The sequence below is a fragment of the Limosilactobacillus caecicola genome, assembly GCF_943192935.1.
Lineage (GTDB): Bacteria > Bacillota > Bacilli > Lactobacillales > Lactobacillaceae > Limosilactobacillus > Limosilactobacillus caecicola.
In genome coordinates this window covers 115,344-170,863 of record NZ_CALPCI010000001.1, presented here as the reverse complement: position 1 = coordinate 170,863, position 55,520 = coordinate 115,344, and the positions used below count along the sequence as shown (strand labels likewise).

At 43.8% G+C, this 55,520-nt stretch carries 65 protein-coding genes, 5 tRNA genes, 2 pseudogenes and 1 riboswitch (1 of these 73 only partly in view); of the genes and pseudogenes, 65 read left to right on the top strand and 7 right to left on the bottom strand.

What is annotated here, in order from left to right:
- Nucleotides 1-62: 62 nt before the first annotated feature.
- Entirely contained in the window at nt 63-737 is a 675-nt protein-coding gene (locus NFR43_RS00850) for a phosphatase PAP2 family protein (RefSeq protein WP_251545536.1), read from the top strand.
- Between the two features lie 38 nt (nt 738-775).
- Here the strand turns inward: NFR43_RS00850 and NFR43_RS00845 are convergent, their stop codons facing one another.
- On the bottom strand, nt 776-1,579 hold the full coding sequence (locus NFR43_RS00845; protein ID WP_251545535.1) for an alpha/beta hydrolase: 804 nt from the start codon (nt 1,577-1,579) through the stop codon (nt 776-778).
- A gap of 45 nt (nt 1,580-1,624) precedes the next feature.
- Between NFR43_RS00845 and NFR43_RS00840 the strand changes: the two genes are divergently transcribed.
- From NFR43_RS00840 to NFR43_RS00785, 12 genes are all read left to right on the top strand, one after another.
- On the top strand, nt 1,625-2,080 hold the full coding sequence (locus NFR43_RS00840; RefSeq protein WP_251545534.1) for a GNAT family N-acetyltransferase: 456 nt from the start codon (nt 1,625-1,627) through the stop codon (nt 2,078-2,080).
- 40 nt (nt 2,081-2,120) lie between these two features.
- Nucleotides 2,121-2,297: riboswitch (Lysine riboswitch) on the top strand.
- 126 nt (nt 2,298-2,423) lie between these two features.
- A complete protein-coding gene (locus NFR43_RS00835; protein ID WP_251546172.1) occupies nt 2,424-3,839 on the top strand; it encodes an amino acid permease in 1,416 nt (471 codons plus the stop codon).
- A 171-nt stretch (nt 3,840-4,010) separates the two neighbouring features.
- A complete protein-coding gene (locus NFR43_RS00830) occupies nt 4,011-4,652 on the top strand; it encodes a deoxynucleoside kinase (protein WP_251545532.1) in 642 nt (213 codons plus the stop codon).
- A 58-nt stretch (nt 4,653-4,710) separates the two neighbouring features.
- A tRNA-Val gene (locus NFR43_RS00825) sits at nt 4,711-4,783 on the top strand.
- A 7-nt stretch (nt 4,784-4,790) separates the two neighbouring features.
- A tRNA-Leu gene (locus tag NFR43_RS00820) sits at nt 4,791-4,873 on the top strand.
- Nucleotides 4,874-5,020: 147 nt separating this feature from the next.
- Nucleotides 5,021-5,092 (top strand) — tRNA-Gly (locus NFR43_RS00815).
- A gap of 5 nt (nt 5,093-5,097) precedes the next feature.
- Nucleotides 5,098-5,171, top strand: a tRNA-Arg gene (locus NFR43_RS00810).
- 63 nt (nt 5,172-5,234) lie between these two features.
- A tRNA-Pro gene (locus NFR43_RS00805) sits at nt 5,235-5,308 on the top strand.
- 155 nt (nt 5,309-5,463) lie between these two features.
- Nucleotides 5,464-6,153: a DUF554 domain-containing protein gene (locus tag NFR43_RS00800; protein ID WP_251545529.1), complete on the top strand. Its 690-nt coding sequence runs from the start codon at nt 5,464-5,466 to the stop codon at nt 6,151-6,153.
- Nucleotides 6,154-6,253: 100 nt separating this feature from the next.
- Nucleotides 6,254-6,517, top strand: coding sequence for a hypothetical protein (locus NFR43_RS00795; RefSeq protein WP_251545528.1), 264 nt, complete (start codon nt 6,254-6,256; stop codon nt 6,515-6,517).
- A gap of 210 nt (nt 6,518-6,727) precedes the next feature.
- Nucleotides 6,728-7,339: a DedA family protein gene (locus NFR43_RS00790; RefSeq protein WP_251545526.1), complete on the top strand. Its 612-nt coding sequence runs from the start codon at nt 6,728-6,730 to the stop codon at nt 7,337-7,339.
- Nucleotides 7,340-7,363: 24 nt separating this feature from the next.
- Complete coding sequence (locus NFR43_RS00785) at nt 7,364-7,711, top strand: hypothetical protein (protein WP_251545524.1); 348 nt, start codon at nt 7,364-7,366, stop codon at nt 7,709-7,711.
- Here the strand turns inward: NFR43_RS00785 and NFR43_RS00780 are convergent.
- Nucleotides 7,677-8,027, bottom strand: a complete 351-nt coding sequence (locus NFR43_RS00780; protein WP_275087092.1) for a DinB/UmuC family translesion DNA polymerase — start codon at nt 8,025-8,027, stop codon at nt 7,677-7,679. The two genes, NFR43_RS00785 and NFR43_RS00780, sit on opposite strands and share 35 nt — an antisense overlap.
- A 231-nt stretch (nt 8,028-8,258) precedes the next feature.
- Here NFR43_RS00780 and NFR43_RS00775 point away from each other — a divergent pair, with 231 nt between their 5' ends.
- The 3 genes and pseudogenes from NFR43_RS00775 to NFR43_RS00765 all read left to right on the top strand — a co-directional run bounded on the left by NFR43_RS00775 (nt 8,259) and on the right by NFR43_RS00765 (nt 11,181).
- Entirely contained in the window at nt 8,259-9,128 is an 870-nt protein-coding gene (locus NFR43_RS00775; protein WP_251545522.1) for a metallophosphoesterase, read from the top strand.
- A gap of 397 nt (nt 9,129-9,525) precedes the next feature.
- Nucleotides 9,526-10,166, top strand: a pseudogene (locus tag NFR43_RS00770) (L,D-transpeptidase).
- Nucleotides 10,167-10,317: 151 nt separating this feature from the next.
- Nucleotides 10,318-11,181 (top strand): YitT family protein, encoded by an 864-nt coding sequence (locus NFR43_RS00765; protein WP_251545520.1) that lies wholly within the window; start codon nt 10,318-10,320, stop codon nt 11,179-11,181.
- Nucleotides 11,182-11,226: 45 nt separating this feature from the next.
- Here NFR43_RS00765 and glnA (NFR43_RS00760) read toward each other — a convergent pair whose 3' ends face one another.
- The 3 genes from glnA (NFR43_RS00760) to NFR43_RS00750 all read right to left on the bottom strand — a co-directional run bounded on the left by glnA (NFR43_RS00760) (nt 11,227) and on the right by NFR43_RS00750 (nt 15,699).
- Complete coding sequence (gene glnA / locus NFR43_RS00760; protein ID WP_407658114.1) at nt 11,227-12,552, bottom strand: type I glutamate--ammonia ligase; 1,326 nt, start codon at nt 12,550-12,552, stop codon at nt 11,227-11,229.
- Between the two features lie 270 nt (nt 12,553-12,822).
- Entirely contained in the window at nt 12,823-14,148 is a 1,326-nt protein-coding gene (gene glnA / locus NFR43_RS00755) for a type I glutamate--ammonia ligase (protein WP_251545516.1), read from the bottom strand.
- 27 nt (nt 14,149-14,175) lie between these two features.
- Nucleotides 14,176-15,699, bottom strand: a complete 1,524-nt coding sequence (locus NFR43_RS00750; protein ID WP_251545514.1) for an amino acid permease — start codon at nt 15,697-15,699, stop codon at nt 14,176-14,178.
- Nucleotides 15,700-16,310: 611 nt separating this feature from the next.
- Here NFR43_RS00750 and adhP point away from each other — a divergent pair.
- The 7 genes from adhP to NFR43_RS00715 all read left to right on the top strand — a co-directional run bounded on the left by adhP (nt 16,311) and on the right by NFR43_RS00715 (nt 30,046).
- On the top strand, nt 16,311-17,336 hold the full coding sequence (adhP, locus tag NFR43_RS00745) for an alcohol dehydrogenase AdhP (RefSeq protein WP_251545512.1): 1,026 nt from the start codon (nt 16,311-16,313) through the stop codon (nt 17,334-17,336).
- A gap of 166 nt (nt 17,337-17,502) precedes the next feature.
- Nucleotides 17,503-17,970 carry a CtsR family transcriptional regulator gene (locus tag NFR43_RS00740; RefSeq protein WP_251545511.1) on the top strand — a complete coding sequence of 156 codons (468 nt, stop codon included), beginning with the start codon at nt 17,503-17,505 and terminating at the stop codon, nt 17,968-17,970.
- Between the two features lie 29 nt (nt 17,971-17,999).
- Nucleotides 18,000-20,486, top strand: coding sequence for an ATP-dependent Clp protease ATP-binding subunit (locus NFR43_RS00735; protein WP_251545508.1), 2,487 nt, complete (start codon nt 18,000-18,002; stop codon nt 20,484-20,486).
- Between the two features lie 146 nt (nt 20,487-20,632).
- Nucleotides 20,633-21,229, top strand: coding sequence for a TetR/AcrR family transcriptional regulator (locus NFR43_RS00730; RefSeq protein ID WP_251545506.1), 597 nt, complete (start codon nt 20,633-20,635; stop codon nt 21,227-21,229).
- A 255-nt stretch (nt 21,230-21,484) separates the two neighbouring features.
- Nucleotides 21,485-25,075: a DNA-directed RNA polymerase subunit beta gene (gene rpoB, locus NFR43_RS00725; protein WP_251545504.1), complete on the top strand. Its 3,591-nt coding sequence runs from the start codon at nt 21,485-21,487 to the stop codon at nt 25,073-25,075.
- A gap of 18 nt (nt 25,076-25,093) precedes the next feature.
- Nucleotides 25,094-28,759: a DNA-directed RNA polymerase subunit beta' gene (rpoC, locus tag NFR43_RS00720; protein WP_251545502.1), complete on the top strand. Its 3,666-nt coding sequence runs from the start codon at nt 25,094-25,096 to the stop codon at nt 28,757-28,759.
- Nucleotides 28,760-28,873: 114 nt separating this feature from the next.
- Nucleotides 28,874-30,046 (top strand): ABC transporter permease, encoded by a 1,173-nt coding sequence (locus NFR43_RS00715; protein WP_251545499.1) that lies wholly within the window; start codon nt 28,874-28,876, stop codon nt 30,044-30,046.
- 64 nt (nt 30,047-30,110) lie between these two features.
- Here the strand turns inward: NFR43_RS00715 and NFR43_RS00710 are convergent, their stop codons facing one another.
- Both NFR43_RS00710 and NFR43_RS08545 read right to left on the bottom strand, forming a co-directional pair.
- The gene (locus NFR43_RS00710; RefSeq protein ID WP_251545498.1) at nt 30,111-30,524 is read right to left on the bottom strand and encodes a prepilin peptidase; all 414 of its coding nucleotides are present in this window, start codon (nt 30,522-30,524) and stop codon (nt 30,111-30,113) included.
- Nucleotides 30,525-30,527: 3 nt separating this feature from the next.
- Nucleotides 30,528-30,776: pseudogene (locus tag NFR43_RS08545) on the bottom strand (prepilin peptidase); the annotation flags it as partial.
- Between the two features lie 254 nt (nt 30,777-31,030).
- Here NFR43_RS08545 and rpsL point away from each other — a divergent pair.
- The 42 genes from rpsL to NFR43_RS00500 form a co-directional block, all read left to right on the top strand.
- Nucleotides 31,031-31,444: a 30S ribosomal protein S12 gene (rpsL, locus tag NFR43_RS00705; RefSeq protein ID WP_251545496.1), complete on the top strand. Its 414-nt coding sequence runs from the start codon at nt 31,031-31,033 to the stop codon at nt 31,442-31,444.
- A 23-nt stretch (nt 31,445-31,467) separates the two neighbouring features.
- Entirely contained in the window at nt 31,468-31,938 is a 471-nt protein-coding gene (rpsG, locus tag NFR43_RS00700) for a 30S ribosomal protein S7 (protein ID WP_251545494.1), read from the top strand.
- A 104-nt stretch (nt 31,939-32,042) separates the two neighbouring features.
- Nucleotides 32,043-34,130 (top strand): elongation factor G, encoded by a 2,088-nt coding sequence (fusA, locus tag NFR43_RS00695; protein ID WP_251545492.1) that lies wholly within the window; start codon nt 32,043-32,045, stop codon nt 34,128-34,130.
- A 307-nt stretch (nt 34,131-34,437) separates the two neighbouring features.
- Nucleotides 34,438-34,746: a 30S ribosomal protein S10 gene (gene rpsJ, locus NFR43_RS00690; protein WP_251545490.1), complete on the top strand. Its 309-nt coding sequence runs from the start codon at nt 34,438-34,440 to the stop codon at nt 34,744-34,746.
- Nucleotides 34,747-34,793: 47 nt separating this feature from the next.
- Nucleotides 34,794-35,456 (top strand): 50S ribosomal protein L3, encoded by a 663-nt coding sequence (rplC, locus tag NFR43_RS00685; RefSeq protein WP_251545489.1) that lies wholly within the window; start codon nt 34,794-34,796, stop codon nt 35,454-35,456.
- Nucleotides 35,457-35,474: 18 nt separating this feature from the next.
- On the top strand, nt 35,475-36,098 hold the full coding sequence (gene rplD, locus NFR43_RS00680) for a 50S ribosomal protein L4 (protein ID WP_251545487.1): 624 nt from the start codon (nt 35,475-35,477) through the stop codon (nt 36,096-36,098).
- Nucleotides 36,098-36,391 (top strand): 50S ribosomal protein L23, encoded by a 294-nt coding sequence (gene rplW, locus NFR43_RS00675; protein WP_251545485.1) that lies wholly within the window; start codon nt 36,098-36,100, stop codon nt 36,389-36,391. The genes rplD and rplW overlap by 1 nt, the downstream gene beginning before the upstream one ends.
- Before the next feature lie 25 nt (nt 36,392-36,416).
- Entirely contained in the window at nt 36,417-37,262 is an 846-nt protein-coding gene (gene rplB, locus NFR43_RS00670) for a 50S ribosomal protein L2 (RefSeq protein WP_251545484.1), read from the top strand.
- 36 nt (nt 37,263-37,298) lie between these two features.
- On the top strand, nt 37,299-37,580 hold the full coding sequence (gene rpsS, locus NFR43_RS00665; RefSeq protein ID WP_251545483.1) for a 30S ribosomal protein S19: 282 nt from the start codon (nt 37,299-37,301) through the stop codon (nt 37,578-37,580).
- Between the two features lie 19 nt (nt 37,581-37,599).
- Nucleotides 37,600-37,947 (top strand): 50S ribosomal protein L22, encoded by a 348-nt coding sequence (rplV, locus tag NFR43_RS00660; RefSeq protein ID WP_251545482.1) that lies wholly within the window; start codon nt 37,600-37,602, stop codon nt 37,945-37,947.
- 12 nt (nt 37,948-37,959) lie between these two features.
- Nucleotides 37,960-38,619: a 30S ribosomal protein S3 gene (rpsC, locus tag NFR43_RS00655; RefSeq protein ID WP_178660057.1), complete on the top strand. Its 660-nt coding sequence runs from the start codon at nt 37,960-37,962 to the stop codon at nt 38,617-38,619.
- 3 nt (nt 38,620-38,622) lie between these two features.
- Complete coding sequence (gene rplP / locus NFR43_RS00650; RefSeq protein WP_251545481.1) at nt 38,623-39,057, top strand: 50S ribosomal protein L16; 435 nt, start codon at nt 38,623-38,625, stop codon at nt 39,055-39,057.
- Nucleotides 39,047-39,253 (top strand): 50S ribosomal protein L29, encoded by a 207-nt coding sequence (rpmC, locus tag NFR43_RS00645; protein WP_251545480.1) that lies wholly within the window; start codon nt 39,047-39,049, stop codon nt 39,251-39,253. Before rplP ends, rpmC begins: the two co-directional genes overlap by 11 nt.
- 24 nt (nt 39,254-39,277) lie before the next feature.
- Nucleotides 39,278-39,544 carry a 30S ribosomal protein S17 gene (gene rpsQ / locus NFR43_RS00640; protein ID WP_251545479.1) on the top strand — a complete coding sequence of 89 codons (267 nt, stop codon included), beginning with the start codon at nt 39,278-39,280 and terminating at the stop codon, nt 39,542-39,544.
- Between the two features lie 68 nt (nt 39,545-39,612).
- Nucleotides 39,613-39,981, top strand: coding sequence for a 50S ribosomal protein L14 (rplN, locus tag NFR43_RS00635; protein WP_251545477.1), 369 nt, complete (start codon nt 39,613-39,615; stop codon nt 39,979-39,981).
- A gap of 31 nt (nt 39,982-40,012) precedes the next feature.
- Complete coding sequence (gene rplX, locus NFR43_RS00630) at nt 40,013-40,321, top strand: 50S ribosomal protein L24 (protein ID WP_251545475.1); 309 nt, start codon at nt 40,013-40,015, stop codon at nt 40,319-40,321.
- A 29-nt stretch (nt 40,322-40,350) separates the two neighbouring features.
- Entirely contained in the window at nt 40,351-40,893 is a 543-nt protein-coding gene (gene rplE / locus NFR43_RS00625; protein ID WP_251545473.1) for a 50S ribosomal protein L5, read from the top strand.
- 17 nt (nt 40,894-40,910) lie between these two features.
- The gene (locus NFR43_RS00620) at nt 40,911-41,096 is read left to right on the top strand and encodes a type Z 30S ribosomal protein S14 (protein ID WP_006916627.1); all 186 of its coding nucleotides are present in this window, start codon (nt 40,911-40,913) and stop codon (nt 41,094-41,096) included.
- A gap of 28 nt (nt 41,097-41,124) precedes the next feature.
- Nucleotides 41,125-41,523 (top strand): 30S ribosomal protein S8, encoded by a 399-nt coding sequence (rpsH, locus tag NFR43_RS00615; protein ID WP_006916628.1) that lies wholly within the window; start codon nt 41,125-41,127, stop codon nt 41,521-41,523.
- Between the two features lie 27 nt (nt 41,524-41,550).
- A complete protein-coding gene (rplF, locus tag NFR43_RS00610; RefSeq protein ID WP_251545471.1) occupies nt 41,551-42,087 on the top strand; it encodes a 50S ribosomal protein L6 in 537 nt (178 codons plus the stop codon).
- Nucleotides 42,088-42,135: 48 nt separating this feature from the next.
- Nucleotides 42,136-42,501 carry a 50S ribosomal protein L18 gene (gene rplR / locus NFR43_RS00605; RefSeq protein WP_275087080.1) on the top strand — a complete coding sequence of 122 codons (366 nt, stop codon included), beginning with the start codon at nt 42,136-42,138 and terminating at the stop codon, nt 42,499-42,501.
- Between the two features lie 22 nt (nt 42,502-42,523).
- Nucleotides 42,524-43,033: a 30S ribosomal protein S5 gene (rpsE, locus tag NFR43_RS00600; RefSeq protein WP_251545467.1), complete on the top strand. Its 510-nt coding sequence runs from the start codon at nt 42,524-42,526 to the stop codon at nt 43,031-43,033.
- Between the two features lie 15 nt (nt 43,034-43,048).
- Entirely contained in the window at nt 43,049-43,231 is a 183-nt protein-coding gene (gene rpmD / locus NFR43_RS00595) for a 50S ribosomal protein L30 (protein WP_006916632.1), read from the top strand.
- A 30-nt stretch (nt 43,232-43,261) separates the two neighbouring features.
- A complete protein-coding gene (gene rplO, locus NFR43_RS00590; protein ID WP_251545465.1) occupies nt 43,262-43,696 on the top strand; it encodes a 50S ribosomal protein L15 in 435 nt (144 codons plus the stop codon).
- Nucleotides 43,696-44,994 (top strand): preprotein translocase subunit SecY, encoded by a 1,299-nt coding sequence (gene secY, locus NFR43_RS00585; protein ID WP_251545463.1) that lies wholly within the window; start codon nt 43,696-43,698, stop codon nt 44,992-44,994. The genes rplO and secY overlap by 1 nt, the downstream gene beginning before the upstream one ends.
- Nucleotides 44,995-45,011: 17 nt before the next feature.
- Nucleotides 45,012-45,668 carry an adenylate kinase gene (locus NFR43_RS00580; RefSeq protein WP_251545461.1) on the top strand — a complete coding sequence of 219 codons (657 nt, stop codon included), beginning with the start codon at nt 45,012-45,014 and terminating at the stop codon, nt 45,666-45,668.
- Between the two features lie 136 nt (nt 45,669-45,804).
- On the top strand, nt 45,805-46,023 hold the full coding sequence (infA, locus tag NFR43_RS00575) for a translation initiation factor IF-1 (protein WP_006500601.1): 219 nt from the start codon (nt 45,805-45,807) through the stop codon (nt 46,021-46,023).
- 32 nt (nt 46,024-46,055) lie between these two features.
- Nucleotides 46,056-46,172, top strand: coding sequence for a 50S ribosomal protein L36 (gene rpmJ, locus NFR43_RS00570; protein ID WP_006916637.1), 117 nt, complete (start codon nt 46,056-46,058; stop codon nt 46,170-46,172).
- Nucleotides 46,173-46,199: 27 nt separating this feature from the next.
- The gene (gene rpsM, locus NFR43_RS00565) at nt 46,200-46,565 is read left to right on the top strand and encodes a 30S ribosomal protein S13 (RefSeq protein ID WP_178660029.1); all 366 of its coding nucleotides are present in this window, start codon (nt 46,200-46,202) and stop codon (nt 46,563-46,565) included.
- Between the two features lie 23 nt (nt 46,566-46,588).
- A complete protein-coding gene (gene rpsK / locus NFR43_RS00560) occupies nt 46,589-46,975 on the top strand; it encodes a 30S ribosomal protein S11 (RefSeq protein WP_178660027.1) in 387 nt (128 codons plus the stop codon).
- A gap of 85 nt (nt 46,976-47,060) precedes the next feature.
- Nucleotides 47,061-48,002 carry a DNA-directed RNA polymerase subunit alpha gene (locus NFR43_RS00555; protein ID WP_251545459.1) on the top strand — a complete coding sequence of 314 codons (942 nt, stop codon included), beginning with the start codon at nt 47,061-47,063 and terminating at the stop codon, nt 48,000-48,002.
- Nucleotides 48,003-48,028: 26 nt separating this feature from the next.
- Nucleotides 48,029-48,409, top strand: a complete 381-nt coding sequence (rplQ, locus tag NFR43_RS00550; protein WP_251545457.1) for a 50S ribosomal protein L17 — start codon at nt 48,029-48,031, stop codon at nt 48,407-48,409.
- Nucleotides 48,410-48,619: 210 nt separating this feature from the next.
- Nucleotides 48,620-49,441 (top strand): energy-coupling factor transporter ATPase, encoded by an 822-nt coding sequence (locus NFR43_RS00545; protein ID WP_251545456.1) that lies wholly within the window; start codon nt 48,620-48,622, stop codon nt 49,439-49,441.
- On the top strand, nt 49,423-50,301 hold the full coding sequence (locus NFR43_RS00540; protein ID WP_251545453.1) for an energy-coupling factor transporter ATPase: 879 nt from the start codon (nt 49,423-49,425) through the stop codon (nt 50,299-50,301). The genes NFR43_RS00545 and NFR43_RS00540 overlap by 19 nt, the downstream gene beginning before the upstream one ends.
- Entirely contained in the window at nt 50,294-51,094 is an 801-nt protein-coding gene (locus NFR43_RS00535; protein ID WP_251545451.1) for an energy-coupling factor transporter transmembrane component T family protein, read from the top strand. The genes NFR43_RS00540 and NFR43_RS00535 overlap by 8 nt, the downstream gene beginning before the upstream one ends.
- A gap of 10 nt (nt 51,095-51,104) precedes the next feature.
- A complete protein-coding gene (gene truA / locus NFR43_RS00530) occupies nt 51,105-51,863 on the top strand; it encodes a tRNA pseudouridine(38-40) synthase TruA (RefSeq protein WP_251545448.1) in 759 nt (252 codons plus the stop codon).
- 122 nt (nt 51,864-51,985) lie between these two features.
- Nucleotides 51,986-52,429 (top strand): 50S ribosomal protein L13, encoded by a 444-nt coding sequence (gene rplM, locus NFR43_RS00525; protein WP_251545446.1) that lies wholly within the window; start codon nt 51,986-51,988, stop codon nt 52,427-52,429.
- 13 nt (nt 52,430-52,442) lie between these two features.
- On the top strand, nt 52,443-52,838 hold the full coding sequence (rpsI, locus tag NFR43_RS00520; RefSeq protein WP_251545444.1) for a 30S ribosomal protein S9: 396 nt from the start codon (nt 52,443-52,445) through the stop codon (nt 52,836-52,838).
- Between the two features lie 134 nt (nt 52,839-52,972).
- Nucleotides 52,973-53,746, top strand: coding sequence for a (S)-acetoin forming diacetyl reductase (locus NFR43_RS00515; RefSeq protein WP_251545442.1), 774 nt, complete (start codon nt 52,973-52,975; stop codon nt 53,744-53,746).
- Nucleotides 53,747-53,878: 132 nt separating this feature from the next.
- Nucleotides 53,879-54,508, top strand: coding sequence for a glycoside hydrolase family 73 protein (locus tag NFR43_RS00510; RefSeq protein WP_251545440.1), 630 nt, complete (start codon nt 53,879-53,881; stop codon nt 54,506-54,508).
- Nucleotides 54,509-54,517: 9 nt separating this feature from the next.
- Nucleotides 54,518-55,087, top strand: coding sequence for a xanthine phosphoribosyltransferase (locus tag NFR43_RS00505; RefSeq protein ID WP_251545438.1), 570 nt, complete (start codon nt 54,518-54,520; stop codon nt 55,085-55,087).
- 18 nt (nt 55,088-55,105) lie between these two features.
- Nucleotides 55,106-55,520, top strand: partial view of an ATP-grasp domain-containing protein gene (locus NFR43_RS00500; protein WP_251545437.1) — the beginning only. 752 nt of this gene lie beyond the right edge of the window; only the first 415 of its 1,167 coding nucleotides appear in the window; its start codon is at nt 55,106-55,108; its stop codon lies off the right edge, out of view.

Here is a 55,520-nt window from a genome sequence, read left to right as displayed (position 1 = left end):
TTTCTTATGTCGTAATGATTTGTGTTATACTCAACAAGACTAATTCAACAGGAGATAAATTTATGATTATTGAACAAGATTCTGGACGGTGGAAACGGCTGGTTGTTAGTGGCGTGTTATTCATCGTCGTTGCTGCAATGATTTATAAAAATTCAATGCTTAGCGGTACTATCGATACTGTTTTTCAGGCACTTTTCGCTAGTTCCCATGCTAATACCGCCAGTGGTGGACGGACTTTGATGGTGATTATTAGTTTTCTGGGGAGCCCGAAGATGGACATCCTTTGGACACTGATTATCGCGTTCTTCCTCTGGGGCTTTAAGTATAAGATCCCAGCCTTGTGGGCTATTTGTACCGTCCTCGGTGGTGATGTGGTTGGCTTTATTGTTAAACACATTGTTAAACGGACGCGGCCTGCTCAACACATGGCCAAGGACAGTGGTTATAGTTTCCCGAGTGGTCACGTTTTAGGATTTTTCTTAGTGGCAGCGGTTTTGTTCTTAGTGGTAATTCCATTAATTAGAAGTGCGGCTGTGCGAGTGATTTGCCAATTGCTCTTGATTATTTTCGTGGCTCTGTTAGCCGTTTCACGGGTTTACCTGTTAGCCCACTATCCATTTGATACTTTTGGGGCCATGCTCCTCGGGTATGCATGGGTGCAAATTGCAGAGTATCTGTACGTTGTACTGGCGCCTCGTATCAGTAATTGGCGGCTTGTCCATCATTCATATTATTAACACACAAAAGGCTGGGCAAATTGCTCAGCCTTTTATAATCAGTATTGGAGAAGCCATTCGTTTGCTAACTCGACCCAGTGAGCGACGTGCGGTTGCGCACCATCAGGGTGGTGCGCAACTAGTTCGTTGGCAATGTCCATGCCGTGCGGGCCATGGGTGAACAAATGAATTTCCTGGGAAATATCCTGATTCTTGAGTGCCAACGAATAGTTCAGCGAATGTTGGACGGGGACAAATTGGTCATCCATGGTATGCCAGATGAAAGTGGGGACGTTGTGGCGATTGACATGCCGGCTAGCACTAAATTTGGCTGGATTATCCGTCCATTGAGCGATTGTCTGTTCATCAACTGGAAAACCAGCATCTAAGTCAATCACTGGGTAGCCAAGCACGATTTTAGTGGGCTTTAAAACTTGGTTAGCAATCCCCGTTAAATTACTAAGCCACGGCGTTGACCAATAATCGTTATACAGGGCAGTAATATGACCACCGGCGGAAAAGCCCAAAATGAACAGCTCATCGCTGAGGTGCCACGCTTCACGGTGTTGTTTTACCAACTGCACCGCTAAGGAGAGGTCGATAAGCGGCTGTGGGTAGAGGGGCTGTTGGTCAGCTAAAAAACTGTACCGCAGGATGAAAACTTGGTAACCCTTCGCTGCAAAGGCAATGGCCGTCTTTTCGGATTCTTCTGGTGGAATATGGGTCATCGAACCACCAGGCACAATGATCAATGGCGGAAATGCCTGCCAGGGACTATTGGGAGTTGGCTCCTGCAGGTGTGCTGTCAGGGTCGCATTAGTGGCGTGGTCAGCATCGGCTAATGGAATGGTAGTAATTTGCATGGCAATAATGGTCCTTTCGTTTTGAAATGATTGTAGGTAATTATAATGGAAAATGATCAACAAGCAAAATCACGATTACTGACACGCCGGTTAACGACTAGTGACGAAGACGCACTAATTGGTATTTTACAGGACCGCTCTCTCGCAGCCAGTGCAGGCCTGATATTGATTGGCGACCAACAGACTCAGCGGTGGGTGGTTCAGCATTGGTTAACCGATGCTGAACTTTACGGTATTTATGACCGGCGTCGGTTGGTCGGGCTAATCGCCATTTTTTCGGTTCAACAAGGTGGCGAAATAGGTTACTTTATCCTTCCGGAGTACCGTCATCAGCATGTGATGACCAATGCCGTTCGGATCGTGTTGCAACAAACCCGGTTTGAACAATTAGTGGCAGAGGTTGAAAAGGCGAATCTTGCTTCACAGCGGGTGCTCATTAATAATCACTTTGGTGATGAAGATGTTAGCGGTCAGCTCGTCCGGTTTACTTGGCAAAAGTAAGGTTTGCTCATAAGCAGAATTCATGTATAATATGAATGTTATCAAGAGAAGAGGTTGCAGCCGTCAAGAGTATCACGCTGCCTTCACGCGGGTAAACGCGGGCGCGGAGAAAGGGACGACTGCCGAAACTGTGGTGAGTTTACCCTGATCACGGTTGGGACGTAACGCGAAAGCTTACGGACTGTCGTAAGAATACTTACGGAGCGCTTCGGGAATTCCGGTAATCAAGGACTTCTTTTGAGTGCGCTCAAGAGAAGTTTTTTAGATTTGGGGGATTATTGTGACAAAAGAACAGTCAAATACCGGTCAAGTGCACCGGTCACTCAAAACGCGTCACCTTTCGATGATTGCCCTCGGCGGTTCCATCGGGACGGGGCTATTTATTGCTAGTGGCTCGGCGATTACTTCCGCAGGACCAGGGGGCGCGCTAATCGCTTATACCGTGATGGGGATCATGGTGTATTTTCTCATGACGAGTTTGGCAGAAATGGCGACTTATATTCCACTGACGGGGTCTTTTGCAGCTTATGCTAGTAAATTTGTGAGTCCCGCCTTAGGGTTTGCCCTTGGTTGGAACTATTGGCTTAACTGTGCCATTACGGTGCCGGTCGAAGCGACAACGGTCGGGCTAGTTATGAACTTTTGGTTTCCCCACATTCCGTCGTGGATTTTTAGTGGCATCACCTTTGCCCTGATTTTCCTGATTAATTACTTATCCGTGAAGTCTTATGGGGAAACGGAATTCTGGTTGGCATTAGTAAAGGTGGTCACGGTTGTAGTCTTCTTAATTGTTGGGGTGCTAGTGATCCTGGGCATCATGGGTGGCCATGGCCCAGTTGATTTACAGAATTTCACTTATAAAAAAGCTCCATTTGTGAACGGAATTCCCGGAATTATTAGTGTATTCTTGGTGGCCGGTTTCTCATTCCAGGGGACTGAAATGATCGGGATTGCCGCTGGGGAATCCGAAAACCCCGAGAAGAGTGTTCCAGAGGCAATTAAGTCCACTTTCTGGCGGATTTTACTGTTCTACATTTGTACGATTTTTGTCATCGCCTGCATTTTACCGTATACCGATAAAAACCTGTTAAGTTCAGACGTGACGGATATTGTGACGAGTCCGTTTACTCTGGTCTTCAAGCGAGCTGGTTTAGCAGCGGCCGCTAGTGTAATGAATACGGTGATCTTGGTAGCCGTTCTCTCTTCTGCTAATTCATGGATGTATGCGTCAACACGGATGCTCTTCTCACAGGCGCGGGAAGGGTATGCTTGGCGGATGTTTGGTTATGTCAACAAGCGGGGAATCCCAATCTATGGCTTGCTCGGGACCACCGTTATCGGCTTGGTGATCTGGTTCACCCAATTTATGGGTCCCCAAGCCTATAATTATTTAATCGGGGCTTCAGGGTTGTCCGGGTTCATCGCCTGGTTGGGGATTGCCATTAGCCACTATCGTTTCCGGCGGGCATTTATTAAGCAGGGGCATGATTTAAGTGAATTGAAATATCATGCTACCATGTTCCCGTTTGGCCCGATTTTCGCCTTCATTCTGTGTGTGATCGTAATTCTATGCCAAAACTTAGATGCGTTTGCGAAACTTGATTGGCAAAGTATTGCGGTTACTTACATGACGATTCCGATTTTCATCATTTTATACTTGTACTATAAATTAAAATACGGTAGTCACTTGATCCCGTTAGAAAATGTCGATTTATCACGGCGAACGAAGGGTGAAAGCTACGAAGCGGAAGATAAATAATTACAGTTTGGAAATTAATTTTCCAAACTTTTTTCTTGCGACAATTTGATGACATTGGTCGCAATTCTTTTAATTAGGTGATTAATTAAAGATAGATCGCCGGACAATTGTTCATTTTTAATGCTACAATAGTTTGTTGTGACGAGAGATTATACGGAGGAAGATTTCATAATGATTGTGTTAGCCGGAACCATCGGTGCAGGAAAAACAAGTTTAACGAAGCTCTTATCCAAGCATTTAGATAGTCAGCCATTTTTTGAATCGGTGGATGATAATCCAATTTTGCCACTGTTTTATCAGGATCCACAAAAGTACGGTTTTCTGCTACAAATTTACTTTTTGAATCGGCGCTTAGATGAAATTAAGGGTTCCTTTGATAATGACCTGAACGTGTTAGATCGTTCCATTTTCGAAGATTCACTCTTATTCAAATTAAATGCGGATTTAGGCCGGGCAACCCATACTGAATCTGATATTTATACTTCGCTGCTTCATAACATGATGGAAGAATTACCTGAAGAGAAACATCAAAAGGCGCCCAACCTGTTGATCCATATTCAAGTGTCATTTGAGACAATGTTGGAGCGGATTAAAAAGCGGGGGCGTTCATACGAACAAATTGATAAGGATCCAAGCTTGTACAAGTATTACCAGGAACTTAATCAGCGCTATCAACAGTGGTATGCGGACTACGACTTGAGCCCGAAGATGGTCATCGACGGTGATCAGTATGACTTTGTCGAAGATGATCATGCAGCTGACCAGGTATTGTCACTGATTGATGACAAACTGGTTAGTCTGGGCTTGAAATAAGCATTGACAATTAAATTGAACTAGCTTAAACTAATTTAAGTCAAGTTAGTTCAGTTATGGAGGATTAGCTCAGTTGGGAGAGCGTCTGCCTTACAAGCAGAGGGTCACAGGTTCGAGCCCTGTATCCTCCATTTTTTTGCGGATATGGCGGAACTGGCAGACGCGCAAGATTTAGGTTCTTGTGTCTTTATGGCGTGGAGGTTCGAATCCTCTTATCCGCATTCTCTTGGTCACTACGGACGGGTAGTGGCCGTTTTTTATTGGCAAAATAATTTGATTTTTTTACGGTTTCATATTGACGATAACTGAGAAAACTAGTATTATTAAACACTGTTGAAGGAGTTCAACGGTAAAGTTAAATACTTAATGCGGAAGTAGTTCAGTGGTAGAACATCACCTTGCCATGGTGGGGGTCGCGGGTTCGAATCCCGTCTTCCGCTTTTTTGCACCCATAGCGCAATTGGATAGAGTGTCTGACTACGAATCAGAAGGTTGCAGGTTCGACTCCTGCTGGGTGCATCACTTTATGGCGTGGCAGACTCCGTGAGAAGCTGCTACGCTTGTTTTGTAAAGTGACCCTTTCGGAAATTAGCTCAGCTTGGTAGAGCGCTGCGTTCGGGACGCAGAGGTCGCAAGTTCGAATCTTGTATTTCCGATCATTAGAGAATCTCATTACCATGGTTGATGTAATGGGGTTCTCTTTTTTGTTTTCAGTTATCTCAGGCCATTTCTGAGAGATTTTTGATTGTCTTTTGCCAAATTTAGTAAAATAGAATTAAGCGCTCATTAAATATTTGGAGGAGATGGATGTATGATCGGTACAATGGCAAACGTTGTGGCCATTTTAATTGGGACCTCGATTGGTTGCCTGGCTAAAAATGGCATTAAGAAAAAGTACGAGAATGTTCTGTTTCTAGCAATGGGTTTGGCTGCCCTAGGGATTGGTTTACAAAACGTTGTGAATAACATCCCCAAAAGCCATTATCCCGTGCTATTTATCGTCAGTTTAGCAGTGGGTGGACTGCTAGGAACCTGGTGGGATTTAGATGCCCACTACAATCGGATCATTGACAAATTTAGCAACGGCCATGGCTCTCAGATTGGCAAGGGGATTGCGACTGGTGTCTTGCTGTATTGTATTGGGGCCTTATCAATCGTGGGCCCCGTAATGGCGGCGGTAAAGGGAGATAATACGATGCTTTTTACTAACGCCATGCTCGACTTCGTCTCATCGATTGTCTTTGGTGCCAGTTTTGGGTGGGGCATGTTAGCATGTGCGCCAGTCCTCTTATGCTGGCAAGGTGGGATCTTTTTAATTGCCAAGTACTTCTCCGCCTCATTTTTTAGTAACTCCTTAATTACCGAGATTGCGATCGTCGGTGGCTTTTTAATTGCTACTACGGGGATTACTTTGCTGAAATTACGGGAGATTAAAACCCTTAATTTACTGCCATCACTCTTAATTCCCATTCTTTTCTTTTTAGTGCAAATGTGGATTTAATTTTTAGGAATTTCTTTAGTTCAATCCTTTATTAAAGAGATTCCCTTCCATTGTGGTATAATTAACTTAATAAAGTAAATTGTACTATCAGGAGGGTCATATGATTTCAATTAATCCATCAAAATTTGCGTTAGCCTGTGTTCAAAGTAGTTCAGATCAGTTGAGTGTTCGTGATAAGCTTGACCTGTATAAGCGGGCTTACATTGTGGCGGATCAACTGTCGAAACAACAGACAAAACAGCAAACCCAAGAAGTCAAAGAAATTGCTGGTAAAAAGACTAAAGAAGTGAAAGATTTTGCCGGTGAAAACCTGCAAAAGGCTCACCACGCGGTTAAAAACTTGTTGAACCGGAGTGAGAAATAGGCGAATTGGCCAACATTATCACGCAATTCACCAATAATATCTGATTGTTTTGATATAATACACCTTGTAGAGTGGTTCAAAATTAACCGGTACTTCAACTGAGGTATCGGTTTTTTGCTTAATTTTTTGGTAATCTTAACGGTGACGTTCGATTATTGACAAAGGTTGTGGTATATTAATGTGACTATGATATTAGGAGGAGTGCCTTCGATGAACGCTTGGCTAATGGACTTCATTAACCACTTTGGCTATTTGGCAATCGCCGGCTTGATCGCTTTAGAAAACATTTTCCCACCCCTGCCATCAGAAGTGATTCTGACGATGAGCGGCTTTCTGACCACCTCAACTCGCTTAACGATTGTTGGTACAATTATTGCTTCAACGCTCGGGTCATTAATTGGCGCTGTTGCCCTCTATTGGATTGGGCGTCAATTAACGGTGGACCGGCTTTCACGCTTGTTAGAAGGGCGGTTATTTAAAATTCTCGGTTTCCATGCTGAGGATGCGCAGCGTTCAGTAAATTGGTTTCAGCAACATGGGACACCAGGAATTCTTTACGGTCGTTGTATTCCAGTGATCCGGAGCTTAATTTCCATTCCAGCAGGGATTGCGCAAACAGCCTTTGGGAAGTTTTGTGTATTAACGACCATTGGTAGTGCAATTTGGAATACGATTTTAATTACCTTGGGAGCTTTACTTGGTGACTCATGGCAGCAAATTGTGCTCATTTTCGATGAATACACCACCGTTGCCATCGTGATCATGGGACTAGCGATCTGTTACTTAGCTTGGCGCTGGTACCAGCAAAGAATTAAAAAATAATGGACGATTGATTGAGCAGTGATTATGGAACAACAAGAGTTAAAACAATTAATTGAGCAAGTCAATACTACAGTTGCAGAGGTGTATCAAAAGCGCAATGGGCAACCATCGTTTTGGTTTACGCACGCCCCCATTACTGGTACCTATGTTTTACAACTAACCTTTCAGCACCGGATTAGTCCAGAAATCGTGGGTGAGACAATTTTAGAAGTCAATGATCAAAAGATGGGGTTAGCCGACTTTTGTGTCCTCTTAAATGCACTGAGTGCGGAATGGAACTTTCGGTTGTTAGCGCACGCTTTTGATAAACCAACGTTGGCTTACTTGCGTCAACACGTTAACGCACACATTCGAGAAGATATTGTGATATAGGTGACGTCATGAGACGTTGCCTTTTTTGCTGGCTGCTGCCTGGTGGTGTAATTCTGCAGAGTGTTCTGATAAGAAAAAGCCAAATTAGTTCCCGATTAATTAGGTTTGTTTCTGCAGTCGAAACATCTAATTTGCTGGAATGGGCGAATCCCGTTAGCCCAGCATCATCAATGACCCCCCATTGAAGAATCAATTGCAAGGTAGACTCCCTCCCTGCGCGCAAGCGGGCCGCCACCTGAGCGCCGATTTCTTTGATGACTAGTTCAATTTCAGCTTGTTGAACGTAGTCTTTGGCGAGGACTTGTGAATTACCGATGCTCTTGTCTTGGTGGCGTAGACACCATGAGGTTCATTAGTATAATCCAGCGTATTCACCAACTTTATCGTTAAGGTCACGTTAATCTTACACTTTTGGAAAAGATTTTCCAAAATGATTTTAGATTGACAGGAACACAGAATCTTCATACAATCAAAATCATTCCAAGCAAAAAAGCCGCCAGCTAAACATGAAGCTGACGGCTAAAATAATGTGAGGTGATAATCAGTGGTGCTCAGAATAGCAGTTAGTAGTGATAACCACTTGGATGTTAATCGGATCGCCCCTAGTGTAGTAATGCGTGAACAAGTTGCGTGGTTGCGCCGCCACCAAATTGATTATTACCTTTTTGCTGGCGATCTCTTTAATGACTTTCAGAAAACGAGCCATTATTTTCAGCAAATGCAAGCAATGGCGACGTCAACCAAAGTTTTCTTTATTGCCGGTAACCACGATATGCTGAGTGGTGTGGACTGGTCAACGATGGAAAATTTCGCGTCACCTCAGTATCTTCACCGCAAGTTTGTGGATCTGCCGGGAACGGATTGGCACATTATTGGCAACAATGGTTGGTATGACTACTCATTCTCTCAGTACGTCACCGAGCCGGAGCAGGTTCGGCGCTGGAAAAACGTGTATTGGTTAGACAGTGTGATTGACCAGCCAATGGATGACCAGCAGCGGATGCAACTGGTTTTAAAACAAGTTCGTCAGCAGTTGCGGGCGGCGCAAGACGCGCAGAAAAAAGTATTATTTTTAACCCATTTTGTGCCCTTGGCGGAATTAGCTGATGATGCTACCGGGCCAACGGCACCAACGAATCCGCGGTACCAACGGGTTTACCAAATGTTTCGGGCCATGCTGGGCAGTAACCAACTGGGCAGTTTACTGGAACAATTTGCAAATGTGAAAATGGTCTTTTACGGTCATTTACACGGCGCCCACCCGCCAGTTATTCATAGCGGGGTAACGTATTATCACCAGGCAGTGGGGGTTAAGAATAAGCGAACCAATGAATGGCAAGCGCCTACCTTGTTGGAGCAGTGGAAAAAGACTTGTCGGATCATTCAATTGGATGACGATGAACCATTGGACCAGTGATCCAGCAATACTTTAAAAAATTGACAGATATTTAATGCCAGCCACATTCGCCAAAAAACAGCCCAACTGATGGGTTGCAGGTGAAAATGAACCAAGCGGAAAAGCAGACATAATAAAATATATAAGATGTTGGCTCTTAAAATATCCTTTGACCAGTGGTGATCAATGATATAATCCCAAAGGTTTAATAATTGTTCTTTCATATGTTTAGGCCTTCAGTTAATTTAAATTAGCAAGAATCACTGCAATGATGAAAAAGACGAGGGCAGTGATGTAGGAAATTTTTAAATTTTCACGCATTTAAATCGACTCCTGTTGCTTATTTAATGATGATGCAATAAGATTATCACTATTAATTATGCTACAAAATAAAAACGAAGAGAAGTTCATTATGATAATAAAGTCGCGCAAAAATTTGATTTACTTATTATTTTGTATTGCTGCAGTGTACTTAATTGCTGTGCGACCAGTAGTTAAGCAACTCCGCTCGTCAACGGCAACACAAACTGCTACTTCAACGACCCAAAAAGCAACGCACCACACTGCAACCAAGAGTGTGATGCGGACGCAATTAATTGGCAAAAATCATCAGAAACGGTCCCGTACCCCGATCTGAGTAAGGTGAAAAATTTCAATGTGAAGGTGAGTTTATCCAAGAACCGCACTTACTTGTGTGATGGTAATAAAGTGATTTATACCATGTATAGTACGGGTGGAATGTACCACCGCGATTCCAAAACTGGTAAAAAGGTTAGTTACACGCCAACTGGCACCTTCTATGTTCAAGCGGAACGGGGCGACCATTTCTTCAACAATAGTCTGAATGAAGGGGCAAACTATTACACATCCTGGCTAAACCATGGTGAGTACCTTTTCCACAGTGTTCCAACTAAGGCGGATGGTTCCTATAACCTCAAGGAAGCTGCTAAGCTTGGTAAATCGACGGGTTCCCACGGCTGTATTCGTCTATCAGTCCCGGATGCCAAATGGATGATGGAAAATCTGAAGGTCGGGACGAAGGTTCAAATTAAAGACTAAGGCAACGCTGCACCATAATTATCCACCCGGTGCGGCTTTTTGTTTGCTTGTTTGATTACTATTCATTAACAAATATAACCCGAAATGTCTGTTTTGTCCCGCGGTTAAATGCTAAAATAGGGGTGAAGTTAAAACGAAAAGAGGGATCCTCATGGCCGCAAAACAACGGACGGAACTTTTGGAAAACAGCAAGCGAGTGGTGATCGCGTTGGTGTATGGTGTGATGTCAGCAGTCGGGATCAACATGTTTTTGGCACACGCCAATTCATATTCTTCGGGATTGTTGGGACTATCTCAGCTGTTACAAACGGTCTTCTCGCTATTTCATGTTCAAGTGAGTATGAGTCTCTTAATGGCAATCTTCAATGTGCCCCTCTTTATCTTTGCCTGGCGAGTCTTTGGCATGCGGTATCTCTTCTTTTCTGGGTTAGCGGTGCTTGCGAACATCGTCTTTTTAGCGGTGATTCCTCACGTGACCTTAGTGACCGAGCCCCTGACAAATACCATCGTTGGGGCGGCATTGATTGGAATGAGTGTTGGTTGGTGTTTTAACAATGGTTTTACCACCGGTGGGGTCGATATTTTAGTCACTTATTGTCAGAAACGCTTTCACCAAAACGTGGGAATGTTTGCTAACGTCATCAATGGCCTCATTTTAATTGGTGCCGTAATCTTCTTTGGTCCAGGACGAATTGTCTACAGTTTAATCGGGATGCTGATTACGAATGGCCTGATGGATTACATGTATGTTTCGCAAACGGACGTGTGTGTCACTATTTATACTAAACACGCGGATAAATTAGCTCAACCGTTACGCAGTTTTGCTCATGGGGCCACCCTCATTCACGGGGTGGGAATGTATATGGGGGAAACGACTGATATTATCTTGGTGGTTACCCCGCGTGGTCAACTATCCTTTATTAAAAAGATGGTGAAATCGCTCGACCCGGAAGGCTTTATCAGTATCCAACGCTCAGATGTGGAGCTTGGTAAGTACCGTCATTATTCATTGTAGTAATAAAAAAATTCACGATGCATTGCGCATCGTGAATTTTTTTATTTAAGCACCAAAGTACTTTTTGTGTTCCCAACTAGTGACGTTAGTCTTGTAATCGGCTAATTCAGCCTTCTTAAATGCCACAAAGGTTTGAACGTAATCTTTACCAAGGGCGTCTACCAAAATATCATCGTCTTCTAAGTTGGCAATCGCTTGGTCTAATGAGCCAGGTAATTCAGAGATCTTGGCTTCATCCCGGTCAGCAGCGGTCATCTTGTAGATATTACGTTCAACTGGTGCGGGTGCTTCAAGGTCATTTTCAATGCCATCGGCACCGGCGGCCAGGATTGCAGCGATGAAGGTGTACGGGTTAGCGGATGGGTCACCAGACCGTAATTCGAGCCGGGCAACTTTACCACGACCTGCAGGGATTCGAACGAGGGGAGTCCGGTTGTCGGTTGCCCAAGCAATGTAGGTTGGGGCTTCATAGCCAGGGACTAACCGCTTGTAACTGTTGATGGTTGGGTTGGCAACTGCGGTAAAGGCAGGAGCGTGTTTTAATAATCCCGCTAGGTAACTTAACGCGGTTTTGGAAAGGCCCTTGAAACCGTTAGCGTCGTCAAAGGCGTTTTTGCCACCCTTGAAGAGGGATTGATTAAAGTGCATCCCGGAACCGTTAATCCCAGTGACCGGCTTCGGCATAAAGGTTGCGGCCAGGCCATGTTGCTTAGCAATTTCACGCACGACCAGCTTGAAGTATTGGATCTTGTCGGCGGTATGCAAAGCATCATCAAAGCGGAAGTCAATTTCATGTTGTCCAGGAGCAACTTCGTGGTGGGCAGCTTCAATCGAGAAGCCCATGCCACTTAGTGCTTTGGCGATATCGCGCCGGCAGGCTTCACCTTCATCCTTTGGTTCCGTGTCAAAGTAGTTGGCTTGGTCATTGACTTCCATGGTTGGTTGACCATTTTCATCACGCTTAAAGAGGAAGAATTCAGGTTCGGCCCCAATGTTTAAGGTATCAAAACCCATTTTCTTAACGGCGGCCAGGTTCTTTTTCAAGATTCCCCGGGGATCACCAGCAAATGGGGTGCCGTCAACATTGTAAACATCACAGATTAAAGCAGCGGTTTTGTCTTCGCCGGTTGTCCATGGGTAAATGACGAAACTGGAAGGGTCTGGATACAGATACATGTCAGCTCGTTCAATTGGTAAGAAACCGTCAATGGAGGAACCATCGATCTTAATTTCATTGTTTAAAGCGTCATCTAATAATGAAACCGGGATTTCAATATTTTTCAGGGCGCCCAGTGCATCGGTAAAACTCATTCGTAGGAAGCGGACATCTTCATCTTTAGCAATTTTCTTTACATCTTGAGCAGTTAACATGTTTCTATCTCCCTTATTCATAAATTGGTCTAACAATTAACATGGTGCAATATTAATACTGCTGATCAGAGCTGTGAAGGCTTTTTGCCAAACTCTAGAAATACTAAAGTGAAAGCGGTCTACCTGCTTAAAATATCGTTTGACACGGGTGACTTCCCCTTAATTAAATAAAGCACCGAAAAAACCCCAACAAGGAGGAGATAGTAAGACCTTGCTGGGGGTAAGGAGAAATGAATTGTAAATTAGCATGAAGGGCTGGCTTTGCTAGGCTTAGTCGTCAAAGTATTCTTTATGTTCCCAATCAGTAACGTTTGTACGGTAAGCATCGATTTCTTGCTGTTTGAGTTCGGTAAATTTATCAACGAAGTAGCTACCCAGGGCACTCTTAACAACGTCGTCATTATTCAGATCGTTGATGGCTTCACTTAACGAACCTGGTAATTCAGTGATGTTTGCTGCTTGGCGTTCTTCTGGAGTCATCTTGTAAATGTTCCGTTCAACTGGGTCTGGAGCCTTAATCTTCTTGTTAATACCGTCAATTCCGGCAGCTAAAGCGGCGGCAATGGCAATGTATGGGTTAGCGGTTGGGTCACCAGACCGTAATTCCAGCCGGGTTAACTTACCACGCCCTGCTGGGATCCGCACCAGTGGTGTCCGGTTAGAAGTCGACCATGCCACATAGGTTGGGGCTTCGTAGCCAGGAACTAACCGCTTGTAACTGTTGATGGTTGGGTTGGCAACGGCAGTAATGGCCTTGGCATGGTGTAAGACCCCACCCAAGAAGTACAGGGCGGTATCGGAAAGGCCCTTCAAACCATCAGGATCGTCAAAGACGTTTTGACCATCCTTGAAGAGGGACATGTTGAGGTGCATTCCAGAACCGTTAATCCCGGTGATTGGCTTTGGCATGAAGGTTGCACAGAGGCCAAAGTTCTGGGCGATCCGCCGAATAGTTAACTTGAAGTATTGAACGTTGTCAGCTGTGTAGAGTGCTGTGTCGTATTTGAAGTCGATTTCGTGTTGTCCAGCGGCGGCTTCGTGGTGGTCGGCTTCAACTTGGAAGCCCATTTGGGTCAAAACGTTGGCCGTTTCCCGCCGGCAAGCTTCACCAAGGTCCTTTGGTTCCAGGTCAAAGTAGAAACCATCATCATTGACCTTCATCGTTGGATTGCCATTTTCATCGGCCTTAAACAGGAAGTATTCTGGTTCGGCTCCGATGTCAAAAGTGTCGAAGCCTAATTCTTTAACTTCTTCCAATTCGCGCCGCAGGATGCTCCGTGGATCACCGATAAATGGTGTGCCGTCGGTATTGTGGACGTCACAAATCATCGAAGCAGTCTTATTCTTTTCTGCAACCCATGGATAGATCTTCCACGTGTTAGTGTCTGGGTATAAGTACATATCCGCGTTTTCAATCGGTAGGAACCCTTTAATTGAGGAACCATCAATTTTAATCTTATTATTTAAAGCATCGTCCAACAGTGCAATTGGAATTTCAATGTTTTTCAAAGCACCGAGCGCATCGGAAAATGTCATTCGTAAGTAGCGAACGTTTTCTTCTTTAGCAAGTTTCCGTACATCATCAGCTGTAATCATAATCTTTACCTCCCTGAAATTCCTTAATTAGTGAATATTATGAGTTAATTCTTGATCTTCTTCTTTGATGTATTCAGCGACATCATGACGCCACTTGTCATGGAACCGGTACATAATCAATGGCAATACTGAAACAATTGCACACATAATGATTAATGTGATGACATATAGTGTCCGGAGATTTGCTGGAGTACCATCAGCTGGAATGAAGGTAATGAAGAAGGCAACTAAAGTAATGATAAAGCCTAAGACGGCCACGGCTATGCTGAAGTTCCGGCTCTTACTCATCCGGTAAGTCCGGTGAAGGTCTTCGTGCTTCGTTTTTAAAACGATGTAAGCGACGATCATCATCAGGTAAACCATGAGGTATTGAGCGGTCGTGGCTGCCATTGAAACGTTAAATGCAAAATCAGCATTTTTGCCACTGTCAAAGGTGATCATTAATGCGGTAATTGTTACCACAATTGCTTGCAAAACGACAATCCGCATTGGTACACCCCGTTTATTTGGCTTGGCAAAGTATTTTGGCATGTAGCCTTGCCGTGCCGCGACAAAGAGGCCTTGATTTGGCCCAGCAAGCCAATTACTGAGTTCACCGATAATCCCGCAGGCCAACAGGATTCCAACGATTTTACCAAGCAGGTTGCCTGGTAAACCAATAGAAGAAAGCAAGTGACCGTAAGTATAAACAAATCCGGTACTGTTTTGAATATCTGCCTTTGGAACGGTCATTGCAATTGACAGACTGCCTAAGAGGTCAAAGCAAATGGCGGTGAGCGCTAAGCCGAGCATGACCTTTGGGTATTGGTTTGGATGTTCCAAGTTTTTAACGTGTGGCGCCTGAGCTTCACCACCACAGAATGCCAAAATGAATGGGACAAATGCTACTAATGTGGCGCCGTTAAACTTGCTTGGAATCATGGTATGGAAGTTTAAATGAATATAAATTGGATTCCCTTGAATCAAATAAGTAATAAAGACAATGATGAGGAGAATAACTGGGGTGGCGATGCCGAGGCCAAAGAGCCATTCAGCAATTTTACCAACCCGTTTTTCACCAAAGTGTTGGATGAGTACACATCCCCATAAAATAATCATCATTAAACCAAAGCGAACCAATGGTTGCGTGTTAAACCAGGGGGTCCCGAGAGCAATTGAGAAGGCACCGATGACAAAGTACATCATGGTGTCCATTCCAACTGTGATGTGGATCCATTGATAGAACATTGCGGTCCAACCGGATTTTTCGCCCAGGGTCCCTTTGACCCAGGTGAAAATCCCACCATCACCCCAGCCATCAATCGAGGCCATTTCACCAGTTTCTTGGGTAATTGGTAAAAACCAAAGAATGCCAGCGATTAGTAGCCAAAAGAGTGAGGTTGCTCCTGCTTTACCGAATGGAGCAAATTCGTCAACCGAAATAACAACTGAACAGGACATGGCAAAAAGTTTTAAGCCAGTCAATTGGTTGTATTGCTTTGTGCTATTATCTAGTGTCTTGTCAACGTTGAAATGGGGTCCGCTGTGTGGTCCGACTGAAATATCAGCCATTATAACCATCTCCCACTAGAATCAAAACGTTAGTTCAATTAAAAATATAAAGCATGTGACTGGAAAATCTGCCTGTTAAAATAGTTGTCTTGAAAGGACCTTTCACTTCTTATTATTGACATAAATCGAGATTTGTCACCATACATATAACGATAAGTGTCCTAAAAATGGATAATTTTTAATTAAAACTGTCTAATTTCTTAATAAATCAAAGACTGATAACTATATAAAACGTTTTCAAGCGGTTGAAAAGTTAATCAAAATGATTATGGGATAATTATAGATAATGCCCTCAATCATGATTAAATCAAGGTTTTAAAGGCTTGATGAAGTTAATTAAATGTTAATAATTTCATACACTAATTGAATAGTGTCAAATGCTTGTCCTCCGCATTTGCCACTGAATTAAAGTAAGTGAAAAAATCAACAAACGTTTCTCTGAGGCGGTTTAGCCTGATGAAGCCTAATTAATCAATGAATTAAGAAACTTTCATGTTTAGTGGTCTAAAGAAATTATTTGAGAATGTTCAATATTTCACTTTATTTTTACGAAAAATCTGTTAAGATTAAATCGTAAACGATTTCAAAAGACAAAAAGGAGATTTAGCACTATGAAAGCTGCTGTTATTAATGATCCTGTAGACGGATACGTTACTGTTAAGGACGTTCAACTTCGTGATTTAAAGCCAGGTGAAGCCTTAGTTGATATGGAATATTGTGGACTTTGTCACACTGACCTTCACTGTGCTGCCGGTGACTTTGGTAAGAAGCCAGGCCGGATCATTGGTCACGAAGGAGTGGGCCGTGTTTCGAAGGTTGCTCCTGGTGTTACTAGCTTAAAGGTTGGCGACCGGGTATCAATCGCGTGGTTCTTTAAGGGCTGTGGCCACTGTGAATACTGTTTGACCGGTCGTGAAACCCTTTGCCGGGACGTTCTGAACGCTGGTTACACTGCTGATGGTGCAATGGCTGAACAATGTATCGTTCCAGCTGATTACGCTGTCAAGGTTCCAGAAGGTTTAGACCCCGTTGAAGCAACTTCTTTGACCTGTGCCGGTGTTACGATGTACAAGGCTTTGAAGGTTGCTGATATCAAGCCTGGCCAATGGGTATCGATTGTTGGTGCCGGTGGTTTAGGTAACCTTGGGATCCAATTTGCCCACAACGTCTTTGGTGCTCACGTAATTGCCGTTGATGGTAATGAAGATAAACTGAAGGCAGCTAAGGAAAATGGTGCTGAAATCTGCATCAACCGTCATGATGACAATGTTGATGAACAAATCCAAGAAAAGGTTGGCGGTGTTCACGCCGCAGTTGTTACCGCCGTTACTACTGCTGCCTTTGATCAAGCGGTTAACTCACTTCGCCCAGATGGTAAGTTAGTTGCCGTTGCCCTTCCACAAGGGGACATGCAGTTGAACATTGCGAAGACCGTTCTTGACGGAATTATTGTTGCCGGATCATTGGTTGGTACTCGTCAAGATTTGGCAGAATGTTTCCAATTTGGTGCTGAAGGTAAGGTTCACCCAATCGTTCATACCCGGAAGCTTTCTGAAATTAATGATATGATCCAAGAACTGAAAGACAACAAGGTTGTTGGCCGGAACGTGGTTGACTTTGTTCACAACGAGGATTAATATACTCAATACTTACTTTTTATTAACAGTTCGTAGCTTTGACTACGGACTGTTTTTGTTCTCTCTATTGATGATGAGGCAATTGAACCACGTGGAGATTGTTTTCTTGGTCTGGTATAATGGTGATAAACTAAGGTCAATATTAGTCAAGAATGGAGATGAGCAAATGGAAGAAAAAAGTATCTCGGATATTATCGAAAGATATTTGAAATCAATTTTGGCGAATGATGAAAAGGTTGAAATTCGCCGTTCGGAAATTGCCGACCACTTTGACGTAGTTCCTTCGCAGATCAACTATGTTATCAAGACTCGTTTTACCCTCCAAAACGGCTATTTAGTACAAAGTAAACGGGGTGGCGGTGGCTACATTCGAATTGAACGGGTGAACCTTTTAGATGATGTCGACGTCTTGGACATGCTGATTAGTAACATTGGTGACTCCATTAGTGAAAGCGATGCGTTCACCATTATCCAAACTCTTTATAATGAAGAAGTGATTACCCGGCGTGAAGGTGATTTGATGTTAGTGATGTTGTCTAAAAATACCATTGGCCTTGATGATCGTAAGGCCACCAATAAATTGCGTGCCAAAATTTTAATTTCATTACTCAATCGACTCCGCTTTGAAAGTTAACGAATTTGTAAACTGGAAGGAGACTGCTTATGCCTGATTTCTTATACACTTCCAATGCTCAAGCAGCATTAAATATTGCTCAGGAACAAGCGCGCTATTTTAAACACCAAGCGGTTGGTACTGAACACCTTTTGATTTCGCTCAGCCTCGAAAAAACCGGGGCGGCGGCTAACCTTCTCCGGCAATTAAACGTCACAACGGATGACCTCCGTGAAGAAATTGAACGGTTTACTGGCTATGGAACGATGACTAACCTCAACAGGAGTAGTTATCTCCCGTACTCACCAAAAATGCGCGAAATTATCTCGGTGGCTGGTCAACTGGCTCATCAATTGGGCACAGACCGTGTGGGAACTGAACACCTGATGCTTGCACTGTTAGGCGATACCAATATTCTTTCTTCCCGGATTTTGAATAGTTTGGGGGTCGATGTTTCCCAAGCACGGCGGACTATGCTTAGACGGTTAGGTGTTGACATGAATAAGCAGCGCCTCAATGATCGTCAACGGCGGAACCAAGGCAATAAGAGTCAAACCCCGACATTAGATAAACTAGCTCGGGACCTTACCAAAATTGCTCGCGAACAGGATCCTGACCCGGTCATTGGCCGTGATCAAGAAGTCAAACGAGTGGTCCAAATTCTGAGTCGGCGGACAAAGAATAACCCCGTCCTGGTTGGTGAACCGGGCGTTGGTAAGACGGCGATCGTGGAAGGCTTAGCCCAAATGATCGTTCGTGATCAAGTGCCGAGCGAATTAGCCCAGGATCGCTTAATGATGCTGGATATGGCTTCATTAGTTGCCGGCACCAAATATCGGGGCGAATTTGAGGACCGTTTAAAGAAAGTAATTGACGAAATTCATCAAGATGGGCACGTGATCCTCTTTATTGACGAATTACATACGTTGGTCGGTGCTGGTGGCGCAGAAGGGGCAATTGATGCCTCCAACATCTTAAAACCCGCTCTTGCACGTGGTGAAATCCAACTGATTGGGGCCACAACCCTGGATGAATATCAAAAGCACATTGAGTCAGATTCTGCTTTAGAACGGCGTTTTGCGACGGTCACGGTTGAAGAACCATCCCGAGAGGCTTCAATTAAAATTCTACAAGGGATTCGCCCAAAGTATGAAAAATACCATCATCTTAAAATCACCGATGCAGCGATCGAGGCAGCAGTTAACCTTTCTGACCGCTACATTGCAGACCGTTTTCTACCAGACAAGGCCATCGACCTGATGGACGAAGCGTCTGCGATGACCAGGATAGAAGGAAACGGGAGAAATACTGCTCACGCTAAGCGGATGCGTAAATTAGAAGATTTGCGTGAAAAAAAGGAATTGGCAATCGAAAACCAAGACTTTGATCAAGCCGCTAAGCTTCGCCAGCACGAATTGAAGCTGAAAGGGCAAATTGATCAGGATGTTGCTCGCCAAGAAAAATTGGAAGCACAGGATGAGTACTCCCTGCAAATTGGTGACCAAGGCATTGCCAAGGTTGTTTCGGAATGGACGGGCGTCCCATTGACCCAATTGAAGAAAAAGGAAAGTGAACGGTTAGTTCATCTTGAAAAAGGACTCCATGAACGGGTAATTGGTCAAGACGAAGCAGTTTCGGCCTTAGCACGAGCAATTCGGCGGGCAAGAAGTGGCCTTAAGGATCCACGCCGACCAATTGGTTCGTTTATGTTCTTAGGACCGACTGGGGTTGGTAAAACCGAGCTTGCTAAGGCTTTGGCAGAGGAGATGTTTGGCTCTGAAAATAATATGATTCGGATTGATATGTCTGAATACCAAGAACGTTACAGTGCTAGCCGGTTGGTTGGTGCTGCTCCGGGCTACATTGGTTACGAGGAAGGTGGCCAATTAACCGAAAAGGTTCGTCAACATCCATATTCAGTTGTCTTACTGGATGAAGTCGAAAAGGCCAATGTGGACATTTTTAACCTCCTTTTGCAGGTTTTGGACGATGGCTACTTAACAGATTCTAAGGGACGCAAGGTTGATTTTCGGAATACCGTTGTGATCATGACTTCCAATTTAGGTGCAACCCAGTTGCGTGATGAAAAGACAGTTGGTTTTGGTGCCAAGGATGTGCAAGGTGACTACAATGCAATGAAGAGCGCTATTAACGAGCAATTGAAAACTAACTTTCGTCCTGAATTTTTGAACCGGATTGATGAAACGATCATTTTCCACTCCTTAACTAAGGATGATCTTCACCAGATTGTTAAGCTACTGCTAAAGCAACTGATTAAACGAGTTGCTGATCAAGGGATTACATTGAAGTTCACACCAGCTGCGATCGATGCAATTGCTACTGATGGCTATGACCCAGAATATGGCGCCCGTCCACTTCGCCGTTCAATTCAAACATTAGTTGAAGACCCCCTGAGCTTGGCCTTGCTTTCTGGTGATGTTCACGCTAGTGAAACTGTCCAGGTTGGGGCTCGACAAGGAAAATTAAATTTCACCCAAGTACATAATGGACAAAAGCAACCTTTATTGGTTAATTGATTTGTCAGTTTAATGTGATTAAAACGGGAAACTTCCTTAAAAATCGGATTGAAAAACTGTCTAAATAATATATAATTAGCATGTCTAAACTAAAATAATAATTGGTATTTGGTTAAAATCGCATATTAGAAAGGCTCGTTTGAAATATGAGAAAATCTGTACAATTAGCAAAAACCCGGACGGCGATCATGAAAACGGCAACGAAACTGTTTTTGAATAAAGGATTTGGGGGAACGTCTACCCGCGATATTGCTAAGGAAATTGGGATCACTCAACCGGCGCTCTACCACCACTTTAATGATAAAGAAGTGCTATTTTTGGATGTGATGACGGCTCACGGGAGTAAGGTCCGTCAGGAAGTTAATAAGGTTATGCAAGACAGCGATCAAACTGGTGAAGACCTGTTATGGGAACTAGCTAAAACCTTGCTAAAGCTTCATCCCAAAGACATCTATGAACAGTGGCAGAGCGCGGGTGATCTGCTGAGTCAAAGTTCTAAGCGCAAACTCAGCGTCATCTTCATGATCGATTATATCGAACCAGTTTCTGCATTCTTTAAACGGCCAGAACTAAAATTACGGCCGGATGTCTTGCCAAAAGAAGCGGCAGAGCTGTTTATTTCTAGCTTGAGTCCAATGTTTAATTCATTCCAAAAATTTGGTGGCCGTTCCATTACGGATGAACAACGTAATCGGATCATTCTGGATGTCTTTATGAATGGATTAAACCAACGCGAAAACTAATTAAAATGCTTCACGGTAATGTGGAGCATTTTTTGCGTTTACTATTGACTTTTAATGCTACAACATTTACTATATTAAAGTATGTAGCTGTAAGTCCAACGATTGTGATGATCTATTGTCCATCACGATCCTTATAAATCCCAAAGGCAGTCGCCAGCTGCTTTTGGCTTTTTTTTGCCCAAAACTTGCAATTTTTGCAAGATGTAATCAAATTGTAACATTTGAGTGAACGGACTTGCCGATTAAATTAGAGAGGTGAATACTTTGGCTGGACATTTAGTAAAGTACGGTAAACACCGTACCCGTCGTAGTTATTCCCGGATCAAGGAAGTTCTTGATCTACCAAACCTGATCGAAATCCAAACTAATTCATATAATTGGTTTATGGATAAGGGAATCCGGGAAATGTTTAATGACATTATGCCAATCGATGATTTTCAAGGTAAATTATCTTTGGAATTTGTTGATTATCAACTAATGGAACCTAAGTATACTGTTGATGAAGCACGTGAACATGATGCAAACTATTCTGCGCCACTGCACGTTACTTTACGCTTAACTAACCATGAAACTGGTGAAATTAAGTCACAAGACGTATTCTTTGGCGATTTCCCATTGATGACGGATCAGGGGACCTTCATCATTAACGGTGCTGAACGGGTAATTGTTTCTCAATTAGTTCGTTCCCCAGGGGTTTACTACAATAAGGAAACCGATAAAAATGGCCGGCCAAGTTACGGTGCCAATTTTATTCCAAACCGTGGTGCTTGGTTGGAATACGAAACTGACGCTAAGGGGATTTCCTACGTCCGTATTGACCGGACCCGGAAATTACCTCTAACCGAATTAGTGCGGGCTCTTGGCTTTGGTTCTGACGATGAAATCATCGAAATGCTCGGTGGTAACTCCGATTCATTAAGTGCGACCTTGGATAAAGACGTTCATAAGGACGCCGAAGATTCACGTGTCGAAGAAGCCTTAAAGGACATCTATGAACGCTTGCGTCCAGGCGAACCAAAGACTGCCGATTCTGCTCGGAGTCTTTTGACTGCGCGTTTCTTTGATCCAAAGCGTTATGACATGGCTCCTGTTGGTCGTTACAAGACGAACAAGAAGCTGCGGATGAAGTACCGTCTGCTTGGTCAAACCTTAGCAGAAACGTTAGCAGACCCAGACACCGGTGAAATCCTTGCCAACAAGGGTGACGTCGTTACCAAGGAAGTTCTGAAGAAGTTGGAACCTGCTTTGGAAAGCGATGACTTCAAGATGGTTACTTACACACCATCGGATGAAGCAGTCGTAACCGAACCAGTCAAGCTGCAAAAGATCTTGGTTTACTCCAAGAACGATCCTGAACGGGTGGTTCCAATCGTTTCTAATGGTCACATTCCATTGGAATTGAAGCACATCCAACCAGCGGATATTATCGCTTCCATTAATTACTTCTTTAACTTACAAGAAGGGATTGGCTCAACTGACGACATTGACCACTTGGGTAACCGGCGGATTCGTTCAGTTGGTGAATTATTACAAAACCAATTCCGGATTGGCTTAGCACGGATGGAACGGGTAGTCCGTGAACGGATGTCAATTCAAGACATTAACACCGTGACGCCACAACAATTGATTAACATTCGTCCAGTGGTAGCGTCAATTAAGGAATTCTTTGGTTCTTCACAACTTTCTCAATTCATGGACCAAACTAACCCATTGGGTGAATTAACCCATAAGCGGCGGCTTTCCGCCCTGGGTCCTGGTGGTTTGACTCGTGACCGGGCTGGATATGAAGTACGGGACGTGCACTATACTCACTATGGCCGGATGTGTCCAATCGAAACTCCTGAAGGTCCAAACATCGGGTTGATCAACAGTTTGTCTTCATACGCTCGGGTCAACAAGTATGGTTTCATTGAAACTCCATACCGGCGGGTTTCATGGAAGACTCACAAGGTTACGGATAAGATCGACTACTTAACTGCCGATGAAGAAGATAATTACATCATTGCCCAAGCTAACTCAAAGCTAAACGATGATGGTTCATTTGCTGATGAAGAAATTATGTGTCGTGACAAGGATGACTACATCGCTACGACTCCTGAAAACGTTGACTACATGGACGTTTCTCCTAAGCAAGTAGTTTCAGTTGCCTCTGCATGTATCCCATTCTTGGAAAACGATGATTCCAACCGTGCCTTGATGGGTGCTAACATGCAACGGCAAGCGGTACCTTTGATCAATCCTCATGCGCCATTAATTGGGACTGGGATCGAATATAAGGCGGCCCACGACTCTGGTGTTGCTTTGATTGCTAAGCACGCCGGGACTGTTGAATACGTGGACGCGCGTGAAGTCCGCGTTCGTCGTGATGATGATAGCCTTGATACTTACAAGTTAATGAAGTTCCGTCGTTCCAACGGTGGTAAGAACTACAACCAACGTCCAATTGTTAAGGTCGGTGAACACGTTGATGCTGACGACATTTTGGCCGATGGTCCATCAATGGAACAAGGTGAATTAGCCTTAGGCCAAAACCCATTGATTGCTTTCATGACTTGGGATGGTTATAACTTCGAAGATGCCATCGCAATCTCAGAACGGTTAGTCAAGGATGACGTTTACACTTCTATTCACATCGAATCATACGAATCAGAAGCTCGTGAAACGAAGCTTGGACCTGAAGAAATGACCCGTGAAATTCCAAACGTTGGTGCTGACGCATTGAAAAACTTGGATGAAAATGGTGTTATCCGGGTTGGTGCTGAAGTTCATGACGGCGATATCTTGGTTGGTAAGGTCACTCCAAAGGGAGTTACCGAATTATCCGCTGAAGAACGACTGTTACACGCCATTTTCGGTGAAAAGTCACGTGAAGTTCGTGATACTTCCCTCCGTGTTCCTCACGGTGGTGGCGGAATTATTCAGGATGTGAAGGTCTTCACTCGTGAAAATGGTGACGAACTTTCTCCTGGTGTTAACAAGATGGTCCGGGTTTACATCGCTCAAAAGCGGAAGATCCAAGTTGGTGACAAGATGTCAGGTCGTCACGGTAACAAAGGGACGGTTTCCATCGTGGTTCCTGAAGAAGACATGCCATATATGCCAGACGGGACGCCAATCGACATCATGTTGAGTCCAATGGGTGTGCCTTCCCGGATGAACATCGGTCAGGTTATCGAACTTCACTTGGGAATGGCTGCTCGTGAACTTGGCATTCACATTGCCACCCCAGTCTTTGATGGGGCCAATGATGATGATGTCTGGAATGCCGTTAAGGAAGCCGGACTGCCATCAGATGGGAAGACGATCCTTTATGACGGACGGACAGGTGAACCATTTGAACAACGGGTAGCAGTTGGTGTCATGCACTACCTGAAGCTGGCTCACATGGTTGATGATAAGATCCACGCCCGTTCTATTGGACCATACTCCCTAGTTACCCAACAACCATTGGGTGGGAAAGCCCAATTCGGTGGTCAGCGGTTTGGTGAAATGGAAGTGTGGGCTTTGGAAGCCTACGGTGCTGCTTACACCCTGCAAGAAATCTTGACTTACAAGTCAGATGACGTGGTTGGTCGTGTCAACACTTACGATGCCATTATTAATGGTGAACAAATTCCAAAGCCTGGTGTGCCTGAATCATTCCGTGTGCTGGTTAAGGAATTGCAATCACTTGGCTTGGACATGAAAGTCTTAGATAACAACCATGAAGAAGTTCAATTGAAGAACATGGATGAAGACGTCATTGATGTTCGGAAATCAGCTCAACATGGTCAACAAAAACAACAAGAAACAGCGGCTGAAAACCAATCAGCTAATGCTGAAACTGATGAAGCAAAACAAGACTAATAAAAGGAGGACAGCCCTTTGATTGACGTCAATAATTTTGAAAGTATGCAAATCGGGTTGGCTTCACCGAATAAGATTCGTAGTTGGTCTTACGGGGAAGTTAAAAAGCCGGAAACTATTAACTACCGGACGTTGAAGCCTGAAAAGGAAGGTCTGTTTGATGAACGGATCTTTGGGCCAACCAAGGATTACGAATGTGCCTGTGGTAAGTACAAGCGGGTTCGTTTTAAGGGCCTGGTTTGTGATCGCTGTGGGGTTGAAGTTACCAGTTCAAAGGTTCGTCGTGAACGGATGGGTCACATTGAATTAGCCGCTCCAGTTTCTCACATTTGGTACTTCAAGGGAATTCCATCACGGATGGGTCTGGTTCTCGACATGAGTCCACGAGCCTTGGAAGAAGTTATTTACTTCGCTTCATACGTTGTTCTTGATCCTGGCGACACCCCACTAGAAAAGAAGCAATTACTCACCGAAGCTGAATATCGTGATAAGAAGGCTGAATACGGGGATCGCTTTACTGCTGAAATGGGTGCTGAAGCCATTCAAAAGCTTTTGAAGGACGTTGACTTGCAAAAGGAAGCCGATGAACTTAAAGCTGAACTGAAGGATGCCACTGGTCAAAAGCGGACGCGGGCCGTTCGTCGTTTGGATATTTTGGAAGCCTTCATCAAGTCTGGCAACAAGCCTGAATGGATGGTTATGGATGTCATTCCGGTTATGCCACCTGATCTCCGGCCAATGGTTCAACTTGAAGGTGGTCGGTTTGCTACTTCTGATTTGAACGACTTGTACCGGCGAGTTATTAACCGGAATAACCGTTTGAAGCGGTTGTTAGAATTAAATGCCCCTGGCATCATCGTTCAAAACGAAAAGCGGATGCTCCAAGAAGCCGTTGATGCTTTAATCGATAACGGCCGTCGTGGTCGTCCAGTTGCTGGCCCAGGTAATCGTCCATTGAAGTCCCTTTCTCACTTACTGAAGGGGAAGCAAGGTCGGTTCCGTCAAAACTTACTTGGTAAGCGGGTTGACTACTCTGGTCGTTCGGTTATCGATGTTGGTCCATCATTGAAGATGAACCAAATGGGTCTGCCAATTCCAATGGCTTTGGAATTATTCAAGCCGTTCATCATGCACGAATTGACCAAGCGCAATCTGGTTAATAACGTGAAGGCTGCTAAGCGGATGATTGACAAGCGTGACGATAAGGTCTTCGATGTTCTGGAAGACGTTATTAAGGAACACCCAGTTCTGTTGAACCGGGCCCCTACGCTGCACCGGTTGGGGATTCAAGCCTTTGAACCAATTCTGGTTTCTGGGAAGTCCATGCGGTTACACCCATTAGTATGTACCGCCTACAACGCCGACTTTGATGGTGACCAAATGGCCATTCACGTGCCACTTTCTGATGAAGCACAAGCAGAAGCACGGCTGCTAATGTTGGCTGCTCACCACATTCTTTCACCTCGTGACGGTGAACCAATCGTGGCCCCTTCACAAGATATGGTTATTGGTAACTACTACATGACCACTGAAGATAAGGGCCGTGAAGGCGAAGGAATGATCTTCAAGGATGCTGATGAAGCTGAAATGGCCTACAAGAACGGCTACGTTGCCTTACAAACCCGGGTTGGGGTTCAAGTAGCTGCATATCCTGACAAGCCATTTACTGATGACCAGCGTGGTAAGATCATGGTTACTAGTGTTGGTAAGCTATTGTTCAACAAGATCCTGCCCAAGGACTACACTTACATTAACGAACCAACTGATGATAACCTTCAAAATGGTGTCTCTGACAAGTACTTCTTGGACAAGGGTGAGGATATTCACGAATATCTCGAAAACGCCCCATTGGTTCCACCATTCAAGAAGGGCTTCTTGTCAGACATCATTGCGGAAATCTACAAGATTTACAAGGTGACAGAAACCTCAGAATTCCTTGACCGGATTAAGGACCTTGGTTACTACGAATCTACTATTTCTGGTTTGACCGTTGGGGTTGCCGACATTACTGACCTGAAGGAAAAGCCTGAAATTATTGAAAAGGCCCACAAGCAAGTTGCTTTGATTACCAAGCAATTCCGGCGTGGTTTGATCACTGATAATGAACGTTATGAACGGGTTATCGGTGTTTGGAACGATGCTAAGGACGAAGTTCAAGACAAGTTGATTGAACACATGGATATCCATAACCCAATCAACATGATGTCTGACTCTGGTGCTCGTGGTAACATTTCTAACTTTACCCAATTAGCCGGTATGCGTGGTTTGATGGCCTCACCATCTGGTAAGATCATGGAATTGCCAATCTTATCTAACTTCCGTGAAGGGTTATCTGTTCTGGAAATGTTCATTTCTTCTCACGGTGCTCGTAAGGGGATGACCGATACCGCTTTGAAGACTGCCAACTCAGGTTACTTGACTCGGCGGCTGGTTGATGTTGCCCAAGACGTCATTGTTCGTGAAGAAGACTGTGGTACTGACCGTGGTTTGGATGTTTCCGCAATTACAAACGGTAACGAAATGATTGAACCACTGTATGACCGAATTCTTGGCCGTTACACGATGAAATCAGTCTTTGATCCAAAGACTGGTGACCGAATTGTTGGTAAGAACGTTCTGATTGATGAAGCCATGGCTCAAAAGATTGTAGATGCGGGTGTCAAGACCGTCACGATTCGTTCCGCCTTTACTTGTAACACTGAGCACGGGGTTTGTGAACGTTGTTACGGTCGGAACGCCGCTACTGGTGACAAAGTGGAAGCTGGTGAAGCGATCGGGACTGTTGCCGCTCAATCAATCGGTGAACCTGGTACGCAATTGACTCTGCGGAACTTCCACACCGGTGGTGTTGCCGGCAACGAAGATATCACCCAAGGGCTTCCTCGTGTGCAAGAAATTGTTGAAGCCCGGAATCCAAAAGGGAAGGCCACAATTTCCGAAGTTACTGGTGAAATAGAATCGATTGAAGAAAACCCCGCTGAACAAACGAAGGTCATTACCGTTAAGGGTGAAAATGATACACGGACTTACACCTTACCAATTACCGCTCGTTTGCGGGTTTCTGAAGGTGACTATATTCACCGTGGTTCTGCATTGAACGAAGGTTCAATTGATCCAAAGGAATTAATCCGTGTTCGTGATGTTCTCTCAACTGAAACTTACCTCTTGTCCCAAATCCAAGGAGTCTACCGGATGCAAGGGATTGACTTGCTGGATAAGCACGTTGAAATCATGATTCGGCAAATGATGCGGAAGGTTCGTGTCATGGATCCAGGTGACACTGATGTATTACCTGGCGAATTGATGGACATTAGTCAATTCCGTGATGCTAACTACAAGACATTGATTTCTGGTGGGATTCCAGCCACTGCTCGTCCAGTTATCCTTGGGATTACCAAGGCCGCTCTGGAAACCAACAGTTTCTTGTCTGCCGCTTCATTCCAAGAAACCACCCGTGTTCTTACCGATGCTGCTATTCGTGGTAAGGAAGACCCTCTGGTTGGTTTGAAGGAAAATGTTATCATCGGGAAGATTATTCCTGCAGGTACCGGGATGGGTGCTTACCGGAACATCAAGCCGAAGGAAGTTAGTGTTGGTGCTAGTGCTGATAGTGGTGTCACATCACTACCGAACAGTTCCATTCGTGAAATGGAAGAACAAATGAAGGAAAACGAAGATAAATAGTCGTTTTCTTTCTCATCGTCAAAAGGTGTAAGCAATGTTGCTTACACCTTTTTTGTTGCCATCAATTAGTGAATAGTGATAGTGTATTAATGTTAGAACTTGGAGGAGAAAGTTTTGAAAAAATATCAAATTGAGGTTCCAGAGTCTGCAATCAAAAAATTGGATCTGGAAAATGTCGACTATTCAATGCGGCTGGATCATAATTCTATCCTGGTACGGCCAACGAAGATTGCTGATGCGATTCCTCAAATTTATTTTTGGTGGTACAGTGTCTTAGCCCTGGTCTCAGCGATTTGTTTCTTTATTTTCATGTTTAACCGCCATTTGCGGATTGTGCCATTAAGTGGCTACTATTCAATTGCTTCGGCATCGATTATCTTAAGTGCGGTTTGTGGTACGCTTTTGTTTGCGATTACCTTCATTGTACAGAAGGTTTCTAAGCGTGGTCCCTCCCGTAGCTTTTCGTGGCGAAGTTTACCGCCGTTGATCGTGGCGTGTGGGATGATCATTGGTTTTATTACCTTAGCCTTGTACTGGCTCTTTGGACAGTTATTTAAGGGCCTTCAATTTGACCTCTATACGTCCACGGTGATCGTCTTTATCTCGGTGGCGGTTGTCGATTATTTGATGATTAATTTAGCCATGACGATTTCACCAGGGGTAGTGACCAACCTAATGACCATCATGATTGTCGGTGGAGTGGGTTTTTCGATGTTGACTAATTCCAATAAGAATTGGTGGAAACATAATTTTAGTTTTCTTGGTACCAATCAGAATAATACCCACCTCTCATTCAACATTACGTTGATGTTTTCAGGATTGTTGCTGATGATTTTAGTAGATTACCTATTTGTCAATTTGAACCACAAATATCAGGGATGGCGGGTGAATACGTTGCGGGCGCTGATGACAGCGCTTGGTGCTTGTGTTGGTTGTGTTGGTCTGTTTCCCAACAATCCGCGTTTCCATATCTTGCATGATCGAATTGCGATGTGGATTGTTTACATTATGTTAATTTTGATCATTGCAGTTCGCTGGCTGTTGCCAGAAGTGACTAACGCTTTTTTAAAGGTTTCTTATACGATCGGGGCAGTAATCGCGGTTGATTATCTCGTCTTTAAGGCATTTACTTATCTTTCGCTGACTGCTTTTGAGCTCATTGCGTTTATCCTTTCTTTTGCCTGGGTTTTGTTGCTTCTCCAATATGTTGAAAATTTGGTCCAAAATAATGTGCAGATTTTTCCGGTCAAAATCCACGTCGTTGAAGACGGCGAGGACAGTGATTAATTGAATATTCACAATAATTATCCAGTGTTGTTATTGCATAATGATGCTGGATTTTTTATTTTGGTCAGGTAATAACATTGGTGGTTAAAACAACAGCTAACCCCAGACAAAGGTAGGGAATGAATGGGACAGCACGGTGCTGTCTGATCCTGGGATCCAATAGTGAACAGAGACAAGCAGCTAGTACGATTGGCACGGTGATCTGGGGGCCAAGCGCGAGGCAACAAATGATAATCCAGTCTACATCTCCATTACCGATGCCGGGTAGCAGGTAGGTGGTTGCAAAGGCAACTGTGCCGATTAAGTTGGCCATCGTAAATGGTGGTGCGATACTTAACCAATGCAGGAGACCGAGCGGTAGTAGTAGGAAGGTAGAAAATCGTTTAGTGAACCAATCTTCGGTACAAGTGGCGAGGAGCGCTGAATCGCTAATGAGGAATAAAATAAGCTCAGTTAAAGTAGTAGTTGGGATGAGCATCCAACTAATTCCGTTAACGAGCTCAATCAGTGGCCAAAATTTTTCAAGGCGGTGGTCACAACACTTGGCACGCCCACACTGCAAAATAAAGCCCACAATTGGAATTAACGACCCTAAAGGCAAGCGTTGTTTACAAAAATCGCAGCTCGAAACGGCAGAGTAGGTTCTTGACGAATGAATTAGGTGTCGCCAAGTCATGGTGGTGATAAATGATGCCCAGCAAGCGCCAAAACAGAATAGAATCAATAACATAAATTTCACCTCAGTATTTAAAGACGTAAAAAGTGCTAAAAATGATTGAAAACATGTTGAGTAAGGCCTAAATAACATTTGACATCACTTGGCTGGCATGTTAAATTATTCAAGGTGCTTTCATTAGCAGCGATTGTGTCTGTCTCGGACAGACGAACGTCCGCGATAGCACAAGCAAATAACCATCCATTTTTTTATTCTTCAAAAAGAACCACCTGGATGTGTGGACTTAAGTTTTAGAAAGGGGATTAATTATGCCTACAATTAATCAACTGGTTCGTAAGGGCCGGAAGAGTCATAAGGGTAAGTCAAAGTCACCTGCCCTTGGCTTTGTTTACAACAGTTTCAAGAAGGAAGAAGTTAAGACTCCATCACCACAAAAGCGTGGAGTTGCTACCCGTGTTGGTACCATGACTCCTAAGAAGCCAAACTCAGCTTTACGTAAGTATGCCCGTGTACGTCTTTCAAACTTGATCGAAGTAACTGCATACATTCCTGGGATTGGTCACAACCTCCAAGAACACTCAGTTGTATTGATCCGTGGTGGTCGTGTTAAGGACTTGCCTGGGGTTCGTTACCACGTTATCCGTGGTACCCTTGATACTGCCGGTGTTGAAGGTCGTCGTCAAAGCCGTTCTAAGTACGGTGCTAAGAAGCCGAAGGATTAATTTAAAAAGGAGGGAATTAGATAATGCCTCGTAAAGGACATGTTGCAAAACCAGAAGTATTACCAGATCCAATTTACAACTCAAAATTGGTTACTAGTATGATCAACCACTTGATGTTAGATGGTAAGCGGGGAACTGCTTCCAAGATCTTATACCGTGCTCTTGATCAAATTAAAGAACAAACTGGTAACGATCCAGTTGAAGTCTTTGAACAAGCAATGGAAAATGTTCAACCAGCACTTGAAGTTAAGGCTCGGCGGATTGGTGGTTCTAACTACCAAGTTCCGATCGAAGTTCGTCCTGATCGTCAACGGACGTTAGCTCTTCGTTGGTTAACTCAATACGCACGTCTTCGTGGTGAACACACCATGGTGGAACGTTTGGCTGCCGAAATTATTGATGCATCCAACAACACCGGTGCTTCCATCAAGAAGAAGGAAGATACTCTGCGGATGGCCGAAGCTAACCGGGCATTTGCTCATTATCGTTGGTAATAAATTGAAACTGGTTGCCTAGCTAGTTTCTCAGAGGGCGACGCACAAATAATTTTACGTCACCCTTTTTTTTAAGAAAGATTTGAAGGGAGATACTCATAAAGATGGCTAACAAACGTGAATATCCGCTTGCCATGACCCGGAACATCGGGATCATGGCCCACATCGATGCCGGTAAGACTACTGCTACTGAGCGGATTCTTTACTACACTGGTAAGATTCACAAGATTGGTGAAACCCATGATGGTGCTTCACAAATGGACTGGATGGATGAAGAAAAGGAACGTGGTATCACCATCCAATCAGCTGCTACGACTGCGGTTTGGAAGGATCACCGGATCAACATCATCGATACCCCAGGACACGTTGACTTTACTGTCGAAGTTGAACGTGCTTTGCGGGTCCTTGATGGTGCCGTTACCGTGCTTGATGCTCAAGCTGGTGTTGAACCACAAACTGAAACTGTTTGGCGTCAAGCTGACAGCTTCGATGTTCCACGGATTGTTTTTGCTAACAAGATGGACAAGATGGGTGCCAACTTTGACTACTCAGTTCAAACAATTAAGGATCGTCTGAACGTTACTCCATTGCCAATTCAAATGCCAATTGGTGCCGAAGATGACTTCGTTGGTGTCATTGACTTAGTTAAGATGGTTGCTTACGTTTACGACGAAGACAAGCTTGGTACCAACTGGGATACTGTTGATATTCCAGATGACATGAAGGATGAGGCTGAAAAGCGTCATGACCAATTACTTGAAACTTTGGCAGATGTTGATGATAACATCATGGAAAAGTACCTTGATGGTGCAGAAATTTCTGTTGACGAAATCAAGGCTGCTATTCGGAAGGCAACTCTGGCTGAAGAACTTTTCCCAGTCTTAGCTGGTTCTGCCTACAAGGATAAGGGTATCCAAATGATGCTGGATGCGGTAATTGATTACTTACCATCTCCACTTGATGTTAAGCCATTTATCGCGCATGATCCTGAAGGAAACGAAGTTGAATTGACTGCTGGTGACGACAAGCCATTCGCTTCATTGGCCTTCAAGATTGTTACTGACCCATTCGTTGGTCGGTTAACCTTCATTCGGGTTTACACTGGTTCACTTCAATCTGGTTCTTACGTTTTGAATGCTACCAAGGACAAGCGTGAACGGATTGGTCGTTTGCTGCAAATGCACTCCAACCAACAACACGAAATTCCAGAAGTCTTCTCTGGTGATATCGCTGCTGCTATTGGTTTGAAGAACACGACTACTGGTGATTCCTTAACTGACCCAGATCACCCATTGCAACTTGAATCCATGGACTTCCCTGACCCAGTTATCCAAGTTTCTGTTGAACCAAAGTCAAAGGCTGACCAAGATAAGATGGACAAAGGTCTTTTGAAGCTGGCTGAAGAAGACCCAACCTTCAAGACTGAAACTAACCCTGAAACTGGTGAAACACTGATTGCCGGGATGGGTGAACTTCACTTGGACATCATTGTTGAACGTCTTCGTCGTGAATTCAACGCCGAAGTTACTGTTGGTAAGCCACAAGTTTCCTACCGTGAAGCATTTACTAAGCAAGCTAGTGCTCAAGGTAAGTTCGTTCGTCAATCTGGTGGTAAAGGTCAATACGGGGACGTTTGGATTGAATTTACACCACTTGACGAAGGTAAAGGTTTCGAATTCGAAGATGCCATTGTCGGTGGGGTTGTTCCACGTGAATACATCCCTGCTGTTGAACAAGGTTTGAAGGAAGCAATGGAAAACGGTGTTCTTGCCGGTTACCCATTAGTTGACATGCATGCTAAGTTATACGATGGTAGTTACCACGAAGTCGACTCCTCCGAAGCTGCGTTCAAGGTTGCTGCTTCTCTTGCATTAAAGAACGCTGCTAAGAAGGCCGACCCAGTTATTCTGGAACCAATCATGAAGGTTGACATTGTTACCCCTGAAGACAACCTTGGTGATGTTATGGGTCACGTTACTGCTCGTCGTGGTTCCATTGATGGGATGGAAGAACGTGGGAACGCTCAATTAGTTCACGCCTTTGTTCCGTTGTCTGAAATGTTTGGTTACGCTACAACCTTGCGTTCAGCTACTCAAGGCCGTGGGACCTTCACAATGACGTTTGACCACTACTCAGCTGTTCCAAAGTCTGTTCAAGAAGACATCATTGCCAAGAACGGCGGTAACAACTAAATTTGCTTTAGAAAAAGTTTGTACGACGTGTACAAACTTTTTTTATTTTTTGCACAGAGAATTCTGTAACGTAGTTTTAATATAAAAAGCCAAATTAATTGGAAGAAGCCCTTGCGACAACGGCAATTCTCTAGTATTATGGATAGGTGCTTGAATTTAACTAGGGGATTAGTATGCCCCCAGGGGGATTTGAGATCACAGGCGATGAAGTGGAAGGTTGCGACACACCCGGCCGCTTTGCCACAGGATGTGGCGGTAATTTCCATGGAGCTAGTCAAATTTTAAATCTGACGAAGGAGGGAACATAATGGCAAACCAAAAGATTCGTATTCGTTTAAAGGCTTACGAACACCAAGTCCTTGATCAATCTGCTGACAAGATTGTTGAAACTGCAAAACGGACAGGTGCTCAAATTTCAGGCCCAATCCCGTTACCAACTGAACGGACTTTGTACACGGTGCTTCGTTCACCACACAAGTTCAAGAAGTCACGGGAACAATTCGAAATGCGCACTCACAAGCGTTTGATCGACATTATCGATCCTACGCCAAAGACGGTCGACTCATTAATGAAGCTTGACCTGCCAAGTGGTGTTGACATCGAAATTAAGCTTTAATTTATAATCAGCAATTATCTAAATCAAAATAAATTGGAGGTGTACTCATGACCAAAGGAATCTTAGGTAAAAAAGTCGGAATGACTCAAGTCTTCACTGACAACGGCGAATTAGTTCCCGTTACTGTGATCGATGTAACTCCTAACGTTGTTATGCAAATTAAGACTGTCGAAAATGATGGTTACAACGCTGTACAACTTGGTTTCGATGACAAACGTGAGATTTTGAGCAACAAGGCTGAACAAGGTCATGCAGCAAAAGCAAACACGGCTCCTAAGCGCTTCATCGGTGAAATCCGCGACGCTGAATTAGGAGACGACATCAAAGTTGGAGACGAAATCAAAGCGGATTTATTCGCTGAAGGTGAAACAGTTGATGTAACTGGTGTCACTAAAGGTCATGGTTACCAAGGTAACATCCACAAGGATGGTCAACGTCGTGGACCTATGGCGCACGGTTCTCGTTATCACCGTCGTCCAGGTTCTTTGGGTGCGATCATCAACCACGTCTTCAAAGGCAAGAAGCTCCCAGGTCGGATGGGTGGCAACACTCGGACTATGCAACACTTACAAGTTGTGAAGGTTGATACCGACAACAACGTTTTACTTATTAAGGGTAACGTTCCTGGTGCTAACAAGTCTTACGTAACAATTCAAAATTCAGTTAAGGCTAACACTAAGAAGAGTCTTAGCAAACAACACAACAATTAAGAAAGGAGGAAGTAAAATATGACTAGCGTTGCATTATTCAACCAAGATGGTAGCCAAAACGGTACTATCGATTTAAACGATGCAATCTTCGGCGTTGAAGCTAACGAAAGTGCTGAATACGAAGCAATCATTCGTCAACGTGCTTCACTCCGTCAAGGTACTCACGCAGTTAAGAACCGTTCAGCTGTTAGCGGTGGTGGTAAGAAGCCATGGCGTCAAAAGGGGACGGGTCGTGCTCGTCAAGGTTCAATCCGTTCACCACAATTCCGTGGTGGTGGTGTTGTCTTCGGGCCAAATCCTCGTTCTTACAACTACCGTTTACCTCGTAAGGTTCGTCAACTTGCTATCAAGTCTGCCCTTTCTCAAAAGGTTGCAGATGATAACTTTGTTGTAGTTGACTCAATTAACTTTAATGCACCAAAGACTAAGGAATTTGCTGGTGTATTAAACAACTTAAAGGTCAACGAAAAAGTGTTGATCGTTGTAACTGACGACGACAAGAATGCTGAATTATCAGCTCGCAACTTGGCAAACGTTAAGGTCGTTACTCCTGCTGGTGTTAACATCTTAAACGTTGTTGATGCGCAAAAGATCGTCATTACTAAGTCAGCTCTTTCTCAAGTAGAGGAGGTGCTCGGATAATGGAAGCACGCGATATTATTTTACGTCCAGTAATTACGGAAGCATCTACTGCTGCCATGGACGACAAGCGTTATACGTTTGATGTTGATTTACGAGCAACCAAGACTCAAGTTAAGAATGCCATCGAAGAAATCTTTGGTGTTAAGGTTGTCAAGGTTAACATTATGAACATCAAGGGAAAGCAAAAGCGTCAAGGCCGTTACGTTGGTTACACTAAGCGCCGTCGTAAGGCAATCGTTCAGCTTTCTGATGACTCAAAAGAAATCAAGTTGTTTGATGATGACAACGACTAAATTTTAAGGTTAGGAGGAAAGAATAGTGGGAATTCGCAAATACAAAGGTACCACTAACGGTCGCCGTAACATGAACGGATTTGACTTCGCTGCCATTACGAAGACTACTCCGGAAAAGTCACTGTTAGCACCTTTAAAGCACACTGCCGGTCGTAACAGCCAAGGTAAAATGACTGTTCGTCACCGTGGTGGTGGTAACAAGCGTCAATACCGGATTATCGACTTCAAGCGGAACAAGGATAATATTCCTGCAACTGTTAAGGCAATTGAATACGATCCAAACCGTACTGCTAACATTGCCTTGTTGGTTTACGCTGATGGTACTAAATCATACATCTTAGCACCTAAGGGCTTAGAAGTTGGGATGACTGTTGAATCTGGTCCTGATGCAGATATTAAGGTTGGTAACGCTCTTCCATTGAAGAACATTCCAGTCGGTACTGTTATTCATAACATTGAATTGAAGCCAGGTAAGGGTGGTCAATTGACCCGTTCTGCTGGTACTTCAGCACAATTACTTGGTAAGGAAGAAAAGTATGTTTTAGTACGTCTTTCTTCAGGTGAAGTTCGGATGGTTCTCGCAACCTGCCGGGCAACTGTTGGTTCAATTGGTAATGAAGAACGTGCACTTTTGATCAAAGGGAAGGCTGGTCGTAACCGTTACGCTGGTCGTCGTCCACACGTTCGTGGTTCAGTTATGAACCCTAATGATCACCCACATGGTGGTGGTGAAGGTAAGCAACCTGTTGGTCTTCCATCTCCACTTTCTCCATGGGGTAAGAAGACTGTTGGTAAGAAGACTCGTTCACACAAGGCTCGTTCCAACAAGTTCATCGTTCGTGGTCGCAAGCGTGGTCCACACACTCGCTAATTGAAATAATAGTAATACCTGAGAGGAGGTACACATATGGCTCGTAGTTTGAAGAAAGGACCTTTCGCAGATGCTTCTCTGTTGAAGAAGGTCGAAGCACAAGCCGATAACGAAAAGAAATCTGTTATCAAGACTTGGTCACGTCGCTCTACAATCTTCCCAAGCTTCATTGGTTACACCTTTGCAGTTTATGATGGTCGTAAGCATGTGCCAGTTTACGTGCAAGAAGATATGGTAGGTCATAAGCTTGGTGAATTCGTACCAACCCGGACTTTCCATGGTCATGCATCTGATGACAAGAAAACTCAAGCTAAGTAATTAAGGAGGGACTTGAATAATGGCTGAAAACATCACTTCAGCTAAGGCAACTGCTAAGATGGTTCGTGTATCATCACGGAAGGTACGTCTTGTCTTAGACACTATCCGTAACAAGAGCGTTGCTGAAGCATTTGCTATTCTGAAGTTCACTCCTAATGGTGCTGCTTCAGATGTTGAAAAAGTTTTAAAATCTGCTGTTGCAAACGCTGAAAACAACTTTGATCTTGATCGTGCTTCATTAGTTGTATCAGAAGCTTACGCAAATGAAGGACCAACCCTTAAACGGTTCCGTCCGCGTGCTAAAGGTTCTGCTTCACCAATTAATAAGCGGACTAGTCACATCACAGTGGTTGTTACAGAAAAATAGGAGGAATGAATAGTGGGTCAAAAGATTAATCCTAATGGTTTCCGTGTTGGGGTCATTCGTCCATGGAGTGCTAAGTGGTACGCTGACAAGAAGCACTACGCTGAATACCTGAACGAAGACCTTCGGATCCGTAAATACATCGAAAAGCGACTTGCTGATGCCTCTGTCTCAACCATCGAAATTGAACGTGCTGCAAACCGCGTTAACGTTTCAATTCACACCGCTCGTCCAGGAATGGTGATTGGTAAAGGTGGTTCAGAAGTTGAAGCACTTCGTCTTGAATTAAACAAATTAACTGGTAAGCGTGTCCACATCAACGTTGTTGAAATCAAGAAGCCTGATTTGGACGCTCACCTGGTTGGTGAAAATGTTGCACAACAACTTGAAAACCGGATTGCTTTCCGTCGTGCTATGCGTGGTGCTATGCAACGCGCTATGCGTGCTGGTGCAAAAGGAATTAAGATTCAAGTTGCAGGTCGTTTGAATGGTGCAGATATGTCACGTGTTGAATCATACTCTGATGGTACTGTTCCATTGCATACGCTTCGTGCAGATATTGATTACTCATGGGATGAAGCTCGTACCACTTACGGTGCTTTAGGTATTAAGACCTGGATTTACCGTGGTGAAGTGCTCCCCGAAAAGAAGAATGATTCAAAAGGAGGGAAGTAAAACATGCTAGTACCAAAGCGAGTTAAGCACCGTAAGGTTCAACGTGGTCACCTTCGTGGTGAAGCCAAGGGGGGTAAGACCGTTGCTTTCGGTGAATATGGTTTGCAAGCATTAGATTCACATTGGATCTCAAACCGTCAAATCGAAGCTGGACGTATTGCTATTACCCGTTACATGAAGCGTGGTGGTAAGGTATGGATTAAGATCTTCCCACACCTCTCTTACACTAGCAAAGGTGTTGGTGTCCGGATGGGTAATGGTAAAGGTGCTCCTGAAGGATGGGTTGCACCTGTTAAGCGCGGCAAGGTTCTTTACGAAGTTGCCGGTGTTCCTGAAGAAGTTGCGCGTGAAGCTCTCCGTCTTGCGGGAACTAAGATGCCAGTTCGCACTAAGATTATCAAACGTGAGGAAGTAGGTGGACAATCTCATGAAGAGTAAAGATTTTGTAAAAGAACTGAATGGATTAACCACTGATCAATTGCTTAGCCGTGAAAAGGAATTGAAGGAACAATTGTTTAACTTACGTTTCCAATTAGCAACCGGCCAGTTGGAAAACACTGCAAGCCTTAAGAGCGTTCGCAAGGACATTGCACGGGTTAAGACAGTTCTTCGCCAACAAGAATTAAACAAATAAGAATACGAAAAGGAGGATTAGCGCATGAGTGACGAACGTAATGCACGTAAGGTGTACCAAGGTCACGTTGTTTCAGACAAGATGGACAAGACGATTGTTGTCTCTGTAGATACTTACAAGAGTGCTCCTATTTATGGGAAGCGTGTTAAGTACTCCAAGAAGTTCTATGCCCACGATGAAAACAACGAAGCACACATGGGTGACACTGTTCAAATCATGGAAACTCGGCCGCTTTCTGCTAAGAAGCGTTTCCGGCTAGTTAAGGTTGTCAAGAAGGCTGCTATTGTTTAATGCCTTTAAGCAATCCATTAATTTCGTATTCTAAATTCTTATAACAAGATGGAAGGAGGACAATAACCGTGATTCAACAAGAAAGTCGGTTGAAGGTCGCTGATAACTCTGGTGCCCGTGAAATCTTGGTTATCAAGGTTTTAGGCGGTTCCCGTGTTAAGACCGGTAATATTGGTGATATTATTGTTGCTACTGTAAAACAAGCAACACCAGGTGGCGTTGTCAAAAAGGGTGACGTTGTAAAGGCTGTTGTAGTTCGGACTAAGCATGGTCTGCACCGTAAGGATGGTTCATACATCAAGTTTGACGAAAATGCTGCGGTTTTGATCAACAATGACAAGAGCCCAAAGGGTACCCGTATTTTTGGCCCAATTGCTCGTGAGTTACGTGATGACGACTTCATGAAGATCGTTTCACTGGCCCCAGAAGTTCTGTAAAATTACCAAGAATAAGGAGGTGCACTACCACATGTTTTTAAAGACAGGTGACAAAGTTCGCGTCATTGCCGGTAAGGACAAGGGTAAAGAAGGTACTATCAAGAAGACCCTTGCTAAGGAAAACCGTGTAATCGTTGAAGGTATTAACAAGATTAAAAAACACCAGAAGCCAAGTAACTCCAACCCTAACGGTGGAATTGTTGACACTGAAGCCCCTATTCAAGCATCCAACGTGATGTTGATTGACCCATCAACTAACGAACCAACTCGTGTTGGCTTCGAATTTGTCGATGGTAAGAAGGTTCGGGTTGCTAAGAAGTCTGGTAAGCAAATCGATTAATTTCTGAGGAAAGGAGGAAATAAATACTTATGGAAAACCGTTTAAAGGCAAAGTACGAAAATGAAGTTCGTCCATCATTAATTGAAAAGTTTAACTACTCTTCAGTAATGGCTGCTCCTAAGATCGACAAAATTGTTTTGAACATGGGTGTCGGTGATGCTACTCAAAACTCCAAGAATCTTGATGAAGCCGTTGAAGAATTAGGCTTGATTTCTGGTCAAAAGCCTGTCATTACCAAGGCTAAGAAGTCAATTGCCGGCTTCCGTTTACGTGAAGGTATGAAGATTGGTGCCAAGGTTACGTTACGTGGTGAACGTATGTATGATTTCTTGGACAAGTTAGTTAATGTTTCACTTCCTCGGGTTCGTGACTTCCACGGTGTTTCAAACAAATCATTTGATGGTCGTGGTAACTACACTTTGGGTGTACGTGAACAATTAATTTTCCCAGAAATTAATTACGATAACGTTAAGCGTGTTCGTGGTTTAGACATTGTTATCGTCACAACTGCTAACACTGACGAAGAATCACATGAATTATTGGCTCAATTAGGTATGCCATTCGCTAAGTAATAGGAGGTTTCACAAAAGTGGCTAAAAAATCAATGATCGCTAAGTGCAAGCGTCCAGCAAAGTTCTCTTCACGTGAATACACTCGTTGTGAACGTTGTGGTCGTCCACACTCAGTTTACCGTAAATTCCACCTATGCCGGCTTTGCTTACGCGACCTTGCCCATGAAGGTAAAATCCCTGGCATGAAGAAGGCTAGTTGGTAAACAATTCGACAAAAGGAGGAAAACATCGATGTCTATGAGTGATCCAATTGCAGATTTCTTAACTCGTATTCGTAATGCCAACATGGCACATCACGAAACAGTTGAAGCACCTGCATCAAAGATGAAGAAGGACATTGCTGAAATCTTGAAGCAAGAAGGTTTCGTACGCGATGTTGAATATGTAGATGACAACAAGCAAGGCATCATCCGTGTATTCTTAAAGTATGGTCAAGATGGCGAACAAGTTATTTCCGGCTTAAAGCGGATTTCTAAGCCAGGTCTTCGGACATACGTTAAGGCTGATGCTGTACCAAAGGTCTTAAACGGTCTCGGGATTGCTATCATTTCAACATCCAATGGTGTTGTTACTGATAAAGTTGCTCGTGCCAAAAAGGTCGGCGGCGAAGTAATTGCTTACGTTTGGTAATGAGAATAGTCGATAGGAGGTGTATTTATGAGTCGTATTGGTTACAAGGAAATTGACCTGCCAGAAGGCGTTGAAGTTTCACAATCTGGTAACGTGGTTACTGTTAAGGGACCTAAGGGGACTTTATCACGTGAGATTTCTCCACTGATTACGATGACCGTTGACGGTAACGTCGTAAAGTTCGACCGTTCTAAAGATGACAACCGCAACCGTTCATTACACGGTACCACCCGTGCTAATGTTAACAACATGGTTGAAGGGGTAGTTAATGGTTACTCCAAGATCCTGAAGCTTGTTGGTGTTGGTTATCGTGCACAATTAAAGGGTAAGACCTTAGTCCTTACTGTTGGGTACTCAAATCCTGTTGAAGTAGAAGTCCCAGAAGGACTTGAAGCAAAGGTTCCAGATAACACGACTATTGAAATTAGTGGTATCGATAAGGAATTACTTGGTGAATTTGCTGCATACGTACGTTCAGTTCGTTCACCTGAACCTTACAAGGGTAAGGGTATTCGCTACGAAGGCGAACATATCATCCGTAAGGAAGGTAAGACTGGTAAGTAATCGTTTTTACTTATTAGCGAGTTAAAATCATTTAGAAAAATAATAGAGGTGACAGTTGTGATTTCAAAACCAGATAAGAACAAAGTCCGTCAACGTCGTCATAAGCGCGTTCGCGGCAAGATCTCTGGTACTGCAGAGCGCCCACGTTTAAGTGTTTATCGTTCAAACAAAAACATTTACGCTCAAGTTATTGATGACGTAAAGGGTGTGACGCTCGCAAGTGCCTCAACTTTAGATAGTGAAGTTAGCGGCAAAACTAAGTCTGAACAAGCTGCTGGTGTTGGTGCATTAGTTGCTAAGCGCGCTAGTGAAAAGAACATCACTAACGTTGTTTTTGACCGTGGTGGGTACCTTTACCATGGTCGTGTACAAGCCTTGGCTGAAGCTGCACGTGAAAACGGACTGCAATTCTAGGAAGAAGGAGGAATAACCTGTAATGGCTAAATCAACATATATTGACCCAGCTAAGTTAGATCTTGATGATCAAGTGGTTGCTATCAACCGGATTACCAAGGTTGTTAAGGGTGGTCGTCGGATGCGTTTTGCGGCCCTTGTTGTTGTTGGTGACCGAAACGGTCATGTTGGCTTTGGTACTGGTAAGGCTCAAGAAGTTCCAGAAGCGATTCGGAAGGCTTCTGCTGCTGCACAAAAGAACTTAATTGAAGTACCAATCGTTGGTACGACAATTCCACACGAAGTCATTGGTACTTACGGCGGTGGTAAGATTTTGCTTAAGCCTGCTGTTGAAGGTTCTGGAGTTGCTGCCGGTGGTGCGGTACGTAACGTTATGGAACTTGCCGGTGTCGGTGACGTTACTTCAAAGCGTTTAGGCTCCAACACTCCAATCAACGTTGTTCGCGCTACTTTTGAAGGTTTGAAGTCATTGAAGAGTGCTGACGAAGTTGCTAAGCTTCGTGGTGTTTCAGTTGACCACCTTGCTGAATAATAGGAGGACAAAATCATGGCTAAAGTTAAAGTTACTTTAATCCGTAGTGCTGCCCACCGCGAACCAACCCAACGTCGGACAGTCAAGGCTTTAGGCCTCGGTAAGTTACATAGCTCTGTTATCCTCCCGGATAACGCTGCTACCCGTGGTGCAATTTTTAAGGTTGCCCACTTGGTTTCAATTGAAGAAGTTAAATAATTTAATCTAATACAAGGAGGTGCCAACCAAATGAAATTAAATGAATTAAAGCCTTCTGAAGGATCCCGCTTTAAGCGTCTGCGGAAAGGACGGGGCCTTTCTTCTGGTCACGGATTTACTTCCGGCCGTGGTACTAAAGGTCAAAAGGCTCATGGAAAGACCCGTCTTGGTTTTGAAGGGGGTCAAATGCCTCTGTACCGTCAAAAGCCAAAGCGTGGTTTCACCAGCATGAACCACAAAGATTATGCATTGGTTAACTTAGCAGCCCTCAACAAGTTTGATGATGGTGCTGAAGTAACCCCAGAATCCATGGTCGAAGCTGGTGTTGTGAAGAACACTAAGAACGGCGTTAAGGTTCTCGGAAGCGGAAAGCTTACCAAGAAGCTCACTGTTAAGGCTAATAAATTCTCTGCTTCAGCCGTTAGTGCAATTGAAGCTGCTGGCGGTAAGACTGAGGTGATTTAATGTTCACAACCGTGAAAAACGCGTTCAAAGTAAAGGAAATTCGGTCGAAAATTCTTTTTACTTTGTTTGTGTTGATTGTTTATCGGTTAGGTGCATCCATCACTGTTCCGGGTGTTAATGCAGCAGCATTAGCACAGATTTCTTCAACCGGGTTAGCTTCAATTTTGAACACCTTCAGTGGTGGGGGCCTAGAAAACTATTCCGTTTTTGCGATGGGTGTTTCACCATATATCACAGCACAAATTGTGGTGCAACTTTTACAAATGGACATTGTTCCAAAGTTTGTAGAATGGAGTAAACAGGGGGAAGTTGGTCGACGTAAACTGAATCAAGCGACACGTTGGCTAACGATCCTGTTAGGTTTTATCCAATCAATCGGGATTACGGCTGGATTCAATGCACTGAGCACTATTAAATTGGTGAACAATCCGGGTGTGAAAACATACTTAACAATTGGTTTGATTTTAACAGCGGGGACCATGTTTGCTACCTGGCTTGGTGATATGATTACTGAGCGTGGTATTGGTAACGGGGTTTCCATGTTAATTTTTGCTGGTATTGTTGCGCAGTTTCCTAAAGGACTCCAACAATTATGGGCGGACCAAATTGTGGGTGAATCTGGATCGGCACTTTGGGCTGGTATTGGGTTCATTGCAGTGGTAGCGATTTGTTTGTTGATTATTGTTGCTTTTGTAACTTGGGTTCAACAAGCTGAACGTCGTTTGCCAATTCAATATACTAGACGAACTACTACTTCACCGAAGAGTAGCTACTTACCATTGAAGATCAATGTTTCTGGAGTGATTCCTGTTATCTTTGCTGGATCATTCATTTCTACTCCGCAAACAATTTTGATGGCATTTCAAAGTAGTCACGGTGGTGATACTTGGTACCAAATTTTGACCAATATCTTCAATATGCAATCTGGACCAGGGATTACCCTTTATACATTATTGATTATCATCTTTACCTTCTTCTACGCTTTTGTTCAGGTCAACCCTGAAAAATTAGCGGAGAACTTGCAGAAACAAGGAAGTTACATTTCAGGTGTTTGGCCTGGCAAAGGAACTCAAACATTTGTCTCCCATCTTTTGATACGGTTATCAACAGTTGGGTCTGTCTTCCTTGGGGTGATTTCATTAATTCCGTTACTTGCAAGTAACATTTGGAATTTGAGCCAGTCAATCGGGTTGGGTGGTACAAGCCTATTGATTGTTGTTCAAATCGCTCTGGATGTTAACCGGCAATTAAATGGTTTAACGATGAAGCGCGAATATATTGGATTTATTCATGAATAAATGAGGAGGACATTGCAATGAGTATGAACCTTGTTTTAATGGGGTTACCTGGTGCCGGTAAAGGTACCCAAGCGCAAAGAATTGTAGAAGACTTTGATATTCCTCATATTTCAACTGGTGATATTTTCCGAGCTGCCATGAAGAATGGTACTCCAATGGGAAAAGAGGCCAAGAAATATATTGATCAAGGGGAATTAGTTCCTGATGAAGTTACCAATGGGATTGTTAAGGAACGGCTATCCGAGGATGATACCAAGAACGGTTTTATGTTAGATGGTTTTCCACGGAACTTAGCACAAGCTAATGCTTTGAATGATATGTTAGCCGAATCCGGTCGGCAGCTTGATGCAGTTATTAACATTCACGTTGAACCAGACGTTCTGGTTGATCGGTTATCTGGTCGCTTCATTTGTAAAAATTGCGGTGCAACTTATCACAAAGCCTTTAATCAACCTAAAGTTGAAGGTACTTGTGATGTTTGTGGACATCATGAATTCTTTCAACGGGATGATGATAAACCAGCTACTGTCAAGAATCGCTTGGACGTTAACATTAAGTTAAACACACCGTTAGTTGATTTTTATGAAAAGCAGGGTGTTTTGCACCAAATTAATGGTGAACAAGACATTGACAAGGTTTATCAAGATGTTAAGGATGTTTTGGATAAGCTCTAATTGTTGATCAACAATTGTTCTTGCGTAAAGCTGAGGTCTATGGTAAACTATGCAAGGTTTATCTAGCTCGTAGTGGGCTGCTGTGAGGCACCCACCTTTTTACGTAATTTAAAGTCCGGCAAGGAGGAACCATTCAGTGGCAAAAGCTGATGTAATCGAAGTTGAAGGTAAGGTTACCGAAACTTTACCGAATGCAATGTTTAAAGTTGAACTGGAAAACGGCGTTGAGATTTTAGCACACGTGTCAGGTAAAATTCGGATGCACTATATCAAGATTTTGCCTGGTGACCGGGTTAAGGTTGAGATGTCTCCTTATGACCTGACTAAGGGTCGGATTACGTTCCGGTTCAAATAAGTCTTAGTCTATAACTAGAGGAGGATTATACAATGAAGGTACGACCATCAGTTAAAAAGATGTGCGATAACTGCAAGATCGTTAAGCGTCGTGGTCGGGTTATGGTGATCTGCTCTAACCCTAAGCACAAGCAACGTCAAGGCAAGTAATTTAAATATAGAAACGGAGGTGTAATAATGGCTCGTATTGCTGGTGTCGATTTACCTCGTGACAAGCGAATCGTAATCGGCTTAACATACATTTATGGTATTGGTAACTCCACTGCTCAAAAGATTTTAGCAGATGCTGGGGTTTCTGAAGATGTTCGTGTTCGTGACTTAACTCCAGATCAAGAAGAAAAAATCCGTGCACAAGTTGAAAACATCAAGGTTGAAGGTGACCTTCGCCGTGAAGTTTCATTAAATATCAAGCGTTTGCAAGAAATCGGTTCTTACCGTGGCATGCGTCACCGTCGTGGTTTGCCTGTTCGTGGCCAACACACGAAGAACAACGCACGTACTCGTAAGGGTAAGGCTGTTGCTATCGCTAACAAGAAGAAATAATTAGTAAAGGAGGTTCGTAATCTATGGCAGTCAAGAAATCGCGTAAGCGTCGTGCAAAAAAGAATGTTGAAACTGGTGTTGCGCACATTCACTCAACATTCAACAACACTTTAATCATGATTACCGATGTTCAAGGTAATGCTGTTGCTTGGTCATCTGCTGGGGTTTTAGGCTTTAAGGGTAGTCGTAAGTCTACTCCATTTGCCGCACAAATGGCTTCAGAAGCTGCTGCTAAGCAGGCAATGGAACACGGTATGAAGACCGTTGAAGTAGAAGTTAAGGGCCCAGGTTCTGGTCGTGAATCAGCTATCCGTGCTCTTCAAGCTACTGGACTTGAAGTTACTGCAATTCGTGATGTAACTCCAGTGCCACACAACGGTTCTCGTCCTCCAAAGCGTCGTCGTGTTTAATGAGTGCATCAACGGCGATGTGTCAGTCGGCCAGATGCCTTTTTGGGAAATACGATCCACGTTTTGAAAGGGGTACTAGAGTAGAATGATCGAATTTGAAAAACCAAACATTCACAAAGTTGAAGAAACCGATAACTACGGTAAGTTTGTTGTAGAACCACTTGAACGTGGCTACGGGACGACTCTTGGCAACTCTCTTCGGCGTGTCATGCTTGCTTCATTACCTGGTGCTGCTATTACTAGCATTAGCATCGATGGTGTCTTGCATGAATTTAGTACTGTTGAGGGAGTTACTGAAGACGTTACGCAAATTATTTTGAATCTGAAGAAAGTTTCATTACGGCTCGATTCTGAGGATCAAAAGAATTTGGAATTAGATGTTAAAGGTCCAGCCGAAGTTACTGCCGGGGACATCCAAGGTGACGGTGACGTTACTATTTTGAATCCAGATCTTCATATTGCAACAGTTGCGGATGGTGCTGAGTTGCATATCCAAATGACTGCTGATAAGGGTCGTGGATATTCCTCAGCTGATGATAACAAGGCACGTATGGACTTAGCAATTGGTGTTTTACCAATTGATTCCATCTATACCCCGATCGAACGTGTTAACTATACCGTTGAAAATACTCGGGTCGGTCAAAACAATGACTATGACAAGTTAACTCTTGATGTTTGGACCAATGGTTCTTTAACACCAACGGAAGCTGTTAGTCTTGCCGCTAAGATTCTGACGTCACATTTGGCAATGTTTGTCAATTTGACCGAAGAAGCTCAAAATGCCCAAGTGATGGTTGAACGGGAAGAATCACACCAAGAAAAGGTACTTGACAAAACAATTGAGGAACTTGATCTCTCAGTTCGTTCTTATAACTGTCTGAAGCGTGCTGATATTCAAACCGTTAAGGACTTAACTGAAAGAACTGAAGCTGACATGATGAAGGTTCGTAATCTTGGACAAAAGTCACTTGATGAAATCAAGGTCAAGTTAAATGAACTCGGCGTTGGCTTTCGCCAAGAAGATTAATTAAGACATAAAGGAGGGAGTACTTCATGAGTTACCGCAAGTTAGGACGTACTAGTTCACAACGTAAAGCTTTATTGCGTGACTTAACTACTGATTTAATTGTTAATGGTTCAATTAAGACTACTGAACCAAAAGCTAAGGAAGTTCGGAAGACCATGGACCAAATGATCACTCTTGCTAAGCGGGGTGACCTTGCTTCTCGTCGAAAGGCAGCTGGATTTATCCGTAACGTTGTCGCAGACGTAAAAGAAGATGGTGATGACATCAAGGTTCAATCCGCACTTCAAAACTTGTTTGAAGAACTTGGTCCTAAGTACGCTGACCGCAATGGTGGTTACACGCGTATTCTAAAGACCATGCCACGCCGTGGTGATGGTGCCAAGATGGTTATTTTGGAACTTGTTTAATCCAGTTACAGTTAAATAAACGTAATAAAGAATCACTACGATTGACGGTATAGAGCGTTACGATGATGGGATCATTCCTTAGTCTAGCTTGAATGTGAGCAATCACGCACCTCAGTTGTAAGTGATTTTTTTGTATTCTGCTTTTTTTCTGGATGATTTGCATTCTTTTGGTAAAATATATACGATAACTAATCATGGAGGAACGGTGCTTTGGCCATCATTGAAATTAAGGATCTTTCATACACTTATCCTGGAGAACAAGAACCGATTTTAAAACATTTGACAGCGTCCTTCCCTGCCAAAGAATGGACCACAATCATCGGTCGTAATGGTAGTGGTAAAAGTACTTTGGCGCGATTAATTGATGGTCTCCTACCAATTGGTCATGGTCAAATTATGGTTGCGGGGACGCCAGTTGATGGCGAACATGTCGATCTTGTGCACCAAAAAATTGGTTTTGTTTTCCAAAACCCAGAAAATCAATTTGTCGGCACAACTGTCGAGGATGACGTTGCTTTTGGCTTAGAAAATCATCGGGTTCCTCGAGATGAAATGCGGTATCGGATTCAGCAAGCCTTAAATGATGTTTCAATGGCTGAGTATGCTCAGACAGAGCCCGCTATGCTTTCTGGAGGACAAAAGCAACGGGTGGCCATTGCTGGGATTTTATGTTTACGGCCGGAAATTCTGATATTTGATGAAGCCACCAGTATGCTTGATCCGCAGGCACGGCAAAATATTTTGGGTTTATTGAGAAAACTAAAAATTGAGAAGGGCTTTACGATTATCGCCATTTCTCATGACCCTGTCGAAGCGGCAGCTGGTGATAATGTTGCCATCTTAAATCAGGGACAACTCGTTGCCTTCGATCGGAAAGAACAAATCTTGGCGAACACTGATTTATTACAAAAGTACGGTTTAGCGGTTCCGTTTACAGAAAAACTAAAGCAACAATTGCGGGGGCAAGGTATGCAGGTCCCAAAGGAGTATATGACTGAGGAGCAGATGGTTAAATGGTTGAGCCAGCAATAGAAATTCAACAACTGAGTTATACTTACAGCCCGGGAACTGCTTTTGCAGCCCAAGCGCTTACTAATGTGAATTTAACGATTCAACGGGGAAAAGTGACGGCGGTAGTTGGTCATACGGGTAGTGGTAAATCGACATTAATGCAATTAATTGATGGTTTACTCAAACCAACTTCTGGTTCGATCACTGTTCAGGAGACTAAGGTCACTCCAGATTCTGCCAAAAAGGACTTTGCGGCGCTACGTCAACACGTTGGTTTTGTGTTTCAGTTTCCTGAGTCACAATTATTCGCTGATTCGGTTTTAGAAGATGTGATGTTTGGCCCACTGAATCAAGGCCAAAGTGAGGAGAATGCACGTCGGTCAGCTACTGATGCGCTCGATCGTTTGCATTTTCCAGTAGAATTACGGGATCACTCACCTTTTGAACTATCTGGTGGTCAGATGCGGCGGGTTGCCATCGCGGGTGTGTTAGCCATGAAACCAGCGATTTTAATCCTCGATGAACCCACCGCTGGCCTAGATCCGAGTGGTCGCTTGGAATTGATGAACTTGATTCAAAAGCTGAATCAAGAAGGCACCACTATTATTTTGATTACTCATCAAATGGAGCAAGTTGCCCGGTACGCCGATGTAGTTGTCGCCTTGCAGCATGGTCAATTAGTATTTGATGGGCAACCGCGTTCACTATTTTCTAATCAGCAGTTAGTCGAGCAAATTGGCTTGGCCGAACCAAATACCGTGGCCTTTGCTAATCAATTAGATCAGGCAGGAATACCTTTGCAGCAGACTCCACTAACCGTTCAAGAGCTAGCCAATGAAATTATTGAAGCACGACAGAAGGGGACGTTCAATAATGAATAATAAGGTAATTTTTGGACTGTACGTCCCAACCAATTCGTTCATCCACCGCCTGGATCCCCGCATGAAGTTCATTGCGTGTTTTTGGTACGTTATCCTGGTGTTCTTTGCAAATAATGTGTGGACTAACATCTGGCTTGGCCTAATCTTGCTATTATTAATCCACCTTAGCCGAGTGTCCTTAAAGATGTATTGGTCCGGAATCCGTCCCCTCATGTGGGTGATTATCATCACCGCATTGGTTCAACTATTTTTCTCAACTGGTGGTCATGTCTACTGGCAATGGCATTTCCTTAGCCTTACTTCATCTGGGATTATTCAATCCATTTATTTAGTTTTACGCTTTGCCTACATAATCACTATTTCCACCATTCTCACGGTGACGACTCCGACGTTGCAGTTGGCGGATGCCGTCGAGAGTTTAATGAAGCCGTTAAAATATTTACGGGTACCGGTCAACCAAATTGCGATGATGCTTTCGATTGCCTTGCGGTTTATTCCGACAATTATGGGTGAAGTCACCACGATTATGAATGCTCAGCGGGCACGAGGGATGGATTTTTCAACCGGCAATTTATACCAGCGGACGCGAAAACTGGTTCCAGTAATGATCCCGCTATTTGTCTCTTCGTTTAAGCGAGCAGAGGAGTTAGCGGTGGCGATGGAATCGCGTGGCTACAATCCTAATGGGGAACGGACGAAGTATCGCCTATTAATTTGGCGGCGTGCAGATAGTTGGAGCATTGTTGCTTTGGTACTGGTCACCGTGGTTTTGATTGCGTTGAAATTGCTATAGGAGATTCATTTTGTTACGTTATAAAATAACTTTTGCTTATGATGGTACTAATTTTTCTGGGTTTCAAATTCAGCCTCATAAACGGACAATTGAACAAACCTTAAAAACGATTGTTAACCGGATGGCAAAGAACCCAGATCCTGCGATTTCCATTATTGGGTCGGGACGGACGGACGCGGGGGTCCATGCTTTAAATCAAGTTGCCCATTTTGATTTTCCGTACCACATTCCAGAAAAATCGATGGTCCGGGCCCTGAACAGTCAGCTGCCGCTGGATATTATCGTCAAAAAAGCTGAAATTGTTTCCCCGGATTTTCATGCCCGGTATAATGCTCATCGAAAACGGTACCGTTATCGGGTTACGCAGGGTGAGTTTGTTGATCCGTTTAAGCGGAACTATACCGCGCACTTTAAATATCCAGTTGATATTGCAACAATGAACCAAGCAGCACAGGAGTTAGTTGGCACTCATGATTTTACGAGCTTTGTGGCTTCTGGATCTCAGGCGAAAAGTAACGTGCGGACGATTTATGAAGCCAAGGTTTATTATGAAAAGCACGATCATGAAGTCATTTTTGAATTTGTGGGTAACGGATTTTTATACAACCAAGTGCGGATTATGGTGGCGCTTTTGCTCGAGATCGGTAGTCAACAGCGCCCCAAGGATGATGTTCCCAGAGTACTTGCAGCTCGTGATCGTCAAGAAGCACGGATGACGGCTCCAGCGAGTGGCTTATATTTAGTGGACGTTGATTATAGCGGGGAATAAGTTGAATAAATTATTGACTGACAAGGGATAATCAGCTACACTAGTAGCTGGTATTTCTTTTCCATAAATTACTCGGTACACAATTTATTGTAAAAGAAAGACAAAAATTGGAGGACTTAATCGTGAGAACGACATACATGGCAAAACCTGGTGAAGTTGACCGTAAGTGGTACATCGTTGATGCCAAAGACGTTTCTTTAGGTCGTGTGGCATCCGTTGTTGCTTCCATCTTACGCGGTAAGAACAAGCCAACGTTCACCCCTCATGTTGATACTGGTGACAACGTCATTGTTATCAACGCAGCAGATGTTAAGTTAACTGGTAAGAAAGCAAGTCGGAAGATTTACTACCGTCACTCTAACCACCCAGGTGGTTTAAAGCAACGGACTGCCGGCGACTTCCTTGCTAAGGAACCAGCCAAGATGGTAGAACAAACTATCAAGGGAATGCTTCCACACACTCCTCTTGGCCGCAAGATGGGTATGAAGTTGCACGTTTATGCTGGTGAAGACCACAGTCATGCAGCTCAAAAGCCTGAAAAACTCGATATCACTAACTTAATCTAAGGAGGGAACGGAATTGGCTCAACAAGTACAATACAGCGGTACTGGACGTCGTAAGGATTCTTCTGCACGTGTCCGCTTAGTACCAGGTTCTGGTAAGATTACTATGAACGGCAAAGCAATCGAAGACTACATTCCGTTTGCTAACTTACGTGCCATTGTCAACCAACCATTTGCAGTAACGCAAACTGAAGGTCAATACGACGTTTTAGTTAACGTTCACGGTGGTGGTTTCTCTGGCCAAGCCGGTGCAACTCGTCATGGGATTGCTCGTGCTTTGCTTGCTGTCGATCCTGATTTCCGTGATGCCTTGAAGAAGGCTGGTCTCTTAACTCGTGACCCACGGATGAAGGAACGTCGTAAGCCAGGTCTGAAGAAGGCTCGTAAGGCTGCTCAATTTAGTAAGCGTTAATTTCGATTATCGTTTCTATTTCAAAAAGCTTCAGCATTTGCTGGAGCTTTTTTATGTTGACTTTCATTGGTGGTTTCGCTACAATGAACCTATCATTTGAGAAATGTTTCACAAAGTGAAAAGGAGCGATAAAAATGGCGAAAAAGGTTGCAATGGTTACTGGTGCTGGTCAAGGAATTGGTGAAGCAATTGCCAAGCGTCTGGCCAAGGATGGTTTTGCAGTAGCGTTAGTTGCTCGGCATTTGGATAATTTACAAAAGGTTGCCAAAGAAATCGAAGACGCCGGTGGGGAAGCCTTTCCAGTGACTGCGGATGTTTCTAATCGTGACGAAGTGTTAGCTGCGGTTGATAAGACAATCGATCACTTTGGTGATTTCAATGTAATGGTCAACAACGCGGGTGTGGCACCAACTACTCCCATCGATACGGTCACCAAAGAAGATTTAGATTATGTCTACTCCGTGAATGTTTATGGGACCATTTGGGGCATCCAGGCGGCCCACGAAGCATTTAAAAAAATGGGTCACCCGGGCAAAATCATCAATGCGACCTCCCAAGCGGGAGTTGTTGGTAACCCGAACTTAACTGTTTACTCGAGTTCGAAATTTGCTATTCGTGGGATCACTCAAGTAGTGGCCCGTGAATTGGCTGAAGAAGGAACGACGGTCAATGCCTTTGCTCCTGGGATTGTTAAGACTCCAATGATGTATGATATTGCCCATCAGGTTGGTCAAAACGCGGGGAAGAGCGACGAATGGGGAATGCAGACTTTTGCCAAGGATATTGCCTTGAAGCGACTTTCTGAACCAGAAGATGTTGCCAATGCGGTTGCCTTCTTAGCTGGTCCAGATTCTGATTACATCACTGGCCAAACCCTGGAAGTTGACGGTGGAATGCAATTCCACTAATTTTGAAGAAACGCTAAAATCCGTTTGACGCAGTACAGTCAAACGGATTTTTTGCGTAAAATTAATTAAAAACTCCCCTAAAATGCGTTAAAATTATTACATTAGATATTTTAATTAAAGGAGTAACAGACTGTGGTACGAAAACGACGACGTAAAACCACGAAGCGGCGCAACAAGCGTTCTCGTTCAACTAAGTGGCTGACGGGAATTTTATTGGTGCTGGTTTTGCTGATGGTTGGTTATGTTGGCCACCATCTATACCAACGTCATTTACAGCAAGAAATTATCGAAAAGCAGCAACATTCCAAGCAATTATTTATTAAAGCAATTGCTCCAGAGGCTCAGGCCATGCAAAATCAGTACCACATCAAGGCATCGATTACGATGGCCCAGGCTATTTTGGAATCCAATTGGGGGACGAGTAAGTTAGCGAGTCAATACCACAACCTGTTTGGCATTAAAGGTACTGGTGCTAATTCGCGTTTAATGACAACCAAGGAATATACCAAAGGCAAGTGGGTTGTCATCAAGGATCGTTTCAAAGTTTATTCCAGCTGGTCCGCTTCAATTAAGGATCATACGCAGCTGATGTTAAATGGGACCCAGTACAAAAAAGAAAATTATCAAAAGGTGATTGATGCCAAGAATTATCGGGAGGCTGCTCAAGCACTACAAGATGCAAACTATGCGACCGATCCAAATTACGCTAGCAAGTTAATTAGTGTGATTAAAACCTATCACCTGGATAAGTACGACAATTAGGAGTTAGCCATGCAAGAATTAAAGGAAAAAATTGAAAAATACGGCACTGTGTTGCCGGGAAACGTGTTAAAGGTTGATGCATTTTTGAACCACCAAGTGGATACCGATTTGATGTATCGGGTTGGTCAAGAGTTTGCCAAGCATTTTGCAGACCAGGGGATTACTCAAATTTGGACAGTCGAATCATCAGGGATCGCTCCCGCAGTGATGACCGGCTTAGCAATGCATTTGCCCGTGATCTTTGCCCGCAAACATAAGAGTTTAACGTTAAATAATAATATGTACACGGCGGATGTCTATTCTTATACCAAAAAGACCACGAACCGGATTTCTATTTCTAAAAAGTATGTTGATCCCAATGCCAAGGTTCTCCTGATTGACGACTTTCTGGCTAACGGTCAGGCTGTTGAAGGCATGATGGAAATTGCGGACCAAGCTGGTGTAGAAGTCGCTGGCGCCGGCATTGTTATTGAAAAGAGCTTCCAGCCGGGTGGCAAGGAATTGCGAGACAAGGGCGTTGAAGTGTACTCCTTGGCCCAAATTAAGTCACTTGATGATGGACACGTTGAATTTGTTTAAAAGATTGAAGGTGCGGTTATGAGTAAAAACGTTTTATACCAAGGCAATACACTAGGGATTATGGGCATTGACCGCAACGGTAAAAAGTTGATTTTGGCAGCCAAAGAAGCGGGCCTCAACGTCGGCGTTTATCTTGATCATTCAGAGCCAGAGACGACCAAACAGGCGGACTTCACGGTGATTGGCAACTACCGGGATAAGGATAAATTAACCGAGTTTGGTGAGAATTGTGACGCGGTGATTTACGAAACGGCAGCTATCGATTCCATTGTGATTAAGTATTTGAGTCAGTATACGGCCATCCCACAAGGGCTCGATCCACTGGAAATCATGCAAGACCGCTTGATGGAACGCGCTTTTTTAGATCAAATTAACGTTAACGTGGCACCTTACGTCACCGTGATTAGTCTGGATGACATCTACCAGTCCATTG

What these genes read in the sequence shown, in the direction of transcription:
- rplF (WP_251545471.1), top strand. Translation starts at nt 41,551, where the DNA reads ATGAGTCGTATTGGTTACAAGGAAATTGACCTGCCAGAAGGCGTTGAA.
- NFR43_RS00800 (WP_251545529.1), top strand. Translation starts at nt 5,464, where the DNA reads ATGATCGGTACAATGGCAAACGTTGTGGCCATTTTAATTGGGACCTCG.
- NFR43_RS00830 (WP_251545532.1), top strand. Translation starts at nt 4,011, where the DNA reads ATGATTGTGTTAGCCGGAACCATCGGTGCAGGAAAAACAAGTTTAACG.
- rpsE (WP_251545467.1), top strand. Translation starts at nt 42,524, where the DNA reads ATGGCTAAATCAACATATATTGACCCAGCTAAGTTAGATCTTGATGAT.
- NFR43_RS00505 (WP_251545438.1), top strand. Translation starts at nt 54,518, where the DNA reads ATGCAAGAATTAAAGGAAAAAATTGAAAAATACGGCACTGTGTTGCCG.
- rpsG (WP_251545494.1), top strand. Translation starts at nt 31,468, where the DNA reads ATGCCTCGTAAAGGACATGTTGCAAAACCAGAAGTATTACCAGATCCA.
- rpmD (WP_006916632.1), top strand. Translation starts at nt 43,049, where the DNA reads ATGGCTAAAGTTAAAGTTACTTTAATCCGTAGTGCTGCCCACCGCGAA.
- NFR43_RS00735 (WP_251545508.1), top strand. Translation starts at nt 18,000, where the DNA reads ATGCCTGATTTCTTATACACTTCCAATGCTCAAGCAGCATTAAATATT.
- NFR43_RS00785 (WP_251545524.1), top strand. Translation starts at nt 7,364, where the DNA reads ATGGAACAACAAGAGTTAAAACAATTAATTGAGCAAGTCAATACTACA.
- NFR43_RS00710 (WP_251545498.1), bottom strand. Translation starts at nt 30,524, where the DNA reads ATGCTCATCCCAACTACTACTTTAACTGAGCTTATTTTATTCCTCATT.
- rpmJ (WP_006916637.1), top strand. Translation starts at nt 46,056, where the DNA reads ATGAAGGTACGACCATCAGTTAAAAAGATGTGCGATAACTGCAAGATC.
- NFR43_RS00835 (WP_251546172.1), top strand. Translation starts at nt 2,424, where the DNA reads ATGATTGCCCTCGGCGGTTCCATCGGGACGGGGCTATTTATTGCTAGT.
- rpsJ (WP_251545490.1), top strand. Translation starts at nt 34,438, where the DNA reads ATGGCAAACCAAAAGATTCGTATTCGTTTAAAGGCTTACGAACACCAA.
- NFR43_RS00730 (WP_251545506.1), top strand. Translation starts at nt 20,633, where the DNA reads ATGAGAAAATCTGTACAATTAGCAAAAACCCGGACGGCGATCATGAAA.
- rplV (WP_251545482.1), top strand. Translation starts at nt 37,600, where the DNA reads ATGGCTGAAAACATCACTTCAGCTAAGGCAACTGCTAAGATGGTTCGT.
- adhP (WP_251545512.1), top strand. Translation starts at nt 16,311, where the DNA reads ATGAAAGCTGCTGTTATTAATGATCCTGTAGACGGATACGTTACTGTT.
- fusA (WP_251545492.1), top strand. Translation starts at nt 32,043, where the DNA reads ATGGCTAACAAACGTGAATATCCGCTTGCCATGACCCGGAACATCGGG.
- NFR43_RS00840 (WP_251545534.1), top strand. Translation starts at nt 1,625, where the DNA reads ATGGAAAATGATCAACAAGCAAAATCACGATTACTGACACGCCGGTTA.
- NFR43_RS00535 (WP_251545451.1), top strand. Translation starts at nt 50,294, where the DNA reads ATGAATAATAAGGTAATTTTTGGACTGTACGTCCCAACCAATTCGTTC.
- rplX (WP_251545475.1), top strand. Translation starts at nt 40,013, where the DNA reads ATGTTTTTAAAGACAGGTGACAAAGTTCGCGTCATTGCCGGTAAGGAC.
- rplD (WP_251545487.1), top strand. Translation starts at nt 35,475, where the DNA reads ATGACTAGCGTTGCATTATTCAACCAAGATGGTAGCCAAAACGGTACT.
- rplQ (WP_251545457.1), top strand. Translation starts at nt 48,029, where the DNA reads ATGAGTTACCGCAAGTTAGGACGTACTAGTTCACAACGTAAAGCTTTA.
- rplO (WP_251545465.1), top strand. Translation starts at nt 43,262, where the DNA reads ATGAAATTAAATGAATTAAAGCCTTCTGAAGGATCCCGCTTTAAGCGT.
- rplW (WP_251545485.1), top strand. Translation starts at nt 36,098, where the DNA reads ATGGAAGCACGCGATATTATTTTACGTCCAGTAATTACGGAAGCATCT.
- rpsK (WP_178660027.1), top strand. Translation starts at nt 46,589, where the DNA reads ATGGCAGTCAAGAAATCGCGTAAGCGTCGTGCAAAAAAGAATGTTGAA.
- NFR43_RS00555 (WP_251545459.1), top strand. Translation starts at nt 47,061, where the DNA reads ATGATCGAATTTGAAAAACCAAACATTCACAAAGTTGAAGAAACCGAT.
- glnA (WP_407658114.1), bottom strand. Translation starts at nt 12,552, where the DNA reads ATGTTAACTGCTCAAGATGTAAAGAAAATTGCTAAAGATGAAGATGTC.
- rplP (WP_251545481.1), top strand. Translation starts at nt 38,623, where the DNA reads ATGCTAGTACCAAAGCGAGTTAAGCACCGTAAGGTTCAACGTGGTCAC.
- NFR43_RS00850 (WP_251545536.1), top strand. Translation starts at nt 63, where the DNA reads ATGATTATTGAACAAGATTCTGGACGGTGGAAACGGCTGGTTGTTAGT.
- NFR43_RS00515 (WP_251545442.1), top strand. Translation starts at nt 52,973, where the DNA reads ATGGCGAAAAAGGTTGCAATGGTTACTGGTGCTGGTCAAGGAATTGGT.
- rpsH (WP_006916628.1), top strand. Translation starts at nt 41,125, where the DNA reads ATGTCTATGAGTGATCCAATTGCAGATTTCTTAACTCGTATTCGTAAT.
- secY (WP_251545463.1), top strand. Translation starts at nt 43,696, where the DNA reads ATGTTCACAACCGTGAAAAACGCGTTCAAAGTAAAGGAAATTCGGTCG.
- NFR43_RS00765 (WP_251545520.1), top strand. Translation starts at nt 10,318, where the DNA reads ATGGCCGCAAAACAACGGACGGAACTTTTGGAAAACAGCAAGCGAGTG.
- NFR43_RS00845 (WP_251545535.1), bottom strand. Translation starts at nt 1,579, where the DNA reads ATGCAAATTACTACCATTCCATTAGCCGATGCTGACCACGCCACTAAT.
- rpsQ (WP_251545479.1), top strand. Translation starts at nt 39,278, where the DNA reads ATGAGTGACGAACGTAATGCACGTAAGGTGTACCAAGGTCACGTTGTT.
- rpsM (WP_178660029.1), top strand. Translation starts at nt 46,200, where the DNA reads ATGGCTCGTATTGCTGGTGTCGATTTACCTCGTGACAAGCGAATCGTA.
- rplC (WP_251545489.1), top strand. Translation starts at nt 34,794, where the DNA reads ATGACCAAAGGAATCTTAGGTAAAAAAGTCGGAATGACTCAAGTCTTC.
- NFR43_RS00540 (WP_251545453.1), top strand. Translation starts at nt 49,423, where the DNA reads ATGGTTGAGCCAGCAATAGAAATTCAACAACTGAGTTATACTTACAGC.
- NFR43_RS00795 (WP_251545528.1), top strand. Translation starts at nt 6,254, where the DNA reads ATGATTTCAATTAATCCATCAAAATTTGCGTTAGCCTGTGTTCAAAGT.
- rplE (WP_251545473.1), top strand. Translation starts at nt 40,351, where the DNA reads ATGGAAAACCGTTTAAAGGCAAAGTACGAAAATGAAGTTCGTCCATCA.
- glnA (WP_251545516.1), bottom strand. Translation starts at nt 14,148, where the DNA reads ATGATTACAGCTGATGATGTACGGAAACTTGCTAAAGAAGAAAACGTT.
- NFR43_RS00790 (WP_251545526.1), top strand. Translation starts at nt 6,728, where the DNA reads ATGAACGCTTGGCTAATGGACTTCATTAACCACTTTGGCTATTTGGCA.
- NFR43_RS00580 (WP_251545461.1), top strand. Translation starts at nt 45,012, where the DNA reads ATGAGTATGAACCTTGTTTTAATGGGGTTACCTGGTGCCGGTAAAGGT.
- NFR43_RS00740 (WP_251545511.1), top strand. Translation starts at nt 17,503, where the DNA reads ATGGAAGAAAAAAGTATCTCGGATATTATCGAAAGATATTTGAAATCA.
- rpsL (WP_251545496.1), top strand. Translation starts at nt 31,031, where the DNA reads ATGCCTACAATTAATCAACTGGTTCGTAAGGGCCGGAAGAGTCATAAG.
- rpmC (WP_251545480.1), top strand. Translation starts at nt 39,047, where the DNA reads ATGAAGAGTAAAGATTTTGTAAAAGAACTGAATGGATTAACCACTGAT.
- rpsS (WP_251545483.1), top strand. Translation starts at nt 37,299, where the DNA reads ATGGCTCGTAGTTTGAAGAAAGGACCTTTCGCAGATGCTTCTCTGTTG.
- NFR43_RS00750 (WP_251545514.1), bottom strand. Translation starts at nt 15,699, where the DNA reads ATGGCTGATATTTCAGTCGGACCACACAGCGGACCCCATTTCAACGTT.